The sequence below is a fragment of the Acidovorax sp. genome (genome assembly GCF_047607405.1).
GTDB lineage: Bacteria > Pseudomonadota > Gammaproteobacteria > Burkholderiales > Burkholderiaceae_C > Acidovorax.
In genome coordinates this window covers 1-49,974 of record NZ_JASGDA010000104.1, presented here as the reverse complement: position 1 = coordinate 49,974, position 49,974 = coordinate 1, and the positions used below count along the sequence as shown (strand labels likewise).

Sequence of the window (49,974 nt, the reverse complement as noted above, 5' to 3'; positions counted from 1 at the left end):
TGCCGCGGGCGGACGGGCGGGCGGCGCGGCGCGGCGCGGGGCCTCGTAGCCGCCGCCATCACCGCCGCCATAGCCGCCATCGTCGTAGCCGCCGCCCTGGCCGCCGCCGCTGCCCTGGCGGCTGCCCAGCATCTGCATCTGGTCGGCGCGGATCTCGGTGCTGTACTTTTCCACGCCGCTCTGGTCGGTCCACTTGCGTGTGCGCAGCGAGCCTTCCACATAGACCTGCGAGCCCTTGCGCAGGTACTGGCCCGCGATCTCGGCCAGGCGGCCGTTGAAGACCACGCGGTGCCACTCGGTGGCTTCCTTCATCTCGCCCGTCTGCTTGTCGCGCCAGCGGTCGGTGGTGGCGATCGTCACGTTGGCCACCTGGTCGCCGCTGGGGAAGGTGCGCATTTCAGGGTCGCGGCCCAGGTTGCCGACGATGATGACTTTGTTCACGGATGCCATGGTTGTCTTGCCTCGTACCAAAAACGTCGATTGTGCATTTTTCGGCGCCGGGCCGCCCCAAGCTGAAAAGCGGCCCCCTCGGGGGGCAGCGACCCGCGAAGCGGCGGAGCGTGGGGGCTATTTTCAGCGCCCCATGGGCCGCAGCGGCCACGTCAACAACAGCCACGCCGCCGTCAGCGCCGCCGTGGCGGCGAACAGGCCCGGCGCACCCGCCCATTTGGCCAGGGCGCCGCCCAGGGCGCCGCCCGCGAACAGGCCCAGCGACTGCAGCGTGTTGTAGCTGCCCAGCGCCGCGCCGCGCAGGTGCGCGGGCGCCATGCGCGAGACCAGGCTGGGCTGCGTGGCCTCCAGCGCGTTGAAGCCGCAGAAGAACACGAACAGCAGCGCCCCCAGCACCGCCAGCGATGGCGCCGCCCCGCTGGCCGCCAGCAGCGCCAGGCCCGCCTGCACCAAAAGCACCAGGCCGATGGCCGCCAGCAGCGCCGCGCGCAGCCGCCCGCGCCGCTCCATGGCGAACAGCGCGCCCATGGCGATGAACGACAGCACCACGGCGGGCAGATAGACCTGCCAGTGCGCGCCCTTGTCCAGCCCGGCATGCACCAGCAGGGCGGGCACGGCCACCCACATCGCCATCTGCACCGTGTGCAGCACGAGCACGCCCAGGTTCAGGCGCAGCAGGTCGGGGTGCGTCCACACGTCGGCCAGGCGGCCGCGCGGCGCGTCCGCGTGCTGCGCGGGTTCGGGCGGCACCCACCACAGCACCACGGCGATGCCCGCCAGCGCGAGCGCGCCGGTCAGGCCGAACAGGCCCGGCAGGCCCACGCGCGCGGCCAGCAGCGGCGCGGCCACCAGGGCGACGGCGAACATCAGCCCGATGCTCGCGCCCACCAGCGCCATGGCCTTGGTGCGCACCGCGTCGCGCGTCTGGTCGGCCAGCAGCGCCGTCACGGCGGCGGACACCGCCCCCGCGCCCTGCACCGCACGGCCGATCAGCAGGCCCGTCACCGAACCGGCCAGCGCCGCCACCAGGCTGCCCGCCGCGAACACCAGCAGCCCCAGCACGATCACCCGCTTGCGCCCGAAGCGGTCGGACGCCATGCCCAGCGGCAGTTGCAGCGCCGCCTGCGTGAGCCCGTAGATGCCCATGGCCAGCCCGACCAGGGCCGGATCGTCGCCGCCGGGGTACTTGCGCGCTTCGAGCGCGAACACGGGCAGCACCAGGAACAGGCCCAGCATGCGCAGCGCGAAGATCAGCGCCAGGCTGATGCTGGAGCGGCGCTCCAGCGGGGTCATGGTGGTGGAGGCAGCAGGGGAAGGCACGGAGCGCGGGCGGGGCAAATGGACGGGTTGCGGGGCGAAGTGTGGATTTTCGCCCATGCGGGTGATGGCCCCTTGCGTTGCTGCAAAAAATCAGGGTCAAATTGGCCTTGAGCGCTTATGTGGCAAGCACATGCAGCTATGATTTTGGGAGTACATGGCTGTGCAGCCGGAAGGGGGCTCGCCTATCATGGCAGGTTCGCCTTTTCATGCCCGCCGATGCCCGACACCGCCTCTCCCGCCCCCGACGACGGCCCCTACCTCGCCCACGCCCTGCGCGAGCAGCGCATCAGCATCCGCGGTGCGCGCACGCACAACCTGAAGAACATCGACCTGGACATTCCGCGCAACCGGCTCGTGGTCATCACGGGGCTGTCGGGCTCGGGCAAGTCCAGCCTGGCGTTCGACACGCTCTATGCCGAGGGGCAGCGGCGCTATGTGGAAAGCCTGTCGGCCTATGCGCGGCAGTTTTTGGGGCGGCTGGACAAGCCCGATGTCGATCTGATCGAGGGCCTGTCGCCCGCCATCAGCATCGAGCAGAAGGCCACCAGCCACAACCCGCGCTCCACCGTGGGCACGGTGACGGAGATCCACGACTACCTGCGCCTGCTCTACGCCCGCGCGGGCACGCCGCACTGCCCCGACCACGGCCTGCCGCTGGCCGCGCAGACCGTCAGCCAGATGGTGGACGCCGTGCTGGCCCTGCCCGAAGACACGCGCCTGATGCTGCTGGCCCCCGTGGCGCGGCAGAAGAAGGGCGAGTTCACCGAGCTGTTCACGCAGATGCAGGCGCTGGGCTACGTGCGCTTTCGTGTCGATGGCGCGATTCACGAATACGAAAGCCTGCCCGCGCTCAAAAAGACCGAGAAGCACGACATCGACGTGGTGATCGACCGCCTGAAGGTGCGCCCCGGCATGCAGCAGCGCCTGGCCGAGAGCATCGAGGCCGTTTTGCGCGTAGGCGGCCACGAGGGCCATGGCCGCGTGCTGGCGCTGGAGATGGACTCGGGTCGGGAGCACCTGTTCAGCAGCAAGTTCGCCTGCCCGGTGTGCAGCTATTCGCTGGCCGAGCTGGAGCCGCGCCTGTTCTCCTTCAACTCGCCCATGGGCGCGTGCCCGGCCTGCGACGGCATCGGCCAGCGCGAGGTGTTCGACCCGGCGCGGGTGGTGGCCTTCCCCACACTCAGCCTCGCCAGCGGCGCGATCAAGGGCTGGGACCGGCGCAACGGCTACTACTTTGCGATGCTGGAGAGCCTGGCCGCGCACTACGGCTTTGACGTGGAGGCGCCGTTTGAATCGCTGCCTGCCAAGGTGCAGAACGCCGTGCTGCACGGCTCGGGCGACGAGGAGATCGCCTTCAGCTACATCCTGGACAGCGGCGCGAACAAGGGCAAGGTGTATTCCAAGAAGCACCCCTTCGAGGGCATCCTGCCCAACATGGCGCGGCGCTACCGCGAGACGGATTCGGTGGTGGTGCGCGAGGATTTGGCGCGTTTTCGCAGCAGCCAGCCCTGCCCCGAATGCCACGGCACGCGCCTGCGCCGCGAGGCCCGCCACGTGAAGGTGGGCGAGGGCGAACAGGCCCGCGCCATCTATGAAGTGAGCCACGCCACGCTGGCCGACGCGCACGGCTGGTTCCAGGCGCTGGCGCTCACGGGGGCCAAGGCCGAGATCGCGGGCAAGGTGGTGCGCGAGATCACCACGCGCCTGCAGTTCCTGAACGACGTGGGGCTGAACTATTTGAGCCTGGACCGCAGCGCCGAGACCCTGAGCGGCGGCGAGGCGCAGCGCATCCGCCTTGCGTCGCAGATCGGTTCGGGCCTGACGGGCGTGATGTACGTGCTGGACGAGCCCAGCATCGGCCTGCACCAGCGCGACAACGACCGGCTGATCGCCACGCTGCAACACCTGCGCGACATCGGCAACAGCGTGATCGTGGTCGAGCACGACGAGGACATGATGCGCGCCGCCGACCACGTGATCGACATGGGGCCGGGCGCGGGCGTACACGGCGGGCGGGTGATGGCGCAGGGCACGTATGACGCGGTGCGCAGCCACCCTGAATCGCTGACCGGCCAATACCTTTCGGGTGCGTTGCGCATTCCCGTCCCGAAGCGCCGCACGCCATGGCTGCCCGTGGTGGACCAGGAACCCGCGCCGCCGCCCAAGCCCGCCAAGTCGCGCTTTCCGCAGACCGAGGCCAGCCTGCGCCGCGCCGAACGCATGGCCGAGCACCACGCGCGCCAGGGCGCTGTGCAGGCCCTGCGCGTGGTGGGGGCCACGGGCAACAACCTCAAGAACGTGAGCGTGGACTTCCCCGTGGGCCTGCTGACCTGCGTGACGGGCGTCTCCGGCTCGGGCAAGAGCACGCTCGTCAACGACACGCTGTACGCCGCCGTGGCGCGGCAGATCTACCGCGCCCACGACGAACCCGCACCGCACGAGGAGATCGTGGGCATCGAATACTTCGACAAGGTCATCAACGTCGATCAGTCGCCCATAGGCCGCACGCCGCGCAGCAACCCCGCCACCTACACGGGCCTGTTCACACCCATCCGCGAGCTGATGGCCGAGGTCAACACCGCCAAGGAGCGCGGCTACGGCCCCGGGCGTTTCAGCTTCAACGTGGCCGGGGGCCGCTGCGAAGCCTGCCAGGGCGACGGCGTGGTGAAGGTGGAGATGCACTTTCTGCCCGATGTCTATGTGCCCTGCGACGTGTGCCACGGCCAGCGCTACAACCGCGAGACGCTGGAAGTGCAGTGGAAGGGCAGGAACATCGCGCAGATCCTGGACCTGACGGTGGAAGACGCTTACGCCTTCTTCAAGGACGTGCCGACGATTGCCCGCAAGCTGCAAACCCTGCTCGACGTGGGCCTCTCCTACATCCGCCTGGGCCAGGCTGCCACCACGCTCTCCGGCGGCGAGGCGCAGCGCGTCAAACTCGCGCAGGAGCTATCCAAGCGCGACACGGGCCGCACGCTCTACATCCTGGACGAGCCCACCACCGGCCTGCACTTTGCCGACATCGATTTGCTGCTGAAAGTACTGCACCAGTTGCGCGACGCGGGCAACACCATCGTGGTCATCGAGCACAACCTGGACGTGATCAAGACGGCGGACTGGCTCATCGACATGGGGCCCGAGGGCGGCGCGGGCGGCGGCACGGTGGTGGGCGTGGGCACGCCCGAAGCGCTGGCCGCCAACCCGGCCAGCCACACGGGGCGCTACCTTGCGCCATATCTGGTCAAATAGGGCTCCAGCGCTTATCCAGCAAGCGCTGGCAGCTATCATTTTTCAAGCTGCTGCGCGCGGAAGGTCGAACTGGTGCAGGGCAGAGAAAAGCTGCTCCACCCGCTGCGCGTCGAAAACACCATGCGGCCCTTGCGTGTGAATGTCGGTAAAGGGTGACTCATACAGCCGTGCTTCTGGCATGGCCCCGTGCTCCGTCAAGTGCTGCACGATCTCGTCGATGAACTGCAACTGGCTGGCGCTGGCGGTGCCTGCGGCGATCAGACCGGCAAAGGCGGCCGTGGCAGCTTCCCGATCCAGACCGACCAGGGAGCGGATGAACAGCGGCAGGCTGGTGTGCAGGGTGCGTGCCCGCTCAATGTCGCCGTCGCTGCCGCCCGCTTCATGCAGCAGGGTTTCCAGTTCAGCCAAATCCGTGGAAGTCAGGGGCTGGTTGCGGCGCAGCTTGTGCAGGGCCAGCCGGTCTTCGTGTGCGCGCAGGAACACCCTGGCCTTGCTGCGGAAGCGGTCGAAGTCCACCGCGCTGGCGACCAGGGGCAGATCGACTTCGGTGGATTCACCCAGCGCGTCTTCAAAGTCGGTATAGACCACCTTGCGGCCGGTTTTCTCGATCAGCTTGATAAGGCCGCGCAGCTTGCGCCGCGCCTGCTCCAGCATGGGCAGGGTCACGTCCTGCCACCATTCTTCGCCCGCGATGGCTTCGATCAGCAGCAGGTGTTCGCGCACGCTGGGTACGTTGGCAAGGTGCAGCAGGCCGTTCGCCAGTTGCTGCACGCGCGTCTGCAAACGGGCCAGCGCGGGCTCCTGCCGCAGCAGGGCCAACTGGGTGCCCAGCATCAGCGCGTCGAAGCGCTTGGCGTCCTCGTCCTCGTCGCGCACGCTGGTGGGCAGGCCGGAGAGGTGCTGCGACACCTCGGCCAGTTGCTCCGCCGTGGGGGCCTGCCACGCGTCGGCCTGCGCCCAGGCTTCCACCCAGCGGCGCTGCGGGCGCACCACGAAGTTCTCCATGGGCATGCCTTGCACCGTGCGGTGCAGCAGGTCGGCCACGTCGTTGCGGATGGCTTCCTCGGTCAGCGCCAGCGGCGGCGGTGTGTCTTCGGCCACGCCTTGCGTTCTCAGCCGCTGATCCAGCAGGCCCAGCAGCTCCAGCCGCGCGTTGAACAGGCGCTGCGACAGCGGCTGCGCCAGCGCGCCTTCGCTGCCTTCCAGCTCCTGGCTGAAAAACTCCAGGTTCTGGCAGAAGTCGAAGATGAAGAAGTCCTGCTTGTCTTGTTGAGGCCCGTACAGGTCTTTGCACAGGCGGGTGCCGCGCCCCACCATCTGCCAGAACTTGGCCTTGGAGCGCACGATCTTGAAGAACACCAGGTTCACCACCTCGGGCACGTCGATGCCGGTGTCCAGCATGTCCACCGAGATGGCGACGTGCGGCGCGCTGTTCTTCTGTGCAAAGGCGTCGATGAGCGACTGCGCGTATTCGGTCCTGAAGGTGATGACGCGCGCGAACTCGCCCCGGTACTGCGGGTAGTTGGCGTTGAACCGCTCGGCGATGAACTCGGCGTGCTGCTGGTTCCTGGCGAACACGATGGTCTTGCCCAGCCGGTCGCCGCCCGCCACCTTGTGGCCGCGCGCCATCAGCAGGGCCAGCATCTTGTCCACCGTGTCGGTGTTGAACAGCCATTGGTTCACCGCCTCGGCGCCCACGGCGTCGGGCGCTTCGCCGCCCTCGTCGTCCCACTCCAGCGCGTCCCACTGGTCTTTCTCGTCTTCGCTCAGGTCGTCGTAGCGGATGCCCTCGCGCTGGAACCGCAGCGGCACTGAAATGGCCTTGGGCGGCGCCAGGTAGCGCTCGGCAATGGCGTCGTCCAGCCCGTAGGCATCGGTGGGCACGCCGCTTTCCAGGCCGAAAAGGCTGTAGGTATTGCGGTCGATCTCGTCCTTGGGCGTGGCCGTCAGGCCCACCAGCAGCGCGTCGAAGTAGCTGAAGATGGCGCGGTACTTCTGGTAGATGGAGCGGTGCGCCTCGTCCACCACGATCAGGTCGAAGTGGCCCACGCCGAAGCGGCGCTGCCCGCTGCCCGCGCCTTCGTTGATGAGGCCCATCATCGTCGGGTAGGTGCTGACGTACACACGGCCCTCGGTGGCGCGGTCGGTCACCAGGTTCACCGGCGCGGCGTCGGGCAGATGGGCCTTGAAGGCGTTCACGGCCTGGTTCACCAGCGCCACGCGGTCGGCCAGGAACAGCACGCGCTTGCACCAGCCCGCGCGCATCAGCAGATCGACCAGCGCGATCACCGTGCGCGTCTTGCCCGCGCCGGTCGCCATCACCACCAGCGCCTTGCGGTGCTGGTCGCGCTCGAAGGTCTCGGCGATGCGGCGGATGGCGCGCTGCTGGTAGTGCCGCTCCACGATGCCCGGCGCAATCGCCAGGCTGTCCAGCGGCTTGCGGCTTGCGGCTGGTGCGCCGCTGCACCATCAGCTCCAGCTCGTCCTTCTTGTGAAAGCCCTGCACCGCGCGCGGCGGGCTGGTGGCGTCGTCCCACAGCCAATGCGCGTAGCCATTGGTGCCGTACATCACCGGGCGCCGGCCGAACTGCTGCTCCAGGCAGTCGGCATACAGGCGGGCCTGCTGCTCGCCTTCCTTGGCACTGCGGCGTGTGCGCTTCGCCTCGACGATGGCCAGCGGCCTGCCGTCGTCGCCCCACAGCACGTAGTCCACATAGCCCTTGCCCTCGCCGTTGGGCATGCCCTGTACTTCGTATTCGCGGTCGCGCGCGTTAGAGAGTGTCCAGCCCGCTTCCTTGAGCAGCAGGTCGATGAACAGGTCGCGCGTGGCGGCCTCGTCGTAATCGTGATCGGGGGCGGGCGCGGCGGCATTGGCGGCCTTGGCGGCGGCGATCTCGGCGCGGTAGCGGGCCAGTTCCTCGTCCAGCGCGGCATTGCGCGCTTCAGCCTCGCGCAATTGCGCATCTTTCTGGGCCAGGGTTTCGGCCTGCTTTTGCAAGGTCTCCTGCGCGGCGGCTTGGGCAGCGCGGCTGGCTTGCGCAACGGCATCCGAAGGCGGCGGGGGCAGCAGCTCGGCGCGGAACTGCAAGCCCGCCGCAGGCCGGTCGCCCACCTTGCGCGCATAGCGCTGCGCCAGCCAGAAGGCCACGTGGAACAGCTCGCGCAGAGCGTTCAGCGCGTCCTGCTGCGGCACCGGGCGGGCGTTGTGTACGGCCTGGTTGCCCAGGCGGCGGATCACGTCCATCTTGGCGTGGACGGTGCCGCCCACCAGTTGCTGAAAGCTCGGCTCGAACAGAAAGGCCGACAGATCCGCCTTGTAGGGCATGCGCAAGCAGCCGCCCCGGCCCCCTTCGGCCTGGAACAGCCACGCCACGGCCAGCTCCAGCGTGCGCCGGGCGTAGAAGCAGGCGGTGCGCGGGTCAGCCAGAGCGGCGGCTTCGGCGCGGCGGGCCTCGGCCACCAGCGCGGGCCAGTCGGGGGCGAGGAAGTCGAAGTTGGAGGGAGTGTGGCTCATGCGAACTTTCTCGTGCTAACCCGTCATGGACAGCGCGTTGCCGCAATGCTGGCTGAACACCTGCGCCATGCGGTCGAGCAGCAGGCGCTCCTCTCGCGTGGGCTGGTCCTTCTTCTCCACCTGCGCACGCACCTTGGCCCAGGCGGCGGGCAGGGCCGTGGCCATGGCGCGGAATGTCTTGAGCGTGTCGGGCAGGCCAAAACCGCAGTCGGCGCACAGGGCTTCCCACGAATGGCGGCCCACGGCGTCGAAATGCTCGTCGTCACCCAGGAACAGCGCCAGCCCGGCGTCGCCATAGGCGCGCACGCACAGCAGGTCATAGAACGGTGCCAGGCGAAAGCCCTGGTCATCGATCAGCACCGACAGGTTCTTGGCATGGGCATCGGCGTTGCCGATCAGGTAATTGAACATCACCCAGCGTTGAAAGCCCAGCAGGTCGCGCCCCGTCACGCGCAGGGCGCGCAACGCCTGCACCAGCTTGGGGATGCTCACCAGTCCGCCCGAGCGCTGGTACTTCCACCCCGCGCCGTGGCCCAGCAACTGGCAGCCGTCGATCTGGTGCAGGCCGACGATGTTGCCCGCCGTGCTTGCGCGGTCGTAGCGTTCCACCACATAGGCCGCCTCGGGCACGCGCAGCAGCCACACCTTGGGAACCGGCAGCTTGAGCGCCCGCGCCAGCAGCATGCAGGCGTATTCGTTGATGGCACTGGGCGCATAACGCGGCTGGCGCGTGTCGGGCTTGAGGATGTGGGTGGTGGGCGAAGCGCCCACGCTGTCGAACAGTTGCAGCGTCTTGCCGTCCAGGCGCAGGCCCACCTTGTCCTGCGCCCCGGCCAGCGACATGGTGGCTTGCGTGTTGGACACCAGCAGCGGCACGGCACGCCTGTCGGCCAAGCGCAGGCTCAATGCCGCGTAAGGCAGGGGCTGGTACTGCTGCTGCAGCTCGGGCTGCGTGCCTTCGGGCAGCAGCGAGATCACGCCCGGCAATTCGCGCCCCAGGTGGCCCAGCAGATCGAACTGAGAGGCGCCGCGCAGCTGCAGGGCGGCCATCACGTCCTCCAGCACCTCGCCCTCGGGCAGCAGGTTCTCGAAGAAATTGCGCACCACTGCGCCGGTGTAGCGCGTGGGCGCCAGCGCGAACTGCGGCGCCAGCACGTAGGCGCCGGGCTGGGTCAGCCACTGCTCGTCGTACGCGAAGAAGAATTCCGCCGCCGCATGTCCGAACCAGCCCATCGGGCGGGCATTGGCCCAGACGCGCAGGCGGATCATGGGGCCGTGTCCTCGTCCTCGGGCGGCGTACCCGGCGCCAGAGAGGGCGTGCCCAGTTCCAGAGGCGACGCACCTTGCGCCTGTACCACGGTGGACCAGCCGTTCACCTCCATCGACAGGCCCAGCCCCTGCACCAGCAGCAGCAGCTTGCCCAGCGAACAGCGCTCGGGCGTGCTTTCGGCATCGCGGATGAAGGAAGCGCTGACATTGCACACCGCTGCCGCCTGCGAACGCGAGAGCTTCTGGCGCTTGCGCTCGGCCATCAGCTGTTCAGCCAGAGCAGGAAGTGACTCAGCAGTGATATCCATAAAAATGTTCTCTTAGGAGCATTTTCTTTGCTTTAGATAAAGAAGTCTAGAAAATTGATCTCTTGAGAACAAAATTTTTGACATCTCTCGCTAGATGTCTTGTGATGATCCAGTCGAGAAAGGTGATCTTGCAGGAGCAAATTTTATCCGAACGTTCCTGTCAGCGAAGAATTTGATCTTTTGGGAACAAATTTTGATCAGGCAATCAGTCTTCGTGGCATGGCTCAGAAAATTCGCAATCGTTTCGACGAAGCGAAAACAGTTTGTCGAATGCAGTTCCATTCATTGGGTACGTTGCGTACAGAGACACTCTAAAGATTGAAAGGCGCAGTGGATGCTTTAGAGAAATCTTTATAAGTCATTGTTTTGTAAGTACTTTTTGATTTCTATATGAATTGCTAAGCATTGCTAAAGGGGGTCAGGCATAGCGATGAACCAGCGCGCCCACCGGCGTTGACCCCTCAGCATCAGCCTGCCCTCGTCCCGCAACTCCCGCAACAAGTCTCGCACCGCGCTTTCAGGCAGTGCGGGCAACACTTGCCGCAGTTCGGCCAGCGGCGCGCCCTGGTCTCCCTGTTTGGTCAGGTGCGTGAGCAGCAGCGTCTTGTTGGTTTCCCGATCCAGCCCTCGTTGGCGGGTGTACGTGCCCTTGGCCCCCAAAGAGGCATACAGCGCTTCGGAGAGGATGTAGCGCGTGCCCTTGCCACGCCCTATGGCCTCGGCGGCGCCTGCGGCCACCAGGCCCGGCAGGCGTTCCTTGAGTGCGGCGGGCAGGGGCTGTCCCTGCTCCAACCGCTCCAGCGCCAAATAGTCCAGCGTCGAAAAACTGCGCAGCGTGTCCTCTCCCAGCCGTTCCATGAACCGCACGAACGCCGGATTGCGCACACCGCCCTCCAGCGTCAGCCGCACCTCGTGCGCGGCGGTGCCTGCAAAGCTGGGCAGGGGCTTGCCCTGGCGCACGGCGCTTTCCATCATCAGGTTCAACCCCTGGCCCGACCGCTCAATCAGGCCGCAGCGCGCCAGCGCTTCCGCCAGGCGGCGGTTGCGCGGGTTCTGCTGGTCGATGATGTTTTCTGGCGTGATGCCCGGCGGCAGGCCGCCCGGGCTGACCACCTCCAGCCGCTTGGCGAACTGCCGCACGAAGATGGAGCCGCCCAGCCGGTAGTCGCGGTGGGCCACCGCGTTCAGGATGGCCTCGCGCACGGGCACCTCGTCGAACGTGGGCAAATCCATGCGGAAGAAATCGTCCTGGTAGCTCTGCCGGTCGTTGCGCAGGTTGATCTTCTTCCACAGCGCGTCCTGCCAGGCGAAGAAGCCCGCGCGGTATTCCTCGCGGTCGGCGGCTGGGCCCGCGGCTTCGGAAGAGCGGTACTCGAACACCAGCTCGGCCTGCGCCAGCCACCGCGTCAGCCCCGCGCGGGTGGCAAACAGAATCAGCGCCGCATAGCTCACCTGATCACCTTCCACCAGCAGCTCGGCATCGCGCAGGGTTTGTAGGTCGTTCAGTTCACGCTTGCGCGGGTCGCCGCTCTTTTTGGCCCAGCGCTCGCGGAACAGGGCGATGGAGTCGGGCTCCAGGTCGGCCAACGTGGCGCCGGGGCAAGGCTGGGCTGAGAAGTCCGGCCCGGCCTCGGCAAACATGGCGCGCAGTTCCTGGTCGCTCAACGGGGCCAGGTCGTCGCCCGCACGCTTGAAGTAGCGGCCATCCACATTCCAGGCCGTGCCCGGCAGGCGCGGCGGCACATGCACCACCAGCACGCGCCCTTCGGGCAGGCGCAACTCCTCCACCGGAATGCGGTGCCCCAGCCGCTGGTGCAGCCCCGCCTCGGTGCGGCCAGGGTCTTCAAACGCCTGCGTGCCCACGATGTGCCGGGGGCGCTTGTCCGTCACGCCCAGCACGATGGTGCCGCCGCCCTCGTTCGCCAGCGCCACGCAGTACTTGAGCAGCTTCTCGAAGTCGTAGCGCTGCTTGGCTTCCTTGAACTCCAGGCGCTGGCCTTCGGGTTCAAGCAGCCATTGCTGGAGTTGAGCGGCAGAGGTGGGCATGGGCAACAGTGTGCAGGGTCAGAGCAGGCCCGCGAAGGCCCGCTGTTGCAGCGAGGCGAACAGTTCATCGAGCGCGGCCAGGGCGCGGCGGTGGGTGGCTTTGAGGGCTTCGATGGACTGGATGCGGGTGGCGAAGGTTTGTTGGAGGGGGAGGGGCGGAAGTGCAATTCGCATCGCCTGGATTTCTTTGGCGTTGATGTTTGCCATACCTACGATGCTTTTGCACATACCCCGCAACATACGCTTGGCGTATGAGGTGTTTAGAAATCGGGCCAGGTACATCGGATGGTTCGCGTCGTTTACGCGCAGGCGCACGAGGTAACCGGCGTAGGCAAGTGAGGGGGCTGATTGAGGCACGATGGCCGTTTTACCAACCAGTTCGGCGCTATTGGTGCGGTTAAAAAGTACGTCGCCAGCCTTTACCAGATACCTCTCATGATCTTTGCCAAGTAAGTCCATGTATTTAAGGTCTTCCAGATCCAATTCGCCGGTACGGGTAATGTTGTTCATCCGTAGAACAGGGAATTCGCCGTCGGGGCCTGATTTCTCACTGGTGCCATAAGACGCTGATTCCAACATGTCTCCGATCTTGCCTATGACCCAGCCATACGGATTCTTGGCTGGATCCCCAAACATATCGAGAAAGAGGGACTGGGTGAGGCTGTCGAGCAGGGCCAGGGCGGTGCGGCGTTGGGTTCGGAGGGTTTCGGCTTGGTCGAGGAGGGCGGCGATGCGGCGTTGTTCTGGGAGCGGTGGAACAGCAAGGTTCAGGCCGAGCAGCATTTCCCTGGTAATCACACCTTGTGCTGCGCCTTGTGATCGATCCCTCAGTTGTTCAACCTGTGTCTGGAGAAATTGATAAAGAAAAATCGGGTCAATCTTGTTGTGCTTAGGTCTAACGGCAGCAACTGATCGACCAATCGCACAATTGAAAGAGGAAATATTCACTTTTCCTGCCGTCGCACCTACTACGCATACCAAGCTATCGTCTGGCTGCGCCATTTTCAAAGGCTTGGTTGTCCATTCTCTGGCAATGGGTGTTCTTTCTTGAAATTCACCAGCTTTTACAAAAACGGTGCCCTCGCCGTTTTTGTTGCACTTATCGCCAGGAGGGGCTTGCCCCATCACTACTTCAACGTAGTCGTTCAGATTAGTCAGCGAGCCACTCACTTCAACATCCCCTCCAACACCCCCATCCCCCGCGCAATCTCCCCCTCCAGCGCCCGCAGTTCCTCCAATATCTCCCCCGGCACCCGGTGCTGCACCTGCGCATGCACCACTTCCTTGTACCGATTGATGCTCAGGTCGTACCCATTGGCCTCGATGTCGGCCTTGGGTACGCAAAAGCTCTGGGCGGTGCGGGGGCGGTCGCGTTCGCTGCCGTCGCGTTCGTGCCAGCGCGCCAGCACGTCGGGCAGGTTGTTTTTGGTGTGCTCTGTTTCTGATAGCTGGTTGCGCCCGTCCACAAAGCGCTGAAGGCCCAAAAGGCTTGTATCCAGCAGGGGCTGGCGCTTGTCGTCCAGGCTCCAGCCGTCGGCCTGCATGTCGTAGAACCACACGCTGTCGGTGCCGCCGCTCATGGTTTTAGTGAAGAGCAGGATGGCGGTGCTGACGCCCGCGTAGGGCTTGAAGACGCCGCCGGGCAGGCTGATGACGGCGTCGAGTTTTTGCTCTTCCACCAGCTTGCGGCGCAGTTCCTTGTGGGCCTTGCTGCTGCCGAACAGCACGCCGTCGGGCACGATGACGGCGGCGCGGCCGCCGGTTTTCAACAGGCGCAGGAACAGGGCGAGGAAGAGCAGTTCGGTCTTCTTGGTCTTGACGGTCTGCTGCAAGTCCTTGGCGGTGTTCTCGTAGTCCAGGCTGCCCGCGAAGGGCGGATTGGCGAGGATGAGGCTGTAGGCGTCGGCATCGCCCGCCGCGCCTTGGGCGAGGGAGTCGCGGTATCGAATAGCCGGGTGTTCCACGCCGTGCAGCACCATGTTCATGCTGCCGATGCGCAGCATGGTGTTGTCGAAGTCGTAGCCGTGGAACATGCCGTGGTGGAAGTGCCTGTTTTGCGCAGGCACGCGCAGCATGTCGGGGTAGGTGCGGCGCAGGTATTCGCCTGCGGCGACGAGGAAGCCGCAGGTGCCGCTGGCGGGGTCGCAGATGGTGTCTTGCGGCACGGGGGCGGTCAGGGCGACCATCAGCTCGATGATGTGGCGCGGGGTGCGGAACTGGCCGTTCTGCCCGGCGGCGGCGATCTTGCCGAGCATGTATTCGTACAGGTCGCCCTTGGTGTCGCGCTCGTCGAGCGGGATGGTGTCGAGCAGGTCGACGACCTTGGCGAGCAGCGCGGGCGTGGGGATGGTGAAGCGCGCGTCGCGCATGTGGTGCGCGAAGGCAGTTTCCGCCGCCGGGCCGCCGGATGCGTGCAGGCCGCGCAGGAAGGGGAAGACGTGTTCGCCCAGCACGGTGTGCATGTCGGCGGGCGCCATGTGCTTGAAGCGCGACCAGCGCAGGTCGTCGAACGGGCGGCCCTTGGCGTCCAGGCCTTCGGGGAAGAGCCGCACGGCCCGGGTCTTGAGGCGCTGGGCCTTGTTGTCTTCGCGGGTCTGGTCGCTGTCGAGCGCGCGCAGGAAGAGCAGGTAGGTGATCTGCTCGATGACTTCGAGCGGGTTGGCGATGCCGCCGGACCAGAAGGCGTTCCAGACTTGATCGACCTTGTTTCTCAATTCACCGGTGAGCATGGGGCAGGGCTTGGATGGAAAGCCGTGAGTCTGCCACGGGTCGGGGCGTTTTTTGAGGTGTTTTTGGCCTTTAGCGCTTATCTGGCATGCACAAGTAGCTACAAAAATAGGAGTATTGAAGCCTTCAGAGCACCCTGCGCCGCGCAAAGCGCACCACCGTGACGCCCGCGCGCGCCTGCCGCACGGAGGGCATGACGAGCACGCAGTCGTCGTAGGGCGTGGTCACGGGCACGCCGTCGCCATTCCAGCCGATGACCGTACCGGCTTTTTCGATCACTTCCAGCCCGGTGTAGGGCTCCGCGAAGCGGAAGGCGCTGCTGGTGGCGACCACGGGGCCGGTCACTTCCAGCGCCCACTGGCGCGGCGCGTCGGGCAGGCGCCAGCCGGGCAGTTGCGCGGCCAGCGTGGCGGCGTCCACGGTGCCGGACTGTTCTAGAAAGCGCACGCACTGGTCCTGCGCCACGGCGCGGCTGGCCGGGTCGCCGTGGAAGCCGCATTCCACCAGCAGCGAGCGCGTGCCGTTGTCGGCCAGCTCGCCAAAGCGGCCGTAGTCGCGCATGCGCACGCCGTCCTTGTGGCCCGCGTCCACCACCACGTGCTCGGGCGAGCGCAGGGCGCGCGCCAGCTCCAGGTTGCGCGGCTGCATGCCGGTGAGCAGCAGCGGCGCGCCGGGCTCGTGCATGGAGTGGATGTCCAGCAGCCAGTCGGCCTGGGCCACGAAGGGGCGCAGCGCCTGGGCGCGGCGGCGCTCGCGGGAGCGGGCGGCATCGGCGGCGTCGATGCGCGCGTCGGTCCACTGGCGGTTCAGGTCCTCGTCGGTGAAGCGCGAGGCGTCGTGGTCGGCGGGGTCGAAGCGGTCGAAGGCGTCGAGGTTGCAGAACGCCAGCGTCAGCGCGCCGCGCTGGGGCCGTAGGTCCGCCTCCAGCAAGCCCTGGAGCGCCCAGGCGCCGCACAGCTCGTTGCCGTGTACCAGGGCCGTGATCATCACGCTGCGCCCGGGCTGGCCGGATTCGAAGCGCCACACGCCCTCGGTGCCGGTGTTGCCCGCGCGCCAGGGGCGGATGTCGGGGGCGGGCAGGTCAAAGCGCAGGGTGTTCATTCGACGGCTTTCTCGTGGTTTGCCTGGGTGCCGGCCGGGTGCCGATGGCCACGTTCTTGAGTGGCTCAGGGCCGCGCCGCGTTCAGCGCATCGCGGGTGGCCAGCGCGGCGGCGCGGGCGGCGGCGGCAAAGTCCTCGCCCTTGGACGCATACAGGATGGCGCGCGAGGAGTTCACGATGATGGTCCCGCCCTCGCGCAGCCCCGCGCGCACGGTGGCCACGGCGTCGCCGCCCTGCGCGCCCACGCCGGGGATCAGGAGCGGCAGCGTGGGCGCAATGGCGCGCACGCGCTCGATCTCCTGCGGGTAGGTGGCGCCCACCACCAGGCCGAGCTGGCCGTTCTTGTTCCACGGGCCTTGCGCCAGGCGGGCCACGTGCTCGTACAGCAGCGGCTGGCCGTCGATGCTGGCCAGCCGCTGGTTCTGCAGGTCGTCGCCGCCCGGGTTGGACGTGCGGCATAGCAGAAAGGCGCCCTTGCCGGGGTAGGCCAGGTAGGGCTGCACCGAGTCGAAGCCCATGAAGGGCGAGAGCGTGACCGCGTCCGCGCCATAGCGCTCGAAAGCCTCTTTGGCGTACTGCTCGGCCGTGGAGCCGATGTCGCCGCGCTTGGCGTCCAGGATCACCGGCACGTGCGGGGCGTTGGCGCGCAGGTGCTGCATCAGGCGCTCCAGCTGGTCCTCGGCGCCGTGGGCGGCGAAGTACGCGATCTGCGGCTTGAACGCGCACACCAGGTCGGCGGTGGCGTCCACGATGGCGGCGCAGAAGTCGTAGATCCGGTGCGCGTCACCCTGCATGCCCGCGGGAAACCGCGCGGGCTCCGGGTCCAGGCCCACGCACAGCAGGGAATGGTTCTGCGCCGTGGCATGGCGCAGCATTTCGGTGAAGGTCATGGGGGGATTCTAGGACGGCTTGTCAGCGTGGCCCTGGGGCAGGCACCACGGTTTTCAGGGCAAGCTGCGGGGGCCGCTGTTGCGACGACCGCGGAGCTGGCCCTTCCTGCTCCAGACCGTGCCCACGGCCCCAGCCCAGGCAGGGTTTGTCGCACTGGCGTGGGTGACTACACGCCAAATCGGCCTCTAGCCCTTATCCAGAGAGTGCAAGCAGCTATTGATTTGGAAGCAAATGAGGCAATGCAAATGCTGTGGAGGGCATGGGCAGCCTTGGAGCCGCCGCCCGCGTCGGCGTGCAGGATGGCCTGAATGGCGGCGGTGCCTGGCGGCCTTGCGCGCGCTGCCGCCCTATACTTTGTAAATGAACCGAACGGTACATTCACGGCCCCCTCGTGCAGCCGCGCCGGCGTCCAAGCGCGCCGCGACGCGCACCAACGACCCGGAGCGCACCATGGCGGGCATCCTGGAGGTGGCGACGGCGGAGTTTGCCGCCAAGGGGTTCGACGGCGCGCGCATCGACGCCATCGCGGACTCCACGCACACCAGCAAGCGCATGATTTACTACTATTTTGGTAGCAAAGAGGGCTTGTACCTGGCCGTGCTGGAGGATGCCTACCGGCGCATGCGCGCCATCGAGTCGCAGCTGCACCTGGAAGACCTGGCGCCCGAGGCCGCGCTGGCTGCGCTGGTGGGCTTTACCTTCGACCACCACCTGGACAACGAGGACTTCATCCGCCTGGTCATGACCGAGAACGTGCAGCGGGGCCAGTTCCTCGCGCGCAGCAAGATGATCCAGGACCTGAACGTGCCCGCGATCGAGTCCATCCAGCAGTTGTACGACCGGGGCGTGGCCCAGGGCGTCTTCCGCCCGGGGCTGGACGCCATCGACCTGCATGCGTCCATCTCGGCGCTGAGCTTCTTCAACGTGTCCAACCGGCACACGTTCGACCTCATCTTCAAGCGGGACACCCTGTCCCCAACCCAGCGCGCCGTGCGCCGCCAGAGCGTGGTGGACATGGTGCTGCGCTTCGTGCGCCATTCCAACCCGGCATAACTGTTAGCGCCAGCGCGCAAGCAAACCCGGGGGAAACCCGCATGTCGAGAAACTAACCAGTTCGTACATTATGGTTTGGAGACAAGGCAACCCATGACCTCAATCATTTCGCGAATCTGCTGGCTGGTGGACCAGGCCATTGCCGCCATGCTGGCCTTGATGGTCGTGCTGGTGTTCGGCAACGTGGTGCTGCGCTACGCATTCAACTCCGGCATCAGCCTGTCGGAGGAACTGTCGCGCTGGCTGTTCGTGTGGCTGACCTTCCTGGGTGCCGCCGTGGCCCTGCACGAGCGCGCCCACCTGGGCACGGACATGCTGGTGGGTCGCCTGGGGCCTGCGGGGCGCAAGTTCTGCCTGGGGCTGTCGTATGCCGCCATGCTGGCCGTGTGCTGGCTGGTGTTCAGCGGCTCGCTGGAGCAGACGCGCATCAACTGGGGCACGGCCAGCGCCGTGATGGAGGTGCCGGTTGCGTTCTTCTACGCCAGCGGCATGGTCTTCGCCGTGCTGGGCGGTGTGATTCTGGCGCTGGACCTGCTGCGGCTGCTGCGCGGCGAGCTGCGCGAGGACGAGCTGCAGATGTTCCGCGAGAGCGAAGAGCAACCCCATCCCGGCCAGGAGCCGGGCGCGCGCTGAGTCCGGCACCGAAAGGCGACACCCCATGACACTGACCATCTTCCTCGGCTCGCTGCTGGGCGCCATGGCGCTGGGCATTCCCATCGCGTTCTCGCTGCTGATCTGCGGCGTGGCGCTGATGTGGCACCTGGACATGTTCGACGCGCAGATCCTGGCGCAGAACGTCATCAACGGCGCGGACAGCTTTCCGCTGCTGGCGGTGCCGTTCTTCATGCTCGCGGGCGAGCTGATGAACGCGGGCGGCCTGTCGCGCCGCATCGTGCAGCTGGCGATGGCGCTGGTGGGGCACATCCAGGGCGGGCTGGGCTACGTGGCCATCGTGGCGGCGGTCATCATGGCGGCGCTTTCGGGCTCGGCGGTGGCGGACGCCGCCGCCCTGGGGGCCTTGCTGCTGCCCATGATGGTGGCGGCGGGGCACGACAAGGCGCGCTCGGCGGGGCTGATCGCCTCGGCCAGCATCATCGCGCCGGTGCTTCCGCCCAGCATCGGCTTCGTGATCTTCGGTGTGGCGGCCAACGTGTCCATCTCCAAGCTGTTCCTGGCGGGCATCGCGCCGGGCCTGCTGCTGGCGGTGTCCCTGTGGGCCACCTGGTGGTGGGTGGCGCGCCGCGAGCAGGTCAAGCCGCCGCCGCGCAAGAGCCGCGCGGAGGTGATGCAGGCCCTGCGCCAGTCCGCCTGGGCGCTGGGGCTGCCGGTGATCGTGGTGTTCGGCCTGAAGTTCGGCATCTTCACCCCGACCGAGGCGGCCGTGGTGGCGGCGATGTATGCGCTGCTGGTGTCCTTGTTCGTGTACCGCGAGATCGGCTGGGGCGACCTGCGTCGGCTGTTCATCAGCGCGGGCAAGACCAGCGCCGTCGTGATGTTTCTGGTGGCGGCAGCCATGGTGTCTGCCTGGCTCATCACGGTGGCCCAGCTCCCTGGCCAGGTGGTGGCGCTGCTGCAGCCGCTGCTGGACAGCCCGCGCCTGCTGATGCTGGCCATCATGGTGCTGGTGATGGTGGTGGGCACGGCGCTGGACATGACGCCCACCATCCTGCTGCTCACCCCTGTGCTGATGCCGGTGGTCAAGGCGGCGGGCATCGACCCTGTTTATTTCGGCGTGCTGTTCATCATCAACAACGCCATCGGCCTGATCACGCCGCCCGTGGGCACCGTGCTCAACACGGTGGCGGGCGTGGGCAAGGTGCGCATGGACGAGGTCACGCGCGGCGTCGTTCCCTTCATGGTGGCGCAGTTCGCCATCATGTTCCTGATGGTGGCGTTCCCGCAGCTGGTCATGGTGCCCGCGCGCTGGTTCTATTGACCCCATCCGAGGCCCCTTCTTTTTTCAACCCAAGGAGACAAACCATGAAACGCCTGCTTCTCAAGACCCTGGTGGCCGCACTGGCCGTGAGCGCATTCGGCCTGGCCGCCGCGCAGGACATCCGCGAGCGCAGCTTCAAGTTCGCGCTGCAAAACCCCAAGGGCCACCCCCTGGCCACGGGCGCCGAGAAGTTCGCCGAGATCGTGGCCGCGCGCTCGGGCGGCAAGCTCAAGGTCAACGTGTTCCCCGGCGGCACGCTGGGCGGCGACGCTGCCAACGTGAGCGCGCTGCAGGGCGGCACCATCGAGATCGTGGCGCTGAACTCGGGCATCCTGGCGGCGCAGGTCAAGGACTTCGTCGTGTACGACTTCCCCTTCATGTTCGCCAACGCGCGCGAGGCGGATGCCGTCGTCGATGGCCCCTTCGGCCAGAAGCTGCACGCCAAGCTGCAGGAAAAGGGCATCGTCGGCCTGGCGTACTGGGAGCTGGGCTTTCGCCAGCTGACCAACAGCCGCCGCCCGGTGACCAAGGTGGAGGACATCGCGGGCCTGAAGCTGCGCGTGATCCCCAGCCCCATCAACCTCGACTGGGTGAAGGCGCTGGGCGGCAACCCCACGCCCCTGGCCTTCCCGGAGCTGTACGCCGCGCTGGAGCAGAAGGCCGTGGACGGGCAGGAAAACCCGGTCAGCGTGATCCAGGCCAACAAGTTCGCCGAGGTGCAGAAGTACCTCACCCTCACCAACCACCAGTACAACCCCCAGTCGCTGATCTTCAGCAAGAAGGTGTGGGACGGCCTGAGCGCCGCCGAGCAAAAGGTGCTGCAGGACGCCGCCGTGGAGGCCGCCAAATTCCAGCGCCAGATCACCCGCGATCAGGCGGGCGGCAGCCTGGAGGAACTGCGCAAGGCCGGCATGCAGGTCGCCGAGTTCTCGGCGGCGGAAACGGCCAAGCTGCGCGAGCGCATGAAGCCCGTGATCGAAAAGCACGGTCAGCCTGTTGCCGAGACCGTCAAGGAACTGCAGGCCGAACTGGACAAGCTGCGCAAGTGAGCCAGGACACCGCCGTCGCCGCACTGCCCGCCGCCATGATCCGGGGAACGACCTCGCTCATCGCCCACATCGGCTACCCGACGTTCGCGTTCAAGTCGCCGATGATCTACAACCCCTACTTCGCGCAGGCGGGCGTCGATGCGGTGGTCGTGCCCATGGGGTGCCAGGAGCCGGACTACCCGGACTTGCTGCGCTCGGTGTTCCGGCTCACCAACATCCTGGGTGCGCTCATCACCATGCCGCACAAGGTCAGCACTGTGGCGCTGCTGGACGAGGCCAGCACGGCGGTGCGCATTGCCGGCGCGTGCAACGCGGTGCGCCGGGGGGGCGACGGTCGCCTGCACGGCGACCTGTTCGACGGCGAGGGCTTCGTGCGCGGCGCGCGGCGCAAGGGTGTGCGGCTGGAGGGCGCCAGCGCCCTGGTGCTGGGCGCGGGCGGCGTGGGTTCGGCCATTGCGGCATCGCTCGCAGGGGCCGGGGTGGCGCAGCTCAAGCTGTTCGACGTGAACGAGGCATCGGCGCGCGGCCTCGCGCAGCGGCTGCGCACGCACTACCCGCAACTCGCCGTGGACTGCGCAGGCCGTGACCCCGAAGGCATGGACATGGTGATCAACGCGACACCGCTGGGCATGCGCGACGGCGACCCGCTGCCCCTGGACGTGGATCGGCTGGCCCCCGGCACCTTCGTCGGCGAGGTGGTGATGCGTGCGGAGATGACGGCCTTTCTGCAGGCTGCGCAGGCCCGTGGCTGCCGTATCCAGGTCGGGTCGGACATGCTGTTCGAGCAGATTCCGGCCTACCTCGAATACTTCGGCCTGCCGCCCACCACGCCCGAGCGGCTGCGGGCGCTCGCGGCATAGAACAACTCCCTGGAGAACCGCCCATGGATCCGCTTCAGCGCGAAGACGTTCCCAGCCCGCCCAACCGCCTGGGCATAGAAGGCATCGAGTTCATCGAATACGCCACCAGCGCTCCCCAGGCGCTCGGGCAGGTTCTGGAGCGCATGGGCTTTCGCCCGGTCGCGCGGCACCGTTCCCGGGAGGTGACGCTCTACCGCCAGGGCGGCATGAACCTCGTGGTCAACGCCAGCCCTGACGACGCGCGCGTCACCGCCACGGAGGACGCCCGCCCGGTACTGTCGGCCGTGGCGCTGCGCGTGCGGGATGCCCGCCAGGCCCACCAGCGCTGCCTGGAGTTGGGCGCCTGGCCGGTGGCCAGCCACGCGCAGGCGATGGAGCTGCACATTCCCGCGATCCACGGGCCAGGCAGCAGCCGCATCTACTTCGTGGACCGCTGGCAGGAGTTCTCCATCTACGACATCGACTTCACGCCCATCCCGACCGTCGATGCCCACCCCGAGGCCATCGCGGGCATGGGCTACTTCGGCGTGGTGCAGTACGTCGGCTGCGAGCGCTCCGCCGACTGGATCGCGTACTACGAGCAGATGTTCGACTTTCGCCTGCTGCCTGACGAGGAGCGCTTCGGCATCCTGCCCAAGGGCAAGCTCATGCGCAGCCCCTGCGGCAGTTTCCTCTGGCAGTTGGTCGAGCCCGACCCCGGTCTGGAGCACGACGACGCGCCCGAATGCCTGCAGCGCATCGGGCTGGGCGCGGCGGACGTGGGGGCTGCCGTGCAGGCGCTCAAGGCGCGCGGGGTGGAGTTCGTGGAACTGGGCGCGCGCCACCCCGGCGACCGTGGCGCGCTGACGCGCAGTGCCCTGGGCACCGTGGCGTTTGAACTCGTACACCGGGATGCATGACATGGCCGCGCGACCGCTGGACGGCTACGGCATGGACACCATCACCTTGGCAGGCCCGCTGGAGGCCAAGCTGGAGGCCATGCAGCGCGCGGGTTTCAGTCAGGTGATGCTCAGCGCCCGCGACCTGGCCACCCATCCGGGCGGGGTCGCGGCAGCCGCCGCCGCCGTGCGCGCCAGCGGCATGCGTCCCACGGGCTTTCAGGTGCTGCGCGACTTCGAGGGCCTGTCCGGGCACCTGCACCACTACAAGGTCGATATTGCCAAGGCCATGCTGGAGATGTGCGCCGCTACCGGCAGCCGCGTGCTGCTGGCATGCTCCTCCACCTCGCGCCATGCCACGCAAGACCTGGACGCCATTGCGCAGGACCTGCGCAAGCTGGCCATGCTGGCCATTCCGCTGGGCATCCGCGTGGCCTACGAGGGCCTGTCGTGGGGGCGCACTATCAACGAATTCACCACCAGTTGGGACGTGGTGTGCCGGGCCGACTGCCCCAACCTGGGCCTGGGGCTGGATTCGTTCCACATCTTCGCGGCCAAGACGCCGCTGGACGCGCTGGACGAAATCGATCCCGGGCGCATCTTCCTCGTGCAGCTTTCCGACTTCATGTGGAACGAAACGCCGACCTTCGAGGAGCGCATGACCACGGCCCGCACCTTCCGGGTGTTTCCCGGCGAGGGAGTCCACAGCGAGCAACTGGCCGACCTGGTGCTGCGCCTGGAGCGCATCGGCTACCGGGGCGACTACAGCTTCGAGGTCTTCAACGACGACTACCAGCAACTGCCGCTGGACGTGGTGGCGGCCCGCGCGCGGCGCAGCGCGCTGTGGCTGGCCGACGACGTGCTGCGCCGCCCCGTGCCCCTGCCCAGCCAGCTGAAGTTGCCCAAGCGCTGAAGACCGACAGTTTTTCGACCACAACAAGGAGACAAGATGAGAACCCTGCCCAAGATCCTGGGCGGCCTGACCCTGGCCGCCCTCCTGGTCGGCTGCGCCGGCCTCGCCCCCGCGCCGCGGCCCCTGGCCTGCGACGACGGGATCAAGACCGCCTTCAAGCCCGATGCGCAGACCCGCGTGATTGCGGTGCGCGCCATCCCCAAGGGCACCAAGCTCGTGGCCGTGGATTCCACGCAGCCGGTCACGACCGCGCTCGACATGTGCCTGGTCAAGCTGCTGGTCGGCCCGGGCTCCACCGAGGTGGAGAAGGACCGCAGCGCGCCTTCCTACACCGAAGGCATCGGCATCGAGGTCTGGCTGCCTGCGCACGCCAGCTGGAACGAGCGCATCCGCAACTACGGCGGGGGCGGCTGGGTCGGCGGCGGCCACCGCGAGCCGGACAAGATCGGCAGCAAAGTGCCCGCCATCGTCAACGCCAACATGGGCTATGCAACTGGCACGCACGACGGGGGCCAGCCCGCCTACCAGGATGCGTCCTTCGCCTTCCTGTCCAACGGCCAGGTCAACGAACCCAGCATGAACGACATGAGCTACCGCTCCATCCTTCAGCAGGCGCTCAAGACGCGCGCGCTGGTGGACCTCTACTACGGCAAGGCGCCGCGCTACAGCTACTACGACGGCCATTCACAAGGCGGCCGCCAGGGCCTGCAGATGGCGCAGAAGCACCCCGAGCTTTATGACGGCTATCTGATCGCCCAGTCCGCTGTCAGCGCGCCCAGCTTCAGCCTGGCCGCGCTCTACACCCAGGTCGTGATGAAGGCAGAGCTGGGCTACAACGCGCTGGACAAGGCCCGTGCCGAGGCCTTTGCCCGCAAGGCCAACGCGGCCACGGCCCGCGCCGTGGCCAGCTGCGACCGTGAGAAGCTCGGTTTCCTGATCGACCCGCATGCCTGCGCCTACGACCCGCTGCGCGATGCCGCGGCCCTGTGTACTGGTGTCGCGGGCACTGGCGTCACCGGCACCAACACCGACGCCGCCAACTGCCTGAGCGCCGCCGAGGCCGTGGCCCTGAACAAGATCTGGTACGGCCCCACGACCGATGGCAGCTATGACCCGCAACAGACCGCAGACGGACGCAGCGGCAAGAAGTTGGGCGCCAAGCAGCTCTGGTGGGGCCTGGCCAAAGGCGCCAGCCTGGGCGGCCAGATCACGAGCGCCAGCGCCGACATGCTGGCCATCGGCCTGCGCGATGTGCGCTACGCCGCCGACGCCAGTGGCGCCTCGGCCCTGCCGATCCGCAATGGATCCACCAGCGAACGCAACCGCTGGCAGGCGTTCGACTACGCGAGCTACAGCCAGGCATTCGCACAGGCCCTGGCACACCCGCTGCTGCGCGACTACCAGACCGATGACACTGCCGCGAGCCTGAAGTTCGCCAGCCTGGGCCGCAAGATGATCATGTGGAACGGCCTGGCCGAGGACGTGATCCCGCCCCAGGGCGCGCTGAATTACTACGAACGGGTCAAGGCCCTGGCCGGCGGCGACGCCCAGGTGCAGCAGTTCCTGCGGCTGTACAACATGCCCGGCATGGCGCACAGCTCCCAGGGCCGCGCCTGGACCGTGGGCAACGTCAACAACAGCGTGCCCATGCCCCAGCTGCCCGGCAACAGCAACCAGACCCCGACGCGCGAGCAGGACACGATGTTCAGCGCCCTGGTGGACTGGGTGGAACGCGGCAGCGCGCCCGGCGACATCGTGATCCGCTCGCGCGACAACAGCACCAGCTACCCGGTCTGCGTGTACCCCAAGCAGATCAAGTGGAACGGCACGGGCTCATCCCGCGAGGCGGCCAGCTACAGCTGCCGTTGAGCCGCCCAGCCCCGGCCCGCAGGTACGCATGCGCGACAATCACGGCATGATTCGATCGCTCGGCCCCTTCACCGTCTCGGCCATTGGCCTCGGCTGCATGAACCTCAGCCACGCCTACGGCGAGCCGGTATCCCCGGAACAGGGCGAGCGCGTGCTGCTCGCCGCGCTCGATGCGGGCGTGACGCTGTTCGACACCGCCGCGCTCTACGGCTTCGGCGCCAACGAAACCCTGGTGGGCCGCGTGCTGAAGCCCCACCGCAGCCGCTTCACCCTCGCCAGCAAATGCGGCATGCAGGGCGTGGACGTGAACGGCGACGGCAAGCCGGTGCGCGTGATCGACGGTCGCCCCGCCACGCTGCGCGCCACCTGCGAGGACAGCCTGCGCCGCCTGCAGACCGACGTGATCGACCTGTACTACCTGCACCGCTGGGACAAGCGCGTGCCCATCGAGGACAGCGTGGGCGCGCTGGCCGACCTGGTGCGCGCGGGCAAGATTCGCAGCATCGGCCTGTCCGAAGTGTCCGCCGCCACGCTGCGCCGCGCGCACGCCGTGCATCCCATCGCGGCGGTACAGACCGAGTATTCGCTGTGGACGCGCAACCCCGAGATCGCGGTGCTCGACGCCTGCCGTGAACTGGGCACGGCCTTTGTCGCCTTCAGCCCCGTGGCGCGGGGCTTCCTGTGCGGCGAACTCACGGACGTGGGCACCTTGCACGAAAAGGACATCCGCCGCACCATGCCGCGCTTCGCGCCGGATGCCTATGCCGCCAACCTGCGCCTGTTGGACGGCTACCGCGCCATCGCGCGCGACGCGGGCTGCACCCCCGCGCAACTGGCGCTGGCCTGGTTGCTGCACCGGGGCGAGCACATCATTCCCATTCCCGGCACGACGAGCGTGGAGCACCTGCGCGAAGACCTGGGCGCCATCGACGTGCGGCTGGACGCTGCGCTGATGGAACGGCTCGACGCGCTGATCAACGAACGCACCGTGACCGGCGAGCGCTACAACGCGCAAAGCACGAGCGAAGTGGATACCGAGACGTACGAAGGCCGCGCGGCCTAGGTGGCGGCGCGGCCTTGCGGGGGCGCGTGGAGGCTCAACGGCCCCTCTTACTTGGAAACCACGCGCACCATTTCCAGACACTTGTTCGAGTAGCCCCACTCGTTGTCGTACCAGCTCACGACCTTGACGAAGGTGCCGTCCAGCGCGATGCCCGCGTCGGCGTCGAAGATGGACGTGCGGGTGTCGCCACGGAAGTCCGTCGCCACCACCTTGTCCTCGGTGTAGCCCAGCACGCCCTTGAGCGCGCCTTCGGACTGGGCCTTCATCTCGGCCTTGATCTCGTCGTAGGTGGCGGGCTTGTCCAGCTCCACCGTCAGGTCCACCACCGACACGTCGCTGGTCGGCACGCGGAACGACATGCCCGTGAGCTTCTTGTTCAGCGACGGAATCACCACGCCCACGGCCTTGGCCGCGCCCGTGCTGCTGGGGATGATGTTCTCCAGGATGCCGCGGCCGCCGCGCCAGTCCTTGTTGCTCGGGCCGTCCACCGTCTTCTGCGTGGCGGTGGCCGCGTGTACCGTGGTCATCAAGCCGCGCTTGATGCCCCACTTGTCATGCAGCACCTTGGCGACGGGCGCCAGGCAGTTGGTGGTGCAGGATGCGTTGGAGATGATGGCCTCGCCCTTGTACGTGCCGTGGTTCACGCCGAACACGAACATGGGCGTGTCGTCTTTGCTGGGAGCCGACAGGATGACCTTTTTCGCGCCCGCGTCGATGTGCTTCTGCGCGCTGGCCTTGTCCAGGAACAGGCCGGTGGACTCGATCACCACGTCCGCGCCCACCTCGCTCCACTTCAGGTTGGCGGGGTCGCGCTCCTGCGTCAGCCGGATCTTCTTGCCGTTGACGATCAGCGTGCTGCCTTCCACGGCCACGGTGCCGTCAAAGCGGCCATGCACGCTGTCGTATTGCAGCATGTAGGCCAGGTAGTCGGGCTCCAGCAGGTCGTTGATGCCCACGACCTCGATGTCGCTGAAGTTCTGGATGGCGGAGCGCAGCACGTTGCGGCCGATGCGGCCGAAGCCGTTGATGCCAATCTTGATCGTCATAGCTTGAATCTCCAAAGGTTGATGAATGCTTGTTGTTACTTGCTGCGCTTGAGCACGGCCTGCACCGTCGCGGCCACGTTCTCGGGCGTGAAGCCGAAGTGCTTGAACAGCACGGGCGCCGGGGCCGATTCGCCATAGGTGTCGATGCCCACGACGGCGGCCACGCCGTATTTCCACCAGCCGTCCGTCGCGCCCATTTCCACGGCGATGCGCGGCAGGCTGGCGGGCAGCACGGCCTTCTTGTACTTCACGTCCTCGCGGTCGAAGGTGGTGGTGCTGGGCATGGAGACCACGCGCACGGCAAGCTTGCGCTCGGCCAGCAGCTTCTGCGCGGCCAGGGCCAGCTGCACCTCGGAGCCCGTGGCGATGATCACGGCCTGGGCCTTCTTCTTCAGGCCGATGTCGGCGGGCTCGGAGAGCACGTAGGCGCCGCGCGAGATGTCGCCCAGGTCCTTCTTGGGCGCATAGGGCAGGTTCTGGCGCGACAGCAGCAGCGCCGTGGGCTTGTCGCGGTTGGACAGGGCCACGCTCCAGGCCACCGCCGTCTCGGCGGTATCGGCGGGCCGCCACACGTCCAGGTTGGGGATCAGGCGCAGGCTGGCCGCGTGCTCGATGCTCTGGTGCGTGGGCCCGTCTTCACCCAGGCCGATGGAGTCGTGCGTGAACACGTGGATCACGCGCTGCTTCATCAGCGCCGCCATGCGGATCGCGTTGCGGCTGTAGTCGCTGAAGGTCAGGAAGGTGCCGCCGTAGGGGATGAAGCCGCCATGCAGCGCAATGCCGTTCATGATGGCGGCCATGCCGAACTCGCGCACGCCGTAGTTGATGTGGCGGCCACCCTGGCCAGCCTCGTTCTTGACCACGTGGCCCACCAGGTCGAAGCGCAGCGCGGGCGTACTCTTGGTGTTGGTCAGGTTCGATCCGGTCAAATCGGCGCTGCCGCCCAGCAGCTCGGGCAGCGCGGCGGTAAAGGCTTCCAGTGCGATCTGGCTGGCCTTGCGGCTCGCCACCGTCTCGGCCTTGGTGTGCGCGCCCACCACCGTGTCCACGGCCACCTGCGCAAAGTGCTTGGGCAGGTCGCCCGCCATGCGGCGCTTGAACTCGGCCGCCTGCTCGGGGTAGGCGGCGGCATAGGCGGCAAAGCGCTCGTTCCACGCGGCCTCGGCGGTCCGGCCCGCGGCCTTGGCGTCCCAGGCGGCGTACACGTCCTGCGGAATGGCGAAGGGCTCGCTCGTCCAGCCCAGCGCGCTGCGCGTCAGGGCGATCTCGTCGGCGCCCAGCGGCTCGCCGTGGGCCTTGGCCGTGTTGGCGCGGTTGGGGCTGCCCTTGCCGATGTGCGTCTTGCAGATGATCAGCGTGGGGCGGTCGGCCTGCTGCTTGGCCTCGGCCACGGCGGCGGCCACCTTGTCGGCGTCGTGGCCGTCGATGGGGCCGATCACGTTCCAGCCGCAGGCCACGAAGCGCAGGGCGGTGTTGTCGATGAACCAGGGCGCTACTGCCCCGTCGATGCTGATGCCGTTGTCGTCATACAGCGCGATCAGCTTGTTCAGCTTCCACGCGCCCGCCAGCGCCACGGCCTCGTGGCTGATGCCTTCCATCAGGCAGCCGTCGCCCAGGAAGACGTAGGTGTGGTGGTCCACTAGGCAATAGCCGTCGCGGTTGAACTCGCTCGCCAGCAGCTTCTCGGCCAGCGCAAAGCCCACGGCGTTGGTAATGCCCTGGCCCAGCGGGCCGGTGGTCGTCTCCACGCCGGGGGTGATGCCCGCCTCGGGGTGGCCCGCCGTCTTGCTGTGCAACTGGCGGAAGTTCTTCAGCTCGCCCATCGGCAGGTCGTAGCCCGTGAGGTGCAGCAGTGCGTACAGCAGCATCGAGCCGTGGCCGTTGGAGAGCACGAAGCGGTCGCGGTCGGCCCACTGCGGGTTGGCGGGGTTGTGCTTGAGGTGGCGGCCCCACAGCCCCACGGCCATGTCGGCCATGCCCATGGGCGCGCCGGGGTGGCCGGAATTGGCTTGTTGAACGGCATCCATTGCGAGTGCGCGGATCGCATTCGCCATTTGTTGAGAGTCGGCCATGGGGCGGTTCCGAGAAAAGGGGCTGTGGGGAGGGAAACCCCGGATTTTACCGGGGTGGTGCGCGCTACAGTCCGGGCCATGCAAGCACCGCACCCCGCCGCCGCCCAGCCCCCCGCCATGCTGCTCGCCGCCGGGCGCGGTGAGCGCATGCGCCCGCTGACCGATACCTGCCCCAAGCCGCTGCTGCCCGTGCAGGGCCGCCCGCTGCTGGAGTGGCATTTGCGCGCCTTGCAGCAGGCGGGCGTGGCGCGCGGGGTCATCAACACCGCCTGGTTGGGTGAGCAGATTTCAAGCCATTTTGGCCTCCAGCCCTTATTGGATAAGCACAGGCAGCTATCAATTTCATACTCGCATGAGGGTGAAGACTTTGGCCGCGCGCTGGAGACGGCGGGTGGCATCGCCCGTGCCCTGCCGCAGTTGGGCGACGTGTTCTGGCTCGCGGCAGGCGACGTGTTTGCGCCCGACTTCACGTTCGACCCCGCCGCCGCGCAAGCTTTCGCCGCCAGCGGCCACCTGGCCCACCTGTGGCTGGTGCCCAACCCGGCGCACCACCCGCGCGGCGACTTCGGCCTGTCGGCGGACGGTCTGGCGCTGAACCTGCCTGCGAGCGACCCCGCGCCGCGCTACACCTACAGCACCATCGCGCTGCTGCGCGCCGCGCTGTTCGCGCCGCCGTGGTGCGGCATACCGCCCGGCAATCCGCAGGGCGTGGCCGCGCCGCTCGCGCCGCTGCTGCGCGCCGCGATGGATGCGGGCCGCGTCACCGCGCAGCTCTACACGGGCCGCTGGACGGACGTGGGCACGCCCGAGCGCCTGGCCCAGCTCAACGCGGCGCCGCAGGCTCCACGCTGATCGGCGGGCCGTTCTCGCAGTTGCGCAACATCCACTGGCTGGGCAGAAAGCGCGCCTGTGGCCCATCGGGCGCGGGCTTGCCCAGCTCGGCCTGCACGTCGTAGGGAATGTGCGGCACCTGAAAGACGGCGATCTGGCCCTTCTTGCACGCCAGCGCGGGCACCAGCTTGTGCAGCTCCCAGGCCTGGCTGGCGCTGTTGAAGCGATACACCGGGCCCACGGACTGGTCGCGCGCCAGCTCCACGCGCGCGGGCACCGTCTGCATCGCGCTGGCCCACACGCCCGCGACCTCCACCGGCTGCGCGAAGCGCACCGCTTCCAGTCCGTGCAGCGCCAGTGGGCGGTCAGGCTCGCCCTTGTCGAACGGGTCCTTGCGGTTGATCAGGCTGCCCTGGGGGATGAGCAGTTCGCCGTACTGGTAGTCGCGCGGCAGCACGAAGCGCTCGCGCCCGGCGCGCACCACGGCGCCGTCCTGCCGCGCCTGGTGGGCGCTGTGGTCCAGGTACAGGTTGAGCAGCAGCAGCGCCATGCCCACGCCCGCCACGCCGCACAGCGCCTGCAGCGCGCGCGGGGCCAGCAGCCACTTTTGCGGCGCGCGGAAGGCGCGGACGTACAGCGCATAGAGCACCAGCAGCGCCGTCAGCACCAGGCCGGTCAGCGGGATGAGGGCCGTCCAGATGAAATGCAGCAAAGACGAAAGAAAGACAGGCATGCATGCTCCACAATGCGCGGATGATCCCACACCAGCCCCTCTACGCCCAACGCCGCGCCCGCCTTGCCGCCCAACTGGGTGAAGGCGGCATCGCCATCATCCCCACCGCGCCGGAGCGCCAGCGCAACCGCGACAGCGACTTTCTGTACCGGCACGACAGCTACTTCTACTACCTGACGGGCTTCACCGAGCCCGGCGCCTGCCTGGTGCTCACGGCCGAGGGCGCGGCCACGCTGTTCTGCCAGCCCAAGGACCTGGAGCGCGAGATCTGGGACGGCTACCGCCTCGGCCCCGAGGCCGCCGTTAGCGCGCTGGGTGTGCAGGCCGCGCACTCGTCCGTCACGCTCGATGCACAACTGCCCCGCCTGCTGGAGAACCGCGCGAGCGTCTGGTACCCCTTCGCCACCCACGCCGGCCTGGCCGCCCGCGTGGACGGCTGGCTGAACGCCGTGCGCGCCCGCGTGCGCTACGGCGCGCTGTGCCCCGCCGTGCAGAACGACCTGTGTACGCCGCTCGACGAAATGCGCCTGATCAAAGACGCGCACGAGCAGGACGTGATGCGCCGCGCCAGCGCCATCAGCGCCCAGGCCCACATCCGCGCCATGCAGCGCAGCGCCCGCATGCTGCGCGCGGGCCAGGACGTGTACGAATACCACCTGGACGCCGAGCTGCTGCACGCCTTCCGCGAGGCCGGTTCGCAGTACCCGGCCTACGGCTCCATCGTCGCCGCCGGGGCCAACGCCTGCGTGCTGCACTACCGCGCCGACGCCGCCCCCGTGCGCGCGGGCGAGCTGGTGCTGATCGACGCGGGCTGCGAGCTGGACGGCTACGCCAGCGACATCACCCGCACCTTCCCGGCCAACGGCCAATTCACCGGCCCCCAGCGCGCCCTGTACGACCTGGTGCTGGCCAGCCAGGACGCCGCCGTCGCCGCCACCAAGGCCGGTGCGCGCTTCAACGACCCGCACGACGCCACTGTGGCCGTGCTCGCCCAGGGCATGCTGGACCTGGGCCTGCTCGACAGGAACAAGGTGGGCACGGTGCAGGACGTGATCGACAGCCGCGCCTACTTCCAGTTCTACATGCACCGCACCGGCCACTGGCTGGGCATGGACGTACACGACTGCGGCAGCTACGTCGAGCCCACCGAAGTCGGCCAGACCAGCGAGCGGCGCGACCCGCTGTCGGGCGAGACCATCACCAACCGCCCCAGCCGCATCCTGCGGCCCGGCATGGTGCTCACCATCGAGCCCGGCATCTACGTGCGCCCCGCGCCGGGCGTGCCCGAGGCGTTCCACCACATCGGCATCCGCATTGAGGACGACGCCATCGTCACCGACACCGGCTGCGAACTCATCACGCGCGGCGTGCCCGTGCAGGCCGACGAGATCGAGGCGTTGATGCGCTGAGTGGCCTGCGCCCGGTAACCTGCTGGTAACCGCTTTCTGTGAGAATTGAAATTCGATTACATCCACCGAAAGCAGAAAGAGAGACAAGCCATGCCGCCACGCCGCGCCACCAAGATCGTCGCCACCCTGGGCCCCGCATCGAGCGACCCGGCGCTGCTGGAGGCCATGATCCGGGCCGGGGTCAACGTGGTGCGGCTGAACTTCAGCCACGGCAAGGCGCAGGACCACATCGACCGCGCCGCCACCGTGCGCGCCGCCGCCCAGCGGGCCGGGCGCGAGGTGGCGATCATGGCCGACCTGCAGGGGCCGAAGATCCGCGTCGGCAAGTTCGCCGAAGGCAAGGTGTGGCTGGAGCCGGGCGCGCAGTTCGTGCTGGACGCCTCGCGCACCGAGCCGGGCGACCTGCAGGGCGTGGGCCTGGACTACAAGGAGCTGCCGCGCGACGTGAAAGCGGGCGACGTGCTGCTGCTCAACGACGGCCTCATCGTGCTCACGGTGGACGCCGTGCGCGGCGAGGCCGTGCACACCACGGTGAAGGTGGGTGGCGAGCTGTCCAACAACAAGGGCATCAACAAGAAGGGCGGCGGCCTGACCGCGCCCGCGCTCACCGCCAAGGACATGGAAGACATCCGCACGGCGATGAGCTTCCAGGCCGACTACGTGGCGGTGAGCTTTCCCAAGAACGCGACCGACATGGAGATGGCGCGCCAGTTGTGCAACGTGGCGGCGTCGGAGTTCCGCCACCGGCCGGGGCTGATCGCAAAAATAGAGCGGGCCGAGGCCATCCCGCACCTCGAATCCATCCTGCGCGTGAGCGACGGCATCATGGTCGCGCGCGGCGACCTGGCCGTGGAAGTGGGCAACGCGGCCGTGCCCGCGCTGCAGAAGAAGATGATCCGCATGGCGCGCGAGCTGGACAAGGTGGTCATCACCGCCACGCAGATGATGGAGAGCATGATCACCAACCCCGTGCCCACGCGCGCCGAGGTCAGCGACGTGGCGAACGCCGTGCTGGACGGCACGGACGCGGTGATGCTGAGCGCCGAGACGGCGGCGGGCAAGTACCCGCTGGAGACGGTGGAAGAAATGGCGACCATCTGCGCCGCCGCCGAGGCCGCCGAGGACCACCACCTGGACGCCGACTTCACGGGCCAGACCTTCGGCCGCATCGACCAGTCCATCGCCATGGGCGCGCTGTTCACGGCGCACCACCTGGGCGCCAAGGCCATCGTGGCGATGACCGACAGCGGCGCCACGGCGCTGTGGATGAGCCGCCACAGCATCCGCATCCCCATCTACGCGCTGACCCCCAAGGTCGCCACGCAGCGCAAGATGGCGATGTACCGCAACGTGCGCCCCCTGCTCATGGACACCAGCGCCGACCGCGACACGGCCCTCACGCAGGCCGAGGGCCACCTCAAGACCCGCAACATCGTGCAGAAGGGCGACGTGTACGCCATCACCTGCGGCGAGCCCATGGGAGCGCCGGGGGGCACCAACATGCTCAAGATTTGCGTGGCGGGCTGAACGGGGCGTGCAGAGGATTCATGGGCATGGCTGGTTAAAATTGCGGGTTACCAAGCGGTTACCGCCGCGATTTCCCCGCACCTTCCCCACCAGAACGGATACACGCCATGCCCCTCGTCTCGATGCGCGAACTGCTCGACCACGCCGCCGCCAACAGCTACGGCATTCCCGCCTTCAACGTCAACAACCTGGAGCAGGTCCAGGCCGTGATGGCCGCCGCCGACGAGGTGGGCGCGCCGGTCATCCTGCAGGCCAGCGCGGGGGCGCGCAAGTACGCGGGCGAGCCCTTCATCAAGCACCTGATCCAGGCGGCCTGCGAAGCCTTCCCGCACATCCCGCTGGTCATGCACCAGGACCACGGCACCAGCCCCAAGGTGTGCGAGGGCGCCATCAACCTGGGCTTCGGCTCGGTGATGATGGACGGCTCGCTGATGGAGGACGGCAAGACGCCGTCGAGCTTCGACTACAACGTGGACGTGACGCGCCGCGTGGTGGAGATGGCGCACAAGGTGGGCGTCACCGTCGAGGGCGAACTGGGCTGCCTGGGCAACCTGGAGACCGGCGATGCGGGCGAGGAGGACGGCATTGGCGCGGCGGGCAAGCTCGACCACAGCCAGATGCTCACCGACCCCGAGGAAGCCGCCGTCTTCGTCAAGGCCACGCAGCTCGACGCGCTGGCGATTGCCATCGGCACCAGCCACGGCGCCTACAAGTTCAGCCGCAAGCCCACGGGGGACATCCTGGCGATCAGCCGCGTGAAGGAAATCCACCAGCGCATCCCCAACACCCACCTGGTGATGCACGGCTCCTCGTCCGTGCCCGCCGAGCTGTTGGCGATCATCAACCAGTACGGCGGCAAGATGAAGGAAACCTACGGCGTGCCGGTCGAGGAAATCCAGGAAGCCATCAAGCACGGCGTGCGCAAGATCAACATCGACACCGACATCCGCCTGGCCATGACCGGCGCCGTGCGCAAGTTCCTGGCCGAGAACCCCGACAAGTTCGACGCGCGCGAATGGCTCAAGCCCGCCCGCGAGGCCGCCAAGGCCGTGTGCAAGCAGCGCTACCTGGAGTTCGGCTGCGAAGGCCAGGGTGCCAAGATCAAGGGCCGCAGCCTGGACGAAGTGGCCCGGCTATACGCCTCCGGCGCGCTCGCCCAGGTGGTGAACTGAGGCAGCGCCCACCCGCCCGAGCCCGGCCCCGCCGGGCTTTTTTGCGGGTGGCCTCGCCGGGGCTGGGGAGTTCCCCCTACAGGCCCCGGAAAGCGGGCGGTGTGTGAAATTCTTCATGTAAGCTTGCGGTCAGTTTTAAGCGCCGACAAGTTCACCGACGACTCCTACAGGCCCGCCGCGCTGCGGACGCTTGCTCCGCCAAGAAAGACAGCGGCGCGGCTCCGGATGGAGCCGACGGCAAGCCTTGCAAAAGATCACGACACTTCGAGGAGACCTTTCATGCAGACGATAAGCCCCCCCCCGCAGCGCATCGGCGTGCCCAGGGAAACCTTCCCGCTGGAAAAGCGTGTCGCCACCGTGCCCGACGTGGTGGAGAAACTGGTCAAGCTGGGCTTCACGGTCGCCGTGGAGTCCGGTGCGGGAGATGCCGCCAACTTCAGCGATGACGCGTACCGCGCCGCCGGGGCCGAGATCGTCGAAGGCGCAGCGCAGCTCTGGGCCGGATCGGACATCGTGCTCAAGGTGCGCCCGCCGAGCAGCGACGAGGTGGCGCTGATGCGCGAAGGCGGCACGTTGGTCGGCTTCGTCTGGCCCGCGCAGAACCCCGGGTTGATGGAGCAGCTCGCGGCCAAGAAGGCCACGGTGCTCGCCATCGACTGCCTGCCGCGCACGCTCTCCCGCGCGCAGAAGATGGATGCGCTCACGTCCACGGCGGGCGTCTCGGGCTACCGCGCCGTCATCGAGGCGGCCAATGCCTTTGGCCGCTACTTCAACGGCCAGATCACGGCGGCGGGCAAGGTGCCTCCGGCCAAGGTATTCATCGCCGGTGCGGGCGTGGCGGGCCTCGCGGCCATCGGCACGGCGGCCAACCTGGGCGCCATCGTGCGCGCCAACGACACGCGCGCCGAGGTGGCCGACCAGGTCAAGTCGCTGGGCGGCGAGTTCGTCAAGGTGGACTACGAGGAAGACGGCTCGGGCGGCGGCGGTTACGCCAAGGTGATGAGCGAGGGCTTCCAGGCCGCGCAGCGCAAGATGTACGCCGAGCAGGCCAAGGACGCGGACATCATCATCACCACCGCGCTGATCCCCGGCAAACCCGCACCCAAGCTCATCACCGCCGAGATGGTGCAGAGCATGAAGCCCGGCAGCGTGATCGTGGACATGGCCGCCGAGCAGGGCGGCAACTGCGAGCTGACCGTGCCCGGCGAGGCCGTGGTGCGCCATGGCGTGACCATCATCGGCTACACCGACCTGGCCTCGCGCCTGGCCAAGCAGTCCTCGACCCTGTACGCCACCAACCTGCTGCGCCTGACGGAAGAACTGTGCAAGACCAAGGACGGCGTGGCCGTGGTCAACATGGAAGACGACGCCATCCGGGGCCTGACCGTGGTCAAGGACGGCGCCATCACCTGGCCCGCGCCGCCGCTCAAGCAGGCTCCGGCGCCTGCGCCCAAGGCCGCCGCCGCGCCCGTGGAGCAGAAGAAGGGCGGCCACGGCCATGGCAGCACGGGCCCGCTGCCCGCCAAGACGCTGGCCATCATCTTCGCCGTCGCGGCCGTGGCCTTCTGGTTCATCGGCGCCTTCGCGCCCGCAGCCTTCCTGGGCCACTTCACGGTGTTCGTGCTCGCCTGCTTCATCGGCTACATGGTGGTGTGGAACGTCACCCCCGCGCTGCACACGCCGCTGATGAGCGTGACCAACGCCATCTCCAGCATCATCGCCATCGGCGCGCTGGTGCAGATCGCGCCGCCCGAAGCGGGGCTGAATGGCAGGCCCGACGGGCTGATCCTGTGGCTGGCCTTTGCCGCCATCGTGCTCACGGCCATCAACATGTTCGGCGGCTTCGCCGTCACGCGCCGCATGCTGGCCATGTTCCGCAAGTAAATAAATAAACGATAACGAGGAGAACGGAACATGTCCCAAAGCCTTGCAACGGTGGCCTATCTCGGCGCCGCCATCCTTTTCATCCTGAGCCTGGGCGGGCTCTCCAACCCCGAGACCTCGCGCCGGGGCAACCTGTTCGGCATGATCGGCATGGCGCTGGCCGTGCTGGCCACGGTGTTCGGCCCGCGCGTGGGCAGCACCGGCATCGCCTGGATCGTCGGCGCGCTGGTGATCGGCGGCGGCATCGGCCTGTACGCGGCCAAGGTCGTGAAGATGACGCAGATGCCCGAGCTGGTCGCGCTCATGCACAGCCTGGTGGGCCTGGCGGCCTGCCTGGTGGGTTTTGCCAGCTACGTCGATACGTCGATCCAACTGCAGGGCGCCGAGAAGCTCATCCACGAGGTGGAGATCTACGTCGGCATCCTGATCGGCGCCGTCACGTTCAGCGGCTCGCTCATCGCCTTCGGCAAGCTCAACGGCAAGATCGGCGGCAAGCCGCTGCTGCTGCCCGGTCGCCACTGGCTCAACCTCGTCGCGCTGCTGGTCGTGATCTGGTTCGGGCGCGAGTTCCTGCGCGCGGAAACCGTCGCCGACGGCATGCTGCCGCTGGTCGTGATGACCGTCATCGCGCTGCTGTTCGGCATCCACATGGTGATGGCCATCGGCGGCGCCGACATGCCGGTGGTCGTGTCCATGCTCAACAGCTACTCGGGCTGGGCGGCCGCCGCCACGGGCTTCATGCTCTCCAACGACCTGCTGATCGTCACCGGCGCGCTGGTGGGCTCGTCGGGCGCGATCCTGTCGTACATCATGTGCAACGCGATGAACCGCAACTTCATCAGCGTGATCGCGGGCGGCTTCGGCTCGGGCGCGGGCGCTCCGGCCAAGAAGGGTGATGCTGCCGCCGCGCCGCAGGGCGAGGTGGTGCCCGTCAGCGCCACCGAGACAGCCGAGATGCTGCGCGAATCCAAGAGCGTGATCATCGTGCCGGGCTACGGCATGGCAGTGGCCCAGGCCCAGCACACGGTCAACGAGATCACCAAGACCCTGCGCGACAAGGGCGTCGAGGTGCGCTTCGCCATCCACCCCGTGGCGGGCCGCATGCCCGGCCACATGAACGTGCTGCTGGCCGAGGCCAAGGTGCCCTACGACATCGTGATGGAGATGGACGAGATCAACGAGGACTTCCCCGACACCGACGTGGCCATCGTCATCGGCGCCAACGACATCGTGAACCCTGCGGCGCAGGACGACCCCGAAAGCCCCATCGCGGGCATGCCGGTGCTCGAAGTGTGGAAGGCCAAGACCAGCATCGTGATGAAGCGCTCCATGGCCTCGGGCTATGCGGGCGTGGACAACCCGCTGTTCTACAAGGACAACAACCGCATGCTGTTCGGCGACGCCAAGAAGATGCTCGACGAAGTGCTCGCCGCGCTCAAGGCTTGACGATTTTTTGATAACACCAGGAGACTGAAGTAAATGAACGACCGCATCTGGCTCAAGAGCTACCCGCAGGGCGTGCCCGCCGACATCGACCCCTCGCAGTACCCGTCCCTCGTGGCCCTCATGGACGAGGCGTTCACGAAGTACGCCAGCCGCACCGCCTACAGCTTCATGGGCAAGGACATCACCTATGCCGAGACCGATTCGCTCTCCAGCGCGTTCGCGGCCTACCTGCAGGGCTTGGGCCTGGCCAAGGGCGACCGTGTGGCGGTGATGATGCCCAACGTGCCGCAGTACCCCGTCGCAGTGGCGGCCATCCTGCGCGCGGGCTTCGTGGTGGTCAACGTGAACCCGCTGTACACGGCGCGCGAGCTGGAGCACCAGCTCAAGGACTCCGGCGCCAAGGCCATCGTCATCATCGAGAACTTCGCCACCACGCTGGAGCAGTGCATCGCCAGCACGCCCGTCAAGCACGTGGTGCTGTGCTCCATGGGCGACCAGCTTGGGCTGCTCAAGGGCGCGCTCGTCAACTACGTGGTGCGCAACGTCAAGAAGATGGTGCCCGCCTACAACCTGCCGGGCGCCGTGCGCTTCAACGACGCGGTCGCCAAGGGCACGCGCGGCGCGTTCAAGAAGCCCGACATCAAGCCCGACGACATCGCGCTGCTGCAATACACCGGCGGCACCACGGGCGTGAGCAAGGGCGCCGTGCTGCTGCACCGCAACGTGATCGCCAACGTGCTGCAGTCCGAGGCCTGGAACGACCCTGTGATGAAACAGGTGCCCGCCGGCGAGCAGCCCACGGCCGTGTGCGCGCTGCCGCTGTACCACATCTTCGCGTTCACCGTGAACATGATGCTGAGCATGCGCACGGGCGGCAAGACCATCCTGATCCCCAACCCGCGCGACCTGCCCGCCGTGCTCAAGGAGCTGTCCAAGCACACCTTCCACAGTTTCCCGGCCGTGAACACGCTGTTCAACGGCCTCGCCAACCACCCCGACTTCAACACCGTCAACTGGAAGAACCTCAAGGTCGCCGTGGGCGGCGGCATGGCCGTGCAGGGCGCCGTCGCCAAGCTCTGGCTGGAGAAGACCGGCTGCCCGATCTGCGAGGGCTACGGCCTGTCGGAGACCAGCCCGTCGGCAAGCTGCAACCCGGTGACGGGCAAGGAATTCACCGGCACCATCGGCGTGCCCCTGCCCAGCACCTGGATGAAGCTGCTGGACGACGACGGCCGCGAGGTCACGGCCTTCGGCCAGCCCGGCGAGATCGCCATCAAGGGCCCGCAGGTGATGGCGGGCTACTGGCAGCGCCCCGACGAGACCGCCAAGGTCATGACCGAGGACGGCTACTTCAAGTCCGGCGACATCGGCGTGATGGACGAGCGCGGCTACTTCAAGGTCGTGGACCGCAAGAAGGACATGGTGCTGGTCAGCGGCTTCAACGTCTATCCGAACGAGGTCGAGGACGTGGTCGCCAAGCTGCCCGGCGTGCTCGAATGCGCGGTGGTGGGCGTGCCCGACGAGAAGACCGGCGAGGCCGTGAAGCTCGTCATCGTGAAGAAGGACCCCGCGCTCACCGAGGCCCAGGTCAAGGAGTTCTGCCGCGCCGAACTCACGGGCTACAAGCAGCCCCGCGTGATCGAGTTCCGCACCGAGCTGCCCAAGACGCCCGTGGGCAAGATCCTGCGCCGCGAGCTGCGCGACAAGAAGTGACGGCCATGGTGGCACGGCCCGGCATGCTGTGGGCCTGGGGTGCCAACCACCTCGGCCACCTGGGCGCGGGCCCCGGCTTCGACCAGCCCGCCCCGCGGCCCGTGCCCGGGCTGCCGCCCGTGCGCGCCGTGTGCGCCAACGCATCCGCCGTGCTGGCGCTGGACGGCCAGGGGCGCGTCTGGAGCTGGGGCTGGAACACCGGCGGTCTGCTGGGCCGGGGCCGCCCGGCCGATGAAAAGCCGTACTGGCTGCCCACCGTGCTGCGCGACATGGGGCACCGCAACCTCGACCCGCTGGGCAACCCGCCCGATGCCGCCGAGCCAGGCGGTGAAGACGAAGCCTTTGATGAAGAACTCCAGGCCCTGCTGGGCAGCATCCCGGTGCAGGTATCGCCCGCGCCGGTGATGGAAGGCGTCTGCACCCCTGGCCTCGTCGCGGGCTTGCCGCCAGTGGTGCAACTGGCGATCAGCAAGGACAACGGCTTCGCGCTGGACGCGGACGGCGGCGTCTGGGCCTGGGGCGCTGGCGGCCGCATGGGAATCCCTTTGCCCAAGGGCTTCGCCATGCCCGAGCCGGTGCCCACGCCCGTGCGCGTGGCTGGCCTGCCGCCCGTGCGCGCCATCGCGGCGCACCCGGAAGGCGATGCCATCTACGCGCTGGATGCGCAGGGTGTGCTGTGGTCCTGGGGCAATGGGTACGAGGGCGCTTTAGGGCAAGGCAAGCGGCGCGTGGACCCGGTGCCCGCGCCCGTGGAAGGCCTGGGGCCGGTCCGCTCGGTCCACGCCCTGGCCGATGCGGCGCTGGCCGTGCTGGAAGATGGCCGGGTCTTCGGCTGGGGCTCCGCCGAGAGCGGCGTGGGCTTCGAGGCCCCCCGCAAGAACACCTGGCGCGTGCCGGCCCCCGTGCCCGTGGCCGGGCTGCCCGGACCCGTGCGCGGCCTGTGGACGGGCCCGGGACTCGCGGTCTATCGGCTGGAAGATGGATCGACCCTCGCCTGCGGGCAGGGCCTGCGCGGCATGCGCCCCGACAGCCCGGACGAACCGCCGCGCGCGCCGCAGCGCCAGCCGGACCTCGACCGCTTCACGGACTTCTACCTGGGCGATCACCACGGCTTCGCGGTCGATGGCGCGGGCGCGGCGCATGGCTTTGGCCGCGTCGCCAGCGGCGCGCTGGGCCAGGGCGAAACCGACGCCGACCTGCTGCGCGGCTGGACGCCCATTGCCGCGCTGCCGCACCCCGTGCACGCGCTGGCGGCGGCGGGCCATTCCTCGCTGGCGGTCTGCACCGCGGGATGACCGCCTGATACTCTGTTTTTGATAGCTGCTGGCGCTTTTCCAGCAAGCGCTAGAGGCCAAAAAGGCTTGAAGCCCTGGGGCCGGGTCGCTGCCGTAAACCCTTAGTCGGGGAGCCTTCGGATTTGCGGCATCATCCAGCCCCATGCTGCGCTTTCTCTTTACGCGCGTCAGCTTGCTCATCCCCACGTTTTTCGGGATGACCTTGCTGGCGTTTTTTTTGATCCGTCTGGTGCCGGGCGACCCCATCCAGAACATGGCGGGCGAGCGGGGCATCGACGCCGCGCGCCACGCGGCCCTGCTGGCGGAGTACGGGCTGGACAAGCCCGTGCTCACGCAATACGGCATCTACATCGGCCGCGTGCTGCAGGGCGACCTGGGCAAGTCCCTCATCACCCAGGTGCCGGTGCTCGACGAGTTCCTGGCGCTGTTCCCCGCCACCATCGAGCTGGCCCTGTGCGCCATCGCGTTCGCGCTGCTGCTGGGCATTCCGGCGGGCATCATCGCGGCGGTCAAGCGCAACTCGTGGTTCGACCACGGGGTGATGACCATCTCGCTGACCGGCTACTCCATGCCCATCTTCTGGTGGGGGCTGCTGCTCATCATGTTCTTCTCGGTGCAGCTCGGGCTCACGCCCGTGTCGGGGCGCATGGACGTGATGCACTACGTGGAGCCGGTCACGGGCTTTTTGCTGCTCGACGCGCTGATGGCGGGCGAGACGGACGCCTTCTTCTCCGCGCTCAAGCACCTGATCTTGCCCGCCATCGTGCTCGGCACCAACCCGCTGGCCGTGGTGGCGCGCATGACGCGCTCGGCCATGCTGGAAGTGCTGGGCGAGGACTACATCCGCACGGCGCGCGCCAAGGGCCTGTCGGGCTTTCGCGTGGTGGCGCTGCACGCGCTGCGCAATGCGCTCATCCCCGTCGTCACCGTCATCGGGTTGCAGGTGGGCGTGCTGTTCACCGGCGCCATCCTGACCGAAACCATCTTCTCCTGGCCCGGCGTGGGCAAGTGGCTCATCGAGGCCATCAACCGGCGCGACTACCCCGTGCTGCAAGGCGGCATGCTGCTGCTGGGCGTGGTGGTGATGGTGGTCAACCTGCTGGTGGACGTGGCCTACGGCGTCATCAACCCGCGCGTGCGCAAGCATTGACGGATGGATTCCATGAATACGACCACCGTGAGCACCACGGCCCCCACGCCCCCCGGCCCGCTGCGCGAGTTCTGGCGCGCTTTCTCTGCCAACAAGGGCGCGGTGTTCGGCCTCGCCGTGGTGTGTGCGCTGCTGCTGCTGGCCCTGTTCGCGCCGTTCGTCGCGCCGCACTCGCCCGACCAGACCAACAGCGCCGCCTTCTTGAAGCCCCCGTTCTGGCAAGCGGGCGGCTCCACCACCTACCTGCTGGGCACCGACGCCATCGGGCGCGACATCCTCTCGCGGCTGATCCATGGCGCGCGGCTGTCGCTGTCCATCGGCGTGGCGGTGGTGGTGCTGGCGCTCATCGTGGGCGTGGCGCTGGGGCTGGTCGCGGGCTTCTACCGGGGCGTGCTGGAGATCGCCATCATGCGCGTGATGGACATCATCCTCACGCTGCCCAGCCTGCTGCTGGCGATCGTGATCGTCGCCATCCTCGGCCCCGGCCTCGTCAACGCCATGCTGGCGGTGGCCGTGGTGGTGCTGCCGCACTACGTGCGCATCACGCGCGCGGCGGTCATCAGCGAGGTGTCCAAGGACTACGTGACGGCGGCGCGCATCAGCGGCGCGGGCACGCTGCGGCTGATGTTCAGCGAGGTGCTGCCCAACTGCGCCGCGCCGCTCATCGTGCAGGCGTCGCTGGGCGTGTCCTCGGCCATCCTGGACGCGGCGGCGCTGGGCTTTCTGGGCCTGGGCGCGCAGCCGCCATCGCCCGAGTGGGGCACCATGCTGGCCGACGCGCGCGAGTTCGTCATGCGCGCCTGGTGGGTCGTCACCCTGCCGGGCCTGATGATCGTGGTGGCGGTGCTGGCATTCAACTTGCTGGGCGACGGCCTGCGCGACGCGCTCGACCCCAAGCTGAAGCGGTGAACGGGGTACACACGATGGCATTGCTTGAAATCGACAACCTGCACGTAGAGTTCCCCACCCAGGGGGCCGTGATGCACGCCGTGGACGGCCTCAGCCTGCGCCTGGATGAAGGCGAGGTGCTGGGCATCGTGGGTGAATCCGGCTCGGGCAAGAGCGTCACCATGATGGCGCTGATGGGCCTCATCGGCTACCCAGGCCGGGTGCGGGCCGACCGGCTGCGCTTCGCGGGCCACGACCTGCTGGGCTTGTCCGACCGCCAGCGGCGCGGCCTGGTGGGCAAGGACGTGGCGATGATCTTTCAGGACCCGACCACCAGCCTGAACCCCTGCTTCACCATCGGCTTCCAGCTCATGGAAGTGCTGCGCCTGCACCTGAAGCTCGACAAGGCCGCCGCCAAGAAGCGCGCCACCGAGCTGCTGGAGCAGGTGGGCATTCCCGCCGCCAGCTCGCGGCTGAACGACTACCCGCACCAGATGTCCGGCGGCATGAACCAGCGCGTGATGATCGCCATGGCGATCGCCTGCAACCCGCGCCTGCTGATCGCGGACGAACCCACCACGGCGCTGGACGTGACCATCCAGGCGCAGATCCTCGACCTGCTGCGCAACCTGCAAAAAGAGCGCGGCATGGCGCTGGTGCTCATCACGCACAACATGGGCGTGGTGCAGGAGATGGCGCAGCGCGTGGCCGTGATGTACGCGGGCCAGGTGGCGGAGCAGAGCGCCGTGGCGGGCCTGTTCGCCGCGCCGCGCCACCCCTACACCGAGGCCCTGCTGGCCGCCATGCCCGAGCAGGCGGGGGCGGATGGGCGCTTGTCCACCATCCCCGGCGTGGTGCCCGGCCTGTACGACCGGCCCGCGGGCTGCCTGTTCACGCCGCGCTGCGCTTACGCCACGGCGCGCTGCCAGGCGCAGCGGCCCGAGCTGCGCACCGTGCCCGGCGACGCCCAGGTGCGCTGCCACTACCCGCTGGGCGAGGCCGACCGGCAGGCGCGCATCGAGGCCGATGGCCGCCTGGCGCTGGAGATGGCGGCATGAGCGAACAACAACCAACCCAGCAAGGCGACGTGGTGGTCGAGGCCCAGGACTTGCGGCAGGTCTATACCATCCGCCGCGGCATGCTGAGCGCGCCCGCGCAGTTGCAGGCCGTGGGCGGCGTGTCCTTCACCGTGCGCGCGGGGCGCACGCTGGCCGTGGTGGGCGAATCGGGCTGCGGCAAGTCCACGCTGGCGCGCATGGTGTCGCTGATCGAGACGCCCGCCGCAGGCCGCCTGACGCTGGACGGCACCGACGTGACGCACGCGGGCGCCCAGCAGCGGCAGCAACTGCGCAAGACCGTGCAACTGGTGTTCCAGAACCCCTACGGCTCGCTGAACCCGCGCAAGAAGATCAGCGCCGCGCTGGAAGACCCGCTCGCCATCAACACCCGCCTCGGCAAGGCCGAGCGGGCCGAACGCGCCCGCGCCATGCTGTCCCGCGTGGGCCTGCGGCCCGAGTACGCCGACCGCTACCCGCACATGTTCTCCGGCGGCCAGCGCCAGCGCATCGCCATCGCGCGGGCGCTCATGCTGGCGCCTAAGCTCGTGGTGGCGGACGAGCCCGTGTCCGCGCTCGACGTGTCCATCCAGGCCCAGGTGCTGAACCTGCTGGCCGACCTGCAGGCGCAGCTGGGGCTGGCCTACCTGTTCATCTCGCACGACCTGGCCGTGGTGCGCCACATCGCGCACGACGTGCTGGTGATGTACCTGGGCCATGCGGTGGAGCAGGGGCCGAAGGACAGGATCTTCGCGCAGCCGCTGCACCCCTACACGCAGGCCCTGCTGGCATCCACGCCCGGCCTGGTGACGGGCGGCGCCGCGCCGCGCGAGCGCATCGTGCTCAAGGGCGAGCTGCCCTCGCCGCTCAACCCGCCGCCGGGCTGCGTGTTCTCCACGCGCTGCGCCCACGTCACCGACCGCTGCCGCGCCGAGCGGCCCGTGCAGCGCCTGCTGGACGAACGGCGGGTGGCCTGCCACCATGCGGAAGATTTTTTGGCGTCGGCAACCCGGCAGCCGCTTTTCAACCTGAAGATGAGGAGTCTGTGATGAAAACCACCCCGTCGCGCAAGCGATTCGCCCTGGCCGCCCTGGCCCTGCCCGTGCTGCTGGCCGCTGGCAGCGTCTCGGCCAAGACGCTCGTCTATTGCTCCGAGGGCAGCCCGGAGAACTTCTACCCCGGCGTGAACACCACCGGCACCTCGTTCGACGGCAACGAGCCCATCTACAACCGCCTGGTCGAGTTCGAGCGCGGCGGCACCAAGGTCGTGCCCGGCCTGGCCGAGCGCTGGGACATCTCCGCCGACGGCAAGGAATACACCTTCCACCTGCGCAAGGGCGTGAAGTGGCACAACACCAGCAAGAGCTTCAAGCCCACGCGCGACTTCAACGCCGACGACGTGCTGTTCGCCTTCGAGCGCCAGTGGAAGGAAGACAACCCCTACTTCAAGGTCACCAGCCCCAACCACTCGTACTTCAACGACATGGGCATGCCCAAGCTGCTCGTCTCGGTGGTCAAGGTGAACGACCACACCGTCAAGATCACGCTGAACAAGCCCGAGGCGCCGTTCCTGGCCAACCTGGCCATGCCCTACGCGGCCATCCAGTCCAAGGAATACGCCGACGCGATGCTGAAAGCGGGCACGCCCGAGAAGATCGACCAGGACCCCATCGGCACCGGCCCCTTCTACCTGGTGCAGTACCAGAAGGACGCCGTCATCCGCTACAAGGCGTTCCCTGCGTACTGGGGCGGCAAGGCCAAGCTGGACGACCTGGTCTATGCCATCACGCCTGACGCCTCGGTGCGCTGGGCCAAGCTGCAAAAGGGTGAATGCCATGTCATGCCCTACCCCAACCCGGCTGATTTGGACGCCATCCGCAAGGACCCCAACGTCACCGTGCTGGAGCAGCCCGGCCTGAACGTGGGCTACCTGGCCTTCAACACCACCAAGAAGCCGTTCGACGACGTGCGCGTGCGCAAGGCCATCAGCATGGCGATCGACAAGAAGGCCATCATCGACGGCGTCTATCTGAGCACCGGGGTCGCCGCCAAGAACCCCATCCCGCCCACCATGTGGTCGTACAACGACGCCGTGAAGGACGACCCCTTCGACCCCGCCGCTGCCAAGAAGCTGCTGGCCGAGGCGGGCTACCCCAACGGCCTGACCACCGACCTGTGGGCCATGCCCGTGCAGCGCCCCTACAACCCCAACGCCAAGCGCATCGCCGAGCTGATGCAGGCCGACCTGGCCAAGATCGGCGTCAAGGCCGAGATCAAGTCCTTCGAGTGGGGCGAGTACCGCAAGCGCATGCAGGAGGGCGAGCACCAGATGGGCATGCTGGGCTGGACGGGCGACAACGGCGACCCGGACAACTTCCTCTACACCCTGCTGGGCTGTGCCTCGGCCCAGTCCAACAGCGGCAGCAACGTCGCCAAGTTCTGCCACCAGCCGTATGAAGACCTGGTGGTCAAGGCCAAGACCGCCACCAGCCAGGCCGAGCGCACCGCGCTGTACCAGAAGGCCCAGGTCATCTTCAAGGAGCAGGCGCCCTGGTTCACCATCGCCCACGCCGTGCAGCTCAAGCCCGTGCGCAAGGAAGTGGTGGACTTCAAGCTCAGCCCCTTTGGCCGCCACAACTTCTACGGTGTGGACATCAAGTAACCGACAACGCTTTTGTCTCACCAAGCCCCGGCGCCCCCGGGGCTTTTTTCCATAGGCCGACGATATGACCACCGCCATTCTCAGCGCCTTGCCCGAGGAGCAAGCGGGCCTGCTCGCCGCGCTGGAGCAGCCCCAGCGCGTGGCCCACGCCGGGCGCGCGTTCTGGCGCGGCGCGCTGGGCGGCAAGGACGTGGTGCTGGCGCTGTCGGGCATCGGCAAGGTGGCGGCTGCTACCACGGCCACGGCGGCCATCGAGCGCTTTGGCGCGGCGCGCATCGTCTTCACCGGCGTGGCGGGCGGCGTGGGCGATGGCGTACACGTGGGCGACGTGGTGGTGGCGCGCGACTACCTGCAGCACGACATGGACGCCTCGCCCCTCTTCGCGCGCTGGGAGCTGCCCGGCTACGCCCGCACGCTCGTGGCGTGCGATGCACACTTGTCGGCTCTGCTTTTGGAAGCTGCCAACGATTGTGTGACAAGCGCTGCAGGCCAATTTGGCACCCAATGCGCGGCGCACGGCGTACACCACGGCCTGGTCGCCAGCGGCGACCGCTTCATCGCTGCCGCCGCCGAAGCCATGCACTTGCGCAGCGCCTTGCGCAACGCGGGCCACGACGTGCTGGCGGTAGAGATGGAAGGCGCAGCCGTGGCCCAGGTCTGCCTGGACTACGGCCTGCCGTTCGCGGCGGTGCGCACCATCTCCGACCGCGCCGACGACGATGCGCACGGCGACTTCACGCTGTTCGTGCGCACGGTCGCCAGCCGCTACACCGCGCAGATCGTGCAGGCGCTGGTGCAAAAACTATGAATTTGATAGCTGCTTGCGCTTGCTGGATAAGCGCCAGAGGCCAATTTGGCTTGAAGAATTGATTACTTCAGCCAACCGCGTTTGCGGAAGTACAGCATCGGCCCCACGGCGCTCGCCACCATGAGCGCGATCACATACGGGTAGCCGTACTGCCACTCCAGCTCGGGCATGAACTTGAAGTTCATGCCATACACGCTGGCGATCAGCGTCGGCGGCAGCAGCGCCACGCTCGCCACCGAGAAGATCTTGATGATCTTGTTCTGGTTGATGTTGATGAAACCGACCGTCGCGTCCATCAGGAAGTTGATCTTGTCGAACAGGAACGCCGTGTGGTTGTCCAACGACTCGATGTCGCGCAGGATCTGGCGCGCCTCCTCGAACTGCTCGGCGTTGAGCATCTTGCTGCGCATCATGAAGCTTACGGCGCGGCGCGTGTCCATCACGTTGCGGCGGATGCGACCGTTCAAGTCTTCCTGCCGCGCGATGGCCGACAGCACCTCGCTGGCGCGGGCGTCGGTCACGTCGCCCGCCAGCACCTGGTGGCTCACCGCTTCCAGCTCGTCGTAGATATTCTCCAGCGTGTCGGCGGAGTATTCGGCGTCGGCGTCGAAGAGCTTGAGCAGCACCTCCTTGGCGTCCTCGATCAGCCCCGGCGCGCGGCGTGCGCGCATGCGCAGCAGGCGGAACACGGGCACGTCCTCGTCGTGGATGGAGAACAGCACGCCCCGGCTCTTGAGGTTGGTGTTGTGCTGGTTCAGGATGAAAGCCACGCGCACCGAGCGGGGCTTCTCGTCGTCGTCGATCAGAAAGTCGCTGCGGATGTGCAGCTCGCCGTTGTCTTCCTCGTAGAAGCGGGCGGATTCCTCGATGTCCTCGTCCATCGCATCCTCGGGGATGGACAGGCCGTAGTGCTGCTTGATCCAGCGCTTTTCTTCGAGCGTGGGCGATTCCAGGTCCACCCAGATGGGCTGAAAGCGGGCCAGCTCTTCCAGGGACTCGATCTCTTCCTGGAACAAGCGGCCATTGGCGAGCGTGAAGATGTTGAGCATGGGCTCACTCCCTTGTCTGTGGCGTCGTCTGCGGTGCGGGGTGCGTGGGGTGCTTTCAACCCCCGCAGCGGCTCGCCGGGGAGCTGAAAGCTACCAACTGGGGTAGGTTTCCAAGGTGTTTGTCTCCGTGAGGGAAAGCCCCGGATTATCGCACCGCAACAGTGCGGCGCCGGGGGCTGCGTCAGCCTGCGGCGCGCACGGTGGCGAGGGCGCGGCACAGGTCGGCCCAGGCTGCTGCCTTGCTGTCCTGCTGGCGCAGCAGCACCGCCGGGTCGTAGGTGACGACCGCCGGGCGGCCGTGCAAAACGTGCGGCTCGGCGCGCAGGCGGCCCAGGGGCTCGGCGCGGCCCAGCGCGGCGCGGGCGGGCAGGTGGCCGAGCAGCAGCACCATGGCGGGCTGCACCTGGGCGATGACTGCTGCCAGATCGGGGGCGTTCTCTGCGGGGCCGTGGGGACTGCGCTCCAGCGCGGCGAAGAACACGCGCGGGTGCTGGTGCAGCCGCATGGCGCGCAGCATGTTGTCCAGCAGCCTGCCCGCGTCGCCCGCCAGCGGGTCGGCGGGCGTGGGACTCTCGGCCACGATGAGCCAGCCGCTGCCCAGGCCGGGCGGCGTTTGCGCCGGGTCGGCTGCGGGGTAGAGCGGTAGCGGGGCGTGCAGCCGCAGGGACGGGGCGGCGGGTTGCTCGTTCGCGGCAGGGGCGGGCGCGGGCGCCAGCGGGGCGCGGGCCGCTGCGGGCC

General features: G+C 67.7%; 39 protein-coding genes and 1 pseudogene. 24 read left to right on the top strand and 16 right to left on the bottom strand.

Going from position 1 to position 49,974, the window contains the following annotated elements; genetic code table 11:
• Together ssb and QM569_RS12535 are read right to left on the bottom strand one after the other, a co-directional pair.
• Positions 1–450, bottom strand: a 450-nt coding sequence (ssb, locus tag QM569_RS12540; RefSeq protein ID WP_414987571.1) for a single-stranded DNA-binding protein, incomplete at its 3' end; no start/stop codon positions are given.
• Positions 451–573: 123 nt separating this feature from the next.
• Positions 574–1,743, bottom strand: a complete 1,170-nt coding sequence (locus QM569_RS12535) for an MFS transporter (RefSeq protein WP_414987570.1) — start codon at positions 1,741–1,743, stop codon at positions 574–576.
• Positions 1,744–1,986: 243 nt separating this feature from the next.
• On the opposite strand from QM569_RS12535, the gene uvrA reads away from it, so the two are divergent.
• Positions 1,987–5,019: an excinuclease ABC subunit UvrA gene (uvrA, locus tag QM569_RS12530; protein WP_414987569.1), complete on the top strand. Its 3,033-nt coding sequence runs from the start codon at positions 1,987–1,989 to the stop codon at positions 5,017–5,019.
• A 42-nt stretch (positions 5,020–5,061) separates the two neighbouring features.
• Here the strand turns inward: uvrA and QM569_RS12525 are convergent, their stop codons facing one another.
• The 9 genes and pseudogenes from QM569_RS12525 to pyrF all read right to left on the bottom strand — a co-directional run bounded on the left by QM569_RS12525 (position 5,062) and on the right by pyrF (position 16,874).
• A complete protein-coding gene (locus tag QM569_RS12525; RefSeq protein ID WP_414987568.1) occupies positions 5,062–7,422 on the bottom strand; it encodes a DEAD/DEAH box helicase family protein in 2,361 nt (786 codons plus the stop codon).
• A gap of 172 nt (positions 7,423–7,594) precedes the next feature.
• Positions 7,595–8,533 (bottom strand): annotated as a pseudogene (locus QM569_RS12520) (DUF4145 domain-containing protein); the annotation flags it as partial.
• Between the two features lie 15 nt (positions 8,534–8,548).
• Positions 8,549–9,802, bottom strand: coding sequence for a HipA domain-containing protein (locus tag QM569_RS12515; RefSeq protein WP_414987567.1), 1,254 nt, complete (start codon positions 9,800–9,802; stop codon positions 8,549–8,551).
• Positions 9,799–10,110 (bottom strand): XRE family transcriptional regulator, encoded by a 312-nt coding sequence (locus QM569_RS12510; protein WP_414987566.1) that lies wholly within the window; start codon positions 10,108–10,110, stop codon positions 9,799–9,801. The genes QM569_RS12515 and QM569_RS12510 overlap by 4 nt, the downstream gene beginning before the upstream one ends.
• 408 nt (positions 10,111–10,518) lie before the next feature.
• Positions 10,519–12,156, bottom strand: a complete 1,638-nt coding sequence (locus tag QM569_RS12505; RefSeq protein WP_414987565.1) for an ATP-binding protein — start codon at positions 12,154–12,156, stop codon at positions 10,519–10,521.
• Between the two features lie 18 nt (positions 12,157–12,174).
• Positions 12,175–13,326: a restriction endonuclease subunit S gene (locus tag QM569_RS12500; RefSeq protein ID WP_414987564.1), complete on the bottom strand. Its 1,152-nt coding sequence runs from the start codon at positions 13,324–13,326 to the stop codon at positions 12,175–12,177.
• On the bottom strand, positions 13,323–14,885 hold the full coding sequence (locus tag QM569_RS12495; RefSeq protein WP_414987563.1) for a type I restriction-modification system subunit M: 1,563 nt from the start codon (positions 14,883–14,885) through the stop codon (positions 13,323–13,325). The genes QM569_RS12500 and QM569_RS12495 overlap by 4 nt, the downstream gene beginning before the upstream one ends.
• Before the next feature lie 124 nt (positions 14,886–15,009).
• Positions 15,010–15,984 carry a succinylglutamate desuccinylase/aspartoacylase family protein gene (locus tag QM569_RS12490; protein WP_414987562.1) on the bottom strand — a complete coding sequence of 325 codons (975 nt, stop codon included), beginning with the start codon at positions 15,982–15,984 and terminating at the stop codon, positions 15,010–15,012.
• Between the two features lie 65 nt (positions 15,985–16,049).
• Positions 16,050–16,874, bottom strand: coding sequence for an orotidine-5'-phosphate decarboxylase (pyrF, locus tag QM569_RS12485; RefSeq protein ID WP_414987561.1), 825 nt, complete (start codon positions 16,872–16,874; stop codon positions 16,050–16,052).
• Between the two features lie 361 nt (positions 16,875–17,235).
• Between pyrF and QM569_RS12480 the strand changes: the two genes are divergently transcribed.
• The 9 genes from QM569_RS12480 (at position 17,236) to QM569_RS12440 (ending at position 26,496) form a co-directional block, all read left to right on the top strand.
• Positions 17,236–17,928 carry a TetR/AcrR family transcriptional regulator gene (locus QM569_RS12480; protein WP_414987560.1) on the top strand — a complete coding sequence of 231 codons (693 nt, stop codon included), beginning with the start codon at positions 17,236–17,238 and terminating at the stop codon, positions 17,926–17,928.
• A gap of 93 nt (positions 17,929–18,021) precedes the next feature.
• Positions 18,022–18,561 carry a TRAP transporter small permease gene (locus tag QM569_RS12475; RefSeq protein ID WP_414987559.1) on the top strand — a complete coding sequence of 180 codons (540 nt, stop codon included), beginning with the start codon at positions 18,022–18,024 and terminating at the stop codon, positions 18,559–18,561.
• 25 nt (positions 18,562–18,586) lie between these two features.
• Positions 18,587–19,864: a TRAP transporter large permease subunit gene (locus QM569_RS12470; protein ID WP_414987558.1), complete on the top strand. Its 1,278-nt coding sequence runs from the start codon at positions 18,587–18,589 to the stop codon at positions 19,862–19,864.
• A gap of 44 nt (positions 19,865–19,908) precedes the next feature.
• Positions 19,909–20,913 carry a TRAP transporter substrate-binding protein gene (locus QM569_RS12465; protein ID WP_414987557.1) on the top strand — a complete coding sequence of 335 codons (1,005 nt, stop codon included), beginning with the start codon at positions 19,909–19,911 and terminating at the stop codon, positions 20,911–20,913.
• 35 nt (positions 20,914–20,948) lie between these two features.
• A complete protein-coding gene (locus QM569_RS12460) occupies positions 20,949–21,773 on the top strand; it encodes a shikimate dehydrogenase family protein (protein ID WP_414987572.1) in 825 nt (274 codons plus the stop codon).
• 23 nt (positions 21,774–21,796) lie between these two features.
• Entirely contained in the window at positions 21,797–22,672 is an 876-nt protein-coding gene (locus tag QM569_RS12455) for a 4-hydroxyphenylpyruvate dioxygenase (RefSeq protein ID WP_414987556.1), read from the top strand.
• A 1-nt stretch (position 22,673) separates the two neighbouring features.
• Positions 22,674–23,564, top strand: coding sequence for a sugar phosphate isomerase/epimerase family protein (locus tag QM569_RS12450; protein ID WP_414987555.1), 891 nt, complete (start codon positions 22,674–22,676; stop codon positions 23,562–23,564).
• 36 nt (positions 23,565–23,600) lie between these two features.
• A complete protein-coding gene (locus tag QM569_RS12445; protein ID WP_414987554.1) occupies positions 23,601–25,433 on the top strand; it encodes a tannase/feruloyl esterase family alpha/beta hydrolase in 1,833 nt (610 codons plus the stop codon).
• 46 nt (positions 25,434–25,479) lie between these two features.
• Positions 25,480–26,496, top strand: a complete 1,017-nt coding sequence (locus tag QM569_RS12440) for an aldo/keto reductase (protein WP_414987553.1) — start codon at positions 25,480–25,482, stop codon at positions 26,494–26,496.
• 47 nt (positions 26,497–26,543) lie between these two features.
• Here QM569_RS12440 and gap read toward each other — a convergent pair whose 3' ends face one another.
• The gene (gene gap / locus QM569_RS12435; RefSeq protein ID WP_414987552.1) at positions 26,544–27,542 is read right to left on the bottom strand and encodes a type I glyceraldehyde-3-phosphate dehydrogenase; all 999 of its coding nucleotides are present in this window, start codon (positions 27,540–27,542) and stop codon (positions 26,544–26,546) included.
• Positions 27,543–27,577: 35 nt separating this feature from the next.
• Complete coding sequence (gene tkt, locus QM569_RS12430; RefSeq protein WP_414987551.1) at positions 27,578–29,614, bottom strand: transketolase; 2,037 nt, start codon at positions 29,612–29,614, stop codon at positions 27,578–27,580.
• Positions 29,615–29,692: 78 nt separating this feature from the next.
• Here tkt and QM569_RS12425 point away from each other — a divergent pair, with 78 nt between their 5' ends.
• A complete protein-coding gene (locus QM569_RS12425) occupies positions 29,693–30,466 on the top strand; it encodes a nucleotidyltransferase family protein (protein ID WP_414987550.1) in 774 nt (257 codons plus the stop codon).
• Here the strand turns inward: QM569_RS12425 and QM569_RS12420 are convergent.
• A complete protein-coding gene (locus QM569_RS12420; RefSeq protein WP_414987549.1) occupies positions 30,438–31,178 on the bottom strand; it encodes a hypothetical protein in 741 nt (246 codons plus the stop codon). The two genes, QM569_RS12425 and QM569_RS12420, sit on opposite strands and share 29 nt — an antisense overlap.
• A 20-nt stretch (positions 31,179–31,198) precedes the next feature.
• Here QM569_RS12420 and QM569_RS12415 point away from each other — a divergent pair, with 20 nt between their 5' ends.
• The 13 genes from QM569_RS12415 (at position 31,199) to QM569_RS12355 (ending at position 48,187) form a co-directional block, all read left to right on the top strand.
• Positions 31,199–32,587, top strand: a complete 1,389-nt coding sequence (locus QM569_RS12415; RefSeq protein WP_414987548.1) for an aminopeptidase P N-terminal domain-containing protein — start codon at positions 31,199–31,201, stop codon at positions 32,585–32,587.
• Positions 32,588–32,677: 90 nt separating this feature from the next.
• Complete coding sequence (gene pyk / locus QM569_RS12410; RefSeq protein WP_414987547.1) at positions 32,678–34,114, top strand: pyruvate kinase; 1,437 nt, start codon at positions 32,678–32,680, stop codon at positions 34,112–34,114.
• Positions 34,115–34,221: 107 nt separating this feature from the next.
• Positions 34,222–35,286, top strand: a complete 1,065-nt coding sequence (gene fba, locus QM569_RS12405; RefSeq protein WP_414987546.1) for a class II fructose-bisphosphate aldolase — start codon at positions 34,222–34,224, stop codon at positions 35,284–35,286.
• 279 nt (positions 35,287–35,565) lie between these two features.
• Entirely contained in the window at positions 35,566–37,170 is a 1,605-nt protein-coding gene (locus tag QM569_RS12400; RefSeq protein ID WP_414987545.1) for a Re/Si-specific NAD(P)(+) transhydrogenase subunit alpha, read from the top strand.
• A gap of 30 nt (positions 37,171–37,200) precedes the next feature.
• On the top strand, positions 37,201–38,616 hold the full coding sequence (gene pntB / locus QM569_RS12395) for a Re/Si-specific NAD(P)(+) transhydrogenase subunit beta (RefSeq protein ID WP_414987544.1): 1,416 nt from the start codon (positions 37,201–37,203) through the stop codon (positions 38,614–38,616).
• Positions 38,617–38,649: 33 nt separating this feature from the next.
• The gene (locus tag QM569_RS12390; RefSeq protein WP_414987543.1) at positions 38,650–40,329 is read left to right on the top strand and encodes a long-chain-fatty-acid--CoA ligase; all 1,680 of its coding nucleotides are present in this window, start codon (positions 38,650–38,652) and stop codon (positions 40,327–40,329) included.
• Between the two features lie 5 nt (positions 40,330–40,334).
• Entirely contained in the window at positions 40,335–41,624 is a 1,290-nt protein-coding gene (locus QM569_RS12385; RefSeq protein ID WP_414987542.1) for an RCC1 domain-containing protein, read from the top strand.
• Between the two features lie 142 nt (positions 41,625–41,766).
• Entirely contained in the window at positions 41,767–42,774 is a 1,008-nt protein-coding gene (locus tag QM569_RS12380; protein ID WP_414987541.1) for an ABC transporter permease subunit, read from the top strand.
• 12 nt (positions 42,775–42,786) lie between these two features.
• Positions 42,787–43,683, top strand: a complete 897-nt coding sequence (locus QM569_RS12375; RefSeq protein WP_414987540.1) for an ABC transporter permease subunit — start codon at positions 42,787–42,789, stop codon at positions 43,681–43,683.
• 14 nt (positions 43,684–43,697) lie between these two features.
• The gene (locus QM569_RS12370) at positions 43,698–44,720 is read left to right on the top strand and encodes an ABC transporter ATP-binding protein (protein WP_414987539.1); all 1,023 of its coding nucleotides are present in this window, start codon (positions 43,698–43,700) and stop codon (positions 44,718–44,720) included.
• On the top strand, positions 44,717–45,766 hold the full coding sequence (locus QM569_RS12365) for a dipeptide ABC transporter ATP-binding protein (RefSeq protein WP_414987538.1): 1,050 nt from the start codon (positions 44,717–44,719) through the stop codon (positions 45,764–45,766). Before QM569_RS12370 ends, QM569_RS12365 begins: the two co-directional genes overlap by 4 nt.
• Positions 45,766–47,379 carry an ABC transporter substrate-binding protein gene (locus QM569_RS12360; protein ID WP_414987537.1) on the top strand — a complete coding sequence of 538 codons (1,614 nt, stop codon included), beginning with the start codon at positions 45,766–45,768 and terminating at the stop codon, positions 47,377–47,379. Before QM569_RS12365 ends, QM569_RS12360 begins: the two co-directional genes overlap by 1 nt.
• A 64-nt stretch (positions 47,380–47,443) precedes the next feature.
• Positions 47,444–48,187 carry a 5'-methylthioadenosine/adenosylhomocysteine nucleosidase gene (locus QM569_RS12355; protein ID WP_414987536.1) on the top strand — a complete coding sequence of 248 codons (744 nt, stop codon included), beginning with the start codon at positions 47,444–47,446 and terminating at the stop codon, positions 48,185–48,187.
• 62 nt (positions 48,188–48,249) lie between these two features.
• On the opposite strand, the gene corA is transcribed toward QM569_RS12355, so the two are convergent.
• The gene (gene corA / locus QM569_RS12350) at positions 48,250–49,236 is read right to left on the bottom strand and encodes a magnesium/cobalt transporter CorA (protein ID WP_414987535.1); all 987 of its coding nucleotides are present in this window, start codon (positions 49,234–49,236) and stop codon (positions 48,250–48,252) included.
• A gap of 181 nt (positions 49,237–49,417) precedes the next feature.
• On the bottom strand, positions 49,418–49,974 hold a 557-nt coding region (locus QM569_RS12345), incomplete at its 5' end, for a uracil-DNA glycosylase family protein (protein WP_414987534.1).

What these genes read in the sequence shown, in the direction of transcription:
- uvrA (WP_414987569.1), top strand. Translation starts at nt 1,987, where the DNA reads ATGCCCGACACCGCCTCTCCCGCCCCCGACGACGGCCCCTACCTCGCC.
- QM569_RS12470 (WP_414987558.1), top strand. Translation starts at nt 18,587, where the DNA reads ATGACACTGACCATCTTCCTCGGCTCGCTGCTGGGCGCCATGGCGCTG.
- QM569_RS12440 (WP_414987553.1), top strand. Translation starts at nt 25,480, where the DNA reads ATGATTCGATCGCTCGGCCCCTTCACCGTCTCGGCCATTGGCCTCGGC.
- QM569_RS12390 (WP_414987543.1), top strand. Translation starts at nt 38,650, where the DNA reads ATGAACGACCGCATCTGGCTCAAGAGCTACCCGCAGGGCGTGCCCGCC.
- QM569_RS12505 (WP_414987565.1), bottom strand. Translation starts at nt 12,156, where the DNA reads ATGCCCACCTCTGCCGCTCAACTCCAGCAATGGCTGCTTGAACCCGAA.
- QM569_RS12480 (WP_414987560.1), top strand. Translation starts at nt 17,236, where the DNA reads ATGAACCGAACGGTACATTCACGGCCCCCTCGTGCAGCCGCGCCGGCG.
- QM569_RS12385 (WP_414987542.1), top strand. Translation starts at nt 40,335, where the DNA reads ATGGTGGCACGGCCCGGCATGCTGTGGGCCTGGGGTGCCAACCACCTC.
- QM569_RS12380 (WP_414987541.1), top strand. Translation starts at nt 41,767, where the DNA reads ATGCTGCGCTTTCTCTTTACGCGCGTCAGCTTGCTCATCCCCACGTTT.
- QM569_RS12425 (WP_414987550.1), top strand. Translation starts at nt 29,693, where the DNA reads ATGCAAGCACCGCACCCCGCCGCCGCCCAGCCCCCCGCCATGCTGCTC.
- QM569_RS12375 (WP_414987540.1), top strand. Translation starts at nt 42,787, where the DNA reads ATGAATACGACCACCGTGAGCACCACGGCCCCCACGCCCCCCGGCCCG.
- QM569_RS12365 (WP_414987538.1), top strand. Translation starts at nt 44,717, where the DNA reads ATGAGCGAACAACAACCAACCCAGCAAGGCGACGTGGTGGTCGAGGCC.
- QM569_RS12370 (WP_414987539.1), top strand. Translation starts at nt 43,698, where the DNA reads ATGGCATTGCTTGAAATCGACAACCTGCACGTAGAGTTCCCCACCCAG.
- tkt (WP_414987551.1), bottom strand. Translation starts at nt 29,614, where the DNA reads ATGGCCGACTCTCAACAAATGGCGAATGCGATCCGCGCACTCGCAATG.
- QM569_RS12490 (WP_414987562.1), bottom strand. Translation starts at nt 15,984, where the DNA reads ATGAACACCCTGCGCTTTGACCTGCCCGCCCCCGACATCCGCCCCTGG.
- QM569_RS12535 (WP_414987570.1), bottom strand. Translation starts at nt 1,743, where the DNA reads ATGACCCCGCTGGAGCGCCGCTCCAGCATCAGCCTGGCGCTGATCTTC.
- QM569_RS12360 (WP_414987537.1), top strand. Translation starts at nt 45,766, where the DNA reads ATGAAAACCACCCCGTCGCGCAAGCGATTCGCCCTGGCCGCCCTGGCC.
- QM569_RS12445 (WP_414987554.1), top strand. Translation starts at nt 23,601, where the DNA reads ATGAGAACCCTGCCCAAGATCCTGGGCGGCCTGACCCTGGCCGCCCTC.
- fba (WP_414987546.1), top strand. Translation starts at nt 34,222, where the DNA reads ATGCCCCTCGTCTCGATGCGCGAACTGCTCGACCACGCCGCCGCCAAC.
- QM569_RS12415 (WP_414987548.1), top strand. Translation starts at nt 31,199, where the DNA reads ATGATCCCACACCAGCCCCTCTACGCCCAACGCCGCGCCCGCCTTGCC.
- QM569_RS12495 (WP_414987563.1), bottom strand. Translation starts at nt 14,885, where the DNA reads ATGCTCACCGGTGAATTGAGAAACAAGGTCGATCAAGTCTGGAACGCC.
- pyk (WP_414987547.1), top strand. Translation starts at nt 32,678, where the DNA reads ATGCCGCCACGCCGCGCCACCAAGATCGTCGCCACCCTGGGCCCCGCA.
- QM569_RS12455 (WP_414987556.1), top strand. Translation starts at nt 21,797, where the DNA reads ATGGATCCGCTTCAGCGCGAAGACGTTCCCAGCCCGCCCAACCGCCTG.
- pyrF (WP_414987561.1), bottom strand. Translation starts at nt 16,874, where the DNA reads ATGACCTTCACCGAAATGCTGCGCCATGCCACGGCGCAGAACCATTCC.
- pntB (WP_414987544.1), top strand. Translation starts at nt 37,201, where the DNA reads ATGTCCCAAAGCCTTGCAACGGTGGCCTATCTCGGCGCCGCCATCCTT.
- corA (WP_414987535.1), bottom strand. Translation starts at nt 49,236, where the DNA reads ATGCTCAACATCTTCACGCTCGCCAATGGCCGCTTGTTCCAGGAAGAG.
- QM569_RS12355 (WP_414987536.1), top strand. Translation starts at nt 47,444, where the DNA reads ATGACCACCGCCATTCTCAGCGCCTTGCCCGAGGAGCAAGCGGGCCTG.
- QM569_RS12515 (WP_414987567.1), bottom strand. Translation starts at nt 9,802, where the DNA reads ATGATCCGCCTGCGCGTCTGGGCCAATGCCCGCCCGATGGGCTGGTTC.
- QM569_RS12475 (WP_414987559.1), top strand. Translation starts at nt 18,022, where the DNA reads ATGACCTCAATCATTTCGCGAATCTGCTGGCTGGTGGACCAGGCCATT.
- QM569_RS12450 (WP_414987555.1), top strand. Translation starts at nt 22,674, where the DNA reads ATGGCCGCGCGACCGCTGGACGGCTACGGCATGGACACCATCACCTTG.
- gap (WP_414987552.1), bottom strand. Translation starts at nt 27,542, where the DNA reads ATGACGATCAAGATTGGCATCAACGGCTTCGGCCGCATCGGCCGCAAC.
- QM569_RS12400 (WP_414987545.1), top strand. Translation starts at nt 35,566, where the DNA reads ATGCAGACGATAAGCCCCCCCCCGCAGCGCATCGGCGTGCCCAGGGAA.
- QM569_RS12420 (WP_414987549.1), bottom strand. Translation starts at nt 31,178, where the DNA reads ATGCCTGTCTTTCTTTCGTCTTTGCTGCATTTCATCTGGACGGCCCTC.
- QM569_RS12465 (WP_414987557.1), top strand. Translation starts at nt 19,909, where the DNA reads ATGAAACGCCTGCTTCTCAAGACCCTGGTGGCCGCACTGGCCGTGAGC.
- QM569_RS12510 (WP_414987566.1), bottom strand. Translation starts at nt 10,110, where the DNA reads ATGGATATCACTGCTGAGTCACTTCCTGCTCTGGCTGAACAGCTGATG.
- QM569_RS12460 (WP_414987572.1), top strand. Translation starts at nt 20,949, where the DNA reads ATGATCCGGGGAACGACCTCGCTCATCGCCCACATCGGCTACCCGACG.